Raw genomic sequence first — 57,671 nt, 5'->3', positions numbered from 1 at the left:
GGGCCTTCGCCCGGGTGCGCCGGAGCGGCTGAGCTCGGCAGTCTCCACAGGGCGTCGAAGCGCGGGGGCAGGGAGCCGTCCTCGGCGACGGCCAGCCGGGCCAGCTGCTCCTCGAGCTGCGCTGCCGAGCCCTCCTCCGGCGGCACCGCTGCGGGGACCAGGGGCTGGTAGATGCCGTCGAGGTCATCCTGCGGCACGTAGACGCGCAGGGCGAAGCGCTGCGCCGGTGCGGCCGATGCGCGCCAGGCGCTTCCGAGCCCGCTCAGCGGCGCCACGGCAGCGACCCCGGCACCGCGACGACGGCGGGCATCACTCGACCTCGATGACGACCGGCACGTGATCCGAGGCGCCCTTGCCCTTGCGCTCGTCGCGGTCGATCGACACATCCGAGACGCGCTCGGCCAGCGCCGGGGAGCACAGCTGGAAGTCGATGCGCATGCCCTCGTTGTGGGGGAAGCGAAGCTGCGTGTAGTCCCAGTATGTGTAGACCTCCGGGCCGGGCAGGCGCTCGCGCACGACGTCGCGATAGCCCTCGTCCAGGAACGCCTGGAAGGCCCGGCGCTCCGGGGCGGAGACGTGGGTCATGCCGTTGTCCAGGAAGAACTGCATGTCCCAGACATCATGGTCCTGCGGTGCCACGTTCCAGTCGCCCACCAGGGCGATCTGCGCCCGGGGATCCTCCTGCAGCCACTCGCGGGCGCGGTCGCGCAGCACCGAGAGCCACTCGAGCTTGTAGACCATGTGCGGGTCGTCCAGGCCGCGGCCGTTGGGGATGTAGAGAGACCAGACGCGCACCCCTGCGCAGGTGGCGGCGATCGCGCGCGCCTCCTGGACGGGCTCCTGGCCCTCCTTGCCGAATGACGGCTGCCCCGGGAACGTGCGCTCGACGTCCTCGAGGCCCACGCGCGAGGCGATGGCCACCCCGTTCCACTGGCTCAGCCCGAAGTGCGCGACCTCGTAGCCGGAGAACTCGAAGGCCTCCCATGGGAAGGACTCGTCCTTGGCCTTGGTCTCCTGGATGGCCAGGACGTCGGCGTCCGTGCGCTCGAGCCAGGCCTCCACGCGATCGGCGCGGGCACGGATCGAGTTCACGTTCCAGGTGGCGATCTTCATGGGCCTCAGGGTATCGGTGCCGGCTGACGCCGCAGCCGGGGGAGTCGACGCAGCACGCGGGCCGGAGACCGGGAGCCCGTCGACACAACGGGTCACAGACATCCGCCGCGATTCAGCCCGACCCCCGATCGGCGGTGTCCGCCCACGTGCGAGCCGGGTGCTCCGGAACACGTTGCTGACGTGCAGAGATGATGATTGTCGTTGGAACCGGACGGCATCGATCCTGTGCTCGTCGGGGCTCGCAGGGGGGTGTGCTGGCCGTGCCGTTCGCCCTTGAGGGGACATGCCCCGCGTTGCCGCTGCGATGCGCGGTCGGTTCCAATGTGTCTGCCCAGCGCGGAATCGCGCGGCGCCGCGGGCAGCGGCGCAGGGGCGACGGTGGGGGCCGTCGCCCGGTACAGGGGAGTCCCGGCGACGGCATCGTCCGCGACCGGGCACGGGTCGTGCGCAGTGCGCGCCGGCCGACGAGAAGGGGGAGCGGAGCACATGGCCGATTCGACGGACAGCACTCGAGAGCGCATCGGGGCGGCCGTCCGGGCGCGTGGGTGCGGCTGGGAGGCGCCGCCAGCGAGGGCAGGCGCGCACTGGAGATCGGGCACGCCGTGGGCGAGGTCGGCACGGTCGTGCTGGAGCCGTGGGAGACGGCCGCGGCGCAGCGGCTGAAGTCCGAGGACCCGGCGGTCGTGGTGCTGTGCCGCCGGCGCACGCTGATCGTGGACGAGTCCGAGACCGGCCCCGTGCACTCGAACGGGCTGTCCTACGACCAGGCCGAGGCGAACGGCTGGGTGGCGCGCAGCCGGGCCGAGGAGGCCATCACATGGGAGGCGCACCCGGGCCAGTGGCAGTTGCGGATCTGGGACCCGGCCTGCCGCACCGCCTGGACCGAGGCGATCGTGCGCGAGCTGTCGGACTCGCCCTTCGACGGCGTGCTGGCCGATGACCTGGACCTCGACGACCACCCGTTGGACCTCCCGCTGCCGGACCTGGGCTCCGACACGCAGCTGCGCGAGGCGCACGATGCCCTGATCCGCCAGGCCGGCGAGGCGCTGAACGGGATCGGGAAGCTGCTCATCGCCGTCGTCGAGGACGCGCGGCGGATGCCTGCGCGCTGGGTCGAGCTCTCGGCCTGGGGCGGGGTGTGCGAGCCGACGTGGCTGAGCACCGCCCACGGCCGGATGCTCGATCCCGGGGCCGCCCGGCAGCAGGCCTCGCTCATCACGAGCGAGGGCCCGGGTCGGGTGCCGGCCGAGCAGCTCGTGCTCGTGCGGATGCCGATCGCGGCGTCGCTGCTGCGTCGCACCGAGCTGGACCAGGCCCAGGAGCAGCAGCTCGTGCGCTGCGGGCTGGCGGCGTTCTGGGTCTTCGGCGCCGGGCGCGGCCGCTTCGCAGCGGGCTCCGCGACGGCACCCGGGCGCACTGGATCCCGGAGATGCAGTGGGACCTCGGAGCCCCGCTGGGACCTGCCGAGGGCGTGGTGAGCATGTGGTCGCGCGAGTTCGAGGGCGGCTGGGCCGTGGTCAACCTGGCCTCCGACGGGCGGCGTCGCCGTCATGTGACGATCCCTGAGGGCATGCTGGGCCCGGACGGGGCCCCGATGCGCGGCACTCAGGTCCTGCGCGCGCACCAGGGCATCCTGCTGCGCCGCGCCTGAGGGCCGCGGCCTGGGCTGCTGGCGCCCGGGCCCTCAGCGAGTGCTCAGCGCCACCAGTCGTCGAGCAGCGTGGCCGGGGTGGTGCGCTTGTGCCGGGTCATCCGCCAGCGAGCCTCGATCCGCTCGGCGATCTCGTCGGGGACCTCGCGGCCCTCGAGATAGTCGTCGATGCTGTCGTAGCCCAGCCCGAGCTCGTCCTCGTCGGTGCGACCGGGGGAGGCGTCGAGCAGATCGGCGGTGGGGGCCTTGGACCACAGCGACTCGGGCCCGCCGAGGTGGCGGACGATGCTGCGGATCTGGCGCTTGTCCAGGCCGAACAGCGGCAGGACGTCGGCGGCGCCGTCGCCGAACTTGGTGAAGAAGCCGGTCACGGACTCGGCGCCGTGGTCCGTGCCGAGCACGAGCAGGCCCCGCTGGCCTGCGATCGCGTACTGGGCCACGGCGCGCACGCGGGCCTTGATATTGCCCTTGTTGAAGTCGCTGGTCGCAGCGCCCAGGGCGGCCTCGACCTGCTGGGCGATCCCGTCGGCTCCGGGGGCCACATCGACCGTGAGCGCCTCGTCGGCGCGGATGAAGCGGAGGGCCTCCTGGGCGTCGTCCTCGTCGGCCTGCACGCGGTAGGGCAGGCGGACGGCCACGAACGAGGCCTCCCGCCCCTCCTGCCGCATCTGCTCGACGGCCAGCTGGGCCAGCCGCCCGGCCAGGGTCGAGTCCACACCGCCGGAGATCCCCAGGACGAATCCAGGGCAGTGGGAGGCCGCCGCGTAATCGCACAGCAGCTGCACGCGGCGCTGGACCTCCTGCGCCGGATCGATCCGGGGCTGGACGCCCATCTCCTCGATGATCGCCTTCTGCAGTTTGCGCATGGACTTATTGTAGCCAGCCTGCACGTCCGGGGATGTGGGCTCTGAGTGCGGGCGGAAACCCCGCATGAAGCCCGATCTGCGGAATATCAGGCAATATCTTGCCGCATCTGCGGATCCGGAATACGGTGAGGCGCATGAAGGCGCTCTCGGTGGCCCAGGCGGCCTCCTTCCTCGATGTCAGCGACGACACCGTCCGGCGGTGGATCTCGGCGGGCAGGCTCACGGAGCACCGCGACGACGCCGGGCGCGGCGTGGTCGATGCCCTCGAGCTGGCGCAGCTGGCCAAGAGCCAGGCCCATCAGCCGGAGGACCCCACGGCCGTGGTCAGCTCGGCGCGCAACCGCTGGGTCGGGCTCGTCACCGAGGTCTGCTCGGACACGGTGATGTCCCAGGTCGAGATGCAGTGCGGTCCGCACCGCGTGGTCTCGCTGATGTCCACGGAGGCCGTGCAGGAGCTGGGCCTGGAGCCCGGCTCGATCGCCACCGCCTCGGTCAAGGCCACCCACGTGGTCGTCGACGTCCCGGGGGAGGGGCGATGAGCGCGCGCACCCTGCGCCCGCTGGCCCTGGCGGCCGTCGCCGCGCTGGCCCTGAGCGGCTGCGGAGGCTTGGAAGAGGACGGCGAGGAGCAGCAGACGCTGACGGTCTTCGCGGCCGCCTCGCTGACGGACAGCTTCACCGATCTGGCCGAGCAGTTCGAGGAGGACCACCCCGACGTGGACGTGCAGCTCAGCTTCGCCGGCTCCTCCGCGCTGGTCTCCCAGCTGGAGGAGGGCGCCGACGCCGACGTCCTGGCCACCGCCGATGAGCGCACCATGGACCAGGCCTCCGAGGGCGGGCTGCTCGAGAGCGAGCCGCAGACCCTGGCCACCAACACCCTGACCATCGCGGTGCCGGCCGGCAATCCCGGTGGAGTCGGGTCCTGGGAGGATCTCTCCTCCGCCGAGCTCGACACCGTGATCTGCGAGCAGCGCGTGCCCTGCGGCGCCGCGACCGTCGAGCTCGAGGACGTCACCGGAGTGGAGGTGGCCGCCGTGAGCGAGGAGGGCTCCGTGACGGACGTGCTGGGCAAGGTGGCCTCGGGCCAGGCGGACGCAGGCGTGGTCTACCGCACCGACGTCACCTCCGCGGGTGATCAGGTCGAGGAGATCGAGATCCCCGACGCAGACCGGGCCGTCAACCGCTACCCGATCTCGGTCCTGACCGATTCCGAGGACCAGGACCTGGCCCAGGAGTTCTCCGACTTCGTGCGCAGCGACACCGGGCGGGAGCGGCTCGAGCAGGAGGGCTTCGGCGCTCCGTGAGCGAGCAGTCCGGGCAGCCCCGCGCTGATGAGCAGTGCCCCGCGGACGGTGCCGGACGCGGGGACCGAGCAGCGAGCCGGGGAAGAGCGCGGCGGATGGCTGGAGCAGGAAGGCCCCCGCGGGCCCGACGCCCCCCGCCTGGCCCTCCCCGGCTGGCTGCTGATCCCCGCCGTCGTCGGTGCGCTGCTGATCGTGCTGCCCGTGCTCGGGATGATCCTGCGGATCGAGCCCGGGCGGCTCTGGCCGCTCATCACGTCCGAGGCCTCGCTGGATGCCCTGTGGCTCAGCCTGCGCACCGCCGCCGTGAGCACCGCGCTGTGCCTGGTGCTGGGCACGCCCATGGCGCTGATCCTGGCGCGCACCAGCTTCCCGGGCCACCGCTTCGTGCGCTCGGTCGTGCTGCTGCCCCTGGTCCTGCCGCCCGTGGTGGGCGGGCTGGCGCTGCTCTACGTCTTCGGTCGGGTCGGGCTGCTCGGGCGCCACCTGGAGGCGCTCGGGGTCGAGATCGCCTTCTCCACGGCTGCGGTGGTGCTGGCGCAGACCTTCGTGGCGCTGCCCTTCCTGGTCGTGGGGGTCGAGGGCGCCCTGCGCAGCGCCGGCGATCGGCACGAGGCGATCGCCGCCACCCTGGGGGCCTCGCCGTCGACCGTGCTGCGCCGGGTCACGCTGCCGCTCGTGCTGCCGGGGATGGGCTCGGGGGCGGTCCTGGCCTTCGCCCGGTGCCTGGGGGAGTTCGGCGCGACCCTGACCTTCGCGGGGTCGCTGCAGGGCGTCACCCGGGCCCTGCCCCTGGAGATCTATCTGCAGCGGGAGTCCGATCCGCAGGCGGCCGTGGCGCTGGCGCTCGTGCTGGTGCTGGTCGCGGTGCTGATCGTGGGGCTGTCCGCGCCGCGGCAGCTCGAACGGGCTCGGCCTGCGCGCGCTCGCGATGCCCGCGCCCGGGAAGTCGAGCCCCGCAGCGACGCTCCCCGCGACCCCGTCGCTGCCGCCGCCCCGCTGGGCTCCGGCGGTGAGCGCTCGTGAGCCTGCGCGTGCAGTTCGCGCTCGCCCAGCGCGGGCTCGACGTCGCCTTCGAGGTCGCCGACGGGGAGACCGTCGCTCTGAGGGGCCCCAACGGCTCCGGGAAGTCCACGATCCTGGAGGTGGTGGCCGGGCTGCTGGTGCCCGATCGGGGCAGCCTCGAGCTCGGCGGGCGCCGGCTGATGGATCTGCGGGGCCGCGGCCTCTGGGTCCCGCCGCATCGACGCCGGATCACCCTCATGGCCCAGCACCCGCTGCTGCTGCCGCACCTGGACGTGCTCGACAATGTCGCCTTCGGCCCGCGCAGCGCTGGGGCCAGCCGTGCCGAGTCCCGCCGACGGGCCCGCCGCTGGCTCGAGGCGACCGGCACCGAGCAGTTTGCCCGGCGCCGCGCCCACGAGCTCTCCGGCGGGCAGTCCCAGCGCGTCGCCCTGGCCCGCGCCCTGGCAGCCGAGCCGGAGGTGCTGCTGCTCGACGAGCCGCTGGCGGCCGTGGATGCCGAGGGCTCGCAGGACCTGCGCGAGCTGCTCGCGCGCCTGCTCGAGGTCCGCACCGCCGTGGTGGTCACCCACGACCCGGACGACGCCCGCGCGCTGGCCGATCGCATCCTGCATCTGGAGGCCGGGCGGATCCGCTGAGTCGGTGCCGCGTGCCAGCATGGCCTCCATGAGCGCCTCCGATCCCGTCCTGACCGCCACCGGCCGCACCCTGGGCTGGGGCGTGATCTCCACCGGAGCCATCGCCCGCAAGGTCGTGCCGGACATCGCCGCCCTGGCCGATGCCCGCATGGTCGCCGTCTCCTCGCGCACCGCCGCTTCCGCAGAGGCCTTCGCCGCCGAGCACGGGATCGAACGGGCCTGTGGCGGTGCGGACGGCATGCAGCGGCTGCTCGCCGACCCGGAGGTCGACGTCGTCTACATCGCCACGCCCCACGGGCAGCATCACGAGCACCTGCTGGCCTCGCTGGAGGCGGGCAAGCATGTGGTCTGCGAGAAGGCTTTCACCATGACTGCCGCACAGGCGAGGGAGGCGATCGAGCTGGCTCGGGAGCGCGGGCTGTTCCTCATGGAGGGGCTGTGGACGCGCTTCCTGCCGGTGCGCCGGCGGATCGCCGAGATCCTGGACTCCGGGGAGATCGGGCGTCCCCGCTGGGTGCAGGCGGACCTGGGCTTCCGCGGCCCCGATGACGACCAGCATCGCCTGTGGCGGGTCGACGCCGGCGGCGGAGCCCTGCTCGACATGGGCTGCTACGCCCTGCACTGGCCGTGGCTGGCCCTCGGGGAGCCGACCCGGCTGAGCGCCTCGGCGGTCTTCCGCGGCGACGTCGATGGGCTCACGCAGATCTGCCTGCAGACCGAGCACGGCGGCGCGCAGATGACCGTGTCCCTGCTGTCCCAGGGCCCGCGCCGAGCCGTGATCTCCGGGGAGGACGGCACGATCGAGATCGCCTCGCCCATGCACCGCCCGGCCTCGTTCACCGTGGTCGATCTCCAGGGCGGCCGCCGGGAGGAGAGCTTCGAGGTCCAGGGCGCGGGGTACTGCTACGAGATGCGCGAGGCCACCCGCTGCGTCCAGGAGGGCCTGCAGGAATCGCCCGTGATGCCGTGGGCCGACACCCTGCGGCAGATGGAGCTGCTGGATGAGATGCGCGCCCAGATCGGGCTGCGCTACCCGGGCCACGACTGCCCCGCCGCCTAGAATCTCCACCATGACCACTCAGACGCAGACCGCCCCGGATTCCGCCGCAGCTCGCGAGAGGCTGCGCGAGCTCATCGTCGAGCTCGCCGTCGTGCGCGGACGGGTCACCCTGGCCTCCGGCATGGAGGCCGACTACTACATCGATCTGCGCCGCGTGACCCTGCAGCACGAGGCCTCCCGTCTGGTGGGGCAGGTCATGCTGGAGCTGCTGGATGACGCCGGCATCGAGTTCGACGCCGCCGGCGGGCTGACCATGGGCGCCGACCCCGTCGGCTCGGCGATCATGCGTGCCGCCGGAGACGCCGGGCGTCCCATCGACACCTTCGTGGTGCGCAAGGCGCAGAAGTCCTACGGCATGGGGCGCCAGGTCGAGGGCCCCTCGGTCGAGGGCCGCCGCGTCGTCGTGGTGGAGGACACCTCCACCACGGGCGGCTCCGCGCTGACCGCGGTCGAAGCGCTGCAGCGCGCCGGGGCGGAGGTGGTCGCCGTCGCGATCATCGTGGACCGCGCCACCGGCGCCAAGGAGCGCATCGAGGAATCCGCCGGGGTGCCCTGCCTGTACGCCTTCGGCAAGGACGAGCTCGGGCTTGACTGAGCCTCCGGCGGAAGACGGGCCGCACCAGGTCGGCGTCGGCCCGTGGGAGGGCCCATGGCCGGACGGTGAGCACTGGGACCCCGAGCTGCTGCGCCACGGCGACCGCCGCAACGTGGTCGACGAGTTCCGCTACTGGCGGCTGGAGGCCATCGTGGCCGCCCTCGACGAGCGGCGCCACGGCTTCCACGTGGCGATCGAGAACTGGGGCCACGACTTCAACATCGGCTCGGTGGTGCGCACCGCGAATGCCTTCCTGGCCAGGGAGGTGCACATCATCGGGCGCCGCCGCTGGAACCGGCGCGGGGCCATGGTGACGGATCGCTACCAGCATCTGCGCCACCACCCCAGCACGGAGCAGTTCCTGGCCTGGGCCCGGCAGGAGGGGCTGCCGGTGATCGCGGTGGACAACGTGGCAGGCTCCGAGCCGCTCGAGCTCTTCGACCTGCCGCAGCGCTGCGTCCTGCTGTTCGGGCAGGAGGGCCCCGGCGTCTCGCCCGAGGTCCTGGAGGCGGCAGCGGCCACCGTGGCGATTGAGCAGTTCGGCTCGACCCGCTCGATCAATGCCGGTGCCGCGGCAGCCGTGACGATGCATGCGTGGATCCGACGGCATGTCCACGGGCAGATCCCCGCTGGTGGGAGCTGAGACCTGCCTCTTTAGAACTGCTATGGCATCTATATAAGTGCGAATTCATCGTACCGGCGCGTAGCAACACGTCATAGTCCGCTGCGACCAACGCGAACAGGTGTGATCGCGGTCGTGTCCTGAAAATGAACGATCCGCATGATCGCGGGCATGACCTTTCTATATGACAATTCATCGTCCCTGGTTGGAGTGGAGCCGTGAGGTAGGTCACCGCGAAAAGACGGGAATGCTCCCGTCGTCTCGGCCCATTCTTGAGGGGCGCGACGACCATTCCCGCAGGAATGTCTGACAGCTCAGCGGACCGGGGAGTCCGTGAGGAACCGGGGGGTCCGCAGGCATGTCATCTCGTCGGCGCACGATTTCCGGGGAGAGCCATGGCCACCGTGTCCGAAGTCCTTCACGACGTCTACAGCCGTCGACGCATCATCACCATCGCCGTCGCGGCACTGGCCACGCTGGCCGTTCCGCTGCTGCTGCCGAGCGTCCCCCAGGGGCAGCGCGGCATCGTCCTGGCCGCCGGCGTGGTCATCGGCTTGGTCACCGTGATGTCCATGCCCAGCACCAGGCTCAACTCCGCGATCGTGGGAGAACATGAGAGCGCGGGCACCATGCGCCAGGGCGTGGCCCTGGTGCTCTACCTGTCGCCGCTGATCCTGCTGAACATCGTGTTCCCGCTGGTCTCGCCGACGATCTCCCAGCAGGAGTTCGCGGGCGTCTCGCTGACGCCCATCATCCTGGCCAGCTCGATCACCACCCCCTGGCTCGCCCAGGCGGCCTGCATGCCGGCCTACCGCGGCATCGCCGAGATGATGGCCGAGAAGGACATGGACCGGATCGCACGGCGGTTCTGCCAGGGCTGGCTGCCCATGTTCGTGCAGTCCATGCCGCTGGTCGCCCTCTTCGCCGTGCCCCTGTGGCTGGCCACCGGGTGGAACCTGCAGGCCGTGGGGCTCTACGGCGTGCTGTGCCTCCTGCACCTGCTGTTCGTCCAGTCGCTCGTGATCGCCAACGTGGGCCAGAACCGCGGCCACTGGGCTGCCGCCTGGGCCGCCTACGCCCTGGCGCTGGCTGTGGCCCCCACCTGGGTGTGGCTGCCGCCGCTGGCCGCCGCCGCGACCCAGCTCTGGTTCATCCGCGGGAACCTGCGCCACCTCGCGGCCATGCAGCGCCTGGCGCACCAGGACGTGGCCAAGGACCTCGTGCGCGGCCTGCTGCTCGGCGCCGTGCTGTGGGCGGACAAGTTCGTGCTCTTCCTGAGCACCGACGGCGGCTTCCACGTGATCGTGGTCTTCATGGCCATGCTGCCCGCCGTGCTGGCCTACAACTTCTACTTCGTGAACCTCGCCCCGGCCGTCGACAAGTCCATCCAGGGCCTGCACGCCGCGATCCAGGGCGAGTCCATGAACGAGCTCGTCTCGACCTCGGGACGCCTGTCCCGGGTGATCGACCGCTCGGTGCTGCGCACCGGCGCCCTGGGAATGGTCCTCACCCTGGCCTGCTCCCTGGTGCTGGGCTCGATCTTCCCCGAGCAGCTCATGCTCGCCGTCGTCGTCGCCCTGTCGTCCTGGTGCTTCCTGATGCTGACCATGCTCAGCTACGAGCTGGACTACATCGGCGAGCGGTTCGCCCCGCAGTCCCTGGGCGCCGTCCACATCGCCGTGCTCGCGCTGTCCTTCGCGGCGCTGCCGGTGCTCAGCGCCTACGGAGTGGTCCTGCTGGCCGACCTGGTCCTGGTGACGATCGCCTGGGTCCTCTACAAGCGGCACTGGTCGCAGCCGGAGTACACGCTCTTCTGGCGCCACGCCGTCGCCTGGTGACCCCTCGGGTCGGCGCCGGGCTCTCGCGCGCCGACCCCCTGCAGGCCCCGCCTGCCGACGCCCCGTCGTCCGCCGTACCCCCAGACCCGCGCAGCATCGCCGCACAGGAGACTTCCGCATGAGCATCCTCGACCACCTCACCAGCGCCCTCGGCCGCCGTCGCCCCGACTTCGGCACGCCCTCGACCGATATGTCCATCCCGGCCGTCGCCGCCCGCAGCGGGGACTACCCCGAGGTCGACGTCGCGATCGTCATGGAGTCGACCTACCCCTACCTCAAGGGCGGCGTCTCGGCCGTCGTGCACGACATCGTGGTGGGCAACCCGGACATCGAGTTCGGCATCATCCACATCGCCTGGGACTCGAACTCCCCGCTGACGGATCTCTACGACGTCCCGTCGAACGTGAAGTGGGTCCGTCCGGTCTTCCTGGCCCTCGACGAGCACCGCCACGACTTCTCCTCGGTGCGCCCCGAGGCCCTGGGCATGAGCCCGAGCGAGCGCCGCCGTCTCGTGGAGCGGCTCTTCGACGCCTTGGAGGCCCTGTCCGAGCGCCGCGAGGACGGCCCCCTGTGGGAGCTGCTCGAGGAAGGCATGCTCGAGTCCACCCGCACGTACCCGCTGTGGGCGCTGCTGGGCACCCGCGAGTTCATGGAGGGCGTCTCCCGCCGCCTGCCGGGGCTCGGGATGTCCCTGTCGGACGCGTTCTGGCTGCTGCGCAACTACTTCTCGCTGGCGCATGCGGTGCTGGGCGAGACCATGCCGCGGGCCCGCGTCTACCACGCGCACACGACCGGCTATGCCTCGCTCATGGCCGCGGGCGCGGCGCGCGAGCACGGCACGTCCTTCCTGCTCACCGAGCACAACCTGTACGTCCGCGACACCGTGAACACCCTGCTGGGGCGCAACATGGCCCTGCCGATCGCCTCCGGGGACTACCGCACCTTCGACGTCTCCGCCGAGGAGCGGGCCTGGATGGCCTGGTGGATCGAGATGGGCCACTTCTGCTATCCGTCGGCCAAGGTGGTCACCTACCTCTACCCGTCGGCGATCGCCGAGGCAGCCTCGCTGGGCTCGGACATCGACAAGGCGGTCGTGCTGCCCAACGGCATGGTCATCGACGAGTTCGAGCGCCCGTACATGGCCCGGGCCGAGGCCATGCAGTCCATGCTCGCGGATCCGTCCAGCCACACCTGGAACCTCGTCTACATCGCCCGCCTGGTGCCCATCAAGGGCCTGCTCGACCTGCTGGACTCCATGTCCATGCTGCGCGAGTCCGGGCACGGCAACGTGCACCTGCACGTGCTGGGCCCCACTGAGCACGATCCGGGCTATCGCGACATGTGCCTGCAGAAGATCAAGGCCCTGGACCTCGAGGACATGGTCACGATCTACGGCACGGTCAACGTGCGCGAGATGCTGCACGAGTTCGACCTGCTGGTCCTGCCGTCCTACAACGAGGGCCAGCCGATCGTGGTCCTGGAGGCCATGGCTGCCGGCATCCCCACCGTGGGCACCAACGTGGGCGGCATGCAGCAGCTGATCTGGGACGACCTCAAGGGCGCCGACGATCAGGTCTACGGCCCCTGCGGTCAGCTCGTGGAGGCTGGCGACACCCGCATGATGGCCGACGGCATCCGCGCGGTGATCAGCGATCCCGAGCGCTATCGCGCCTACAGCCAGACCGCTCGCGACCGCGTGCAGAACTTCTTCCAGCTGCACGAGGTCATGGCCTCCTACAACCAGCTCTACCGGATGCTCGGCGGGATCCCAGGCCGCGTGCCGGCCTCGCTGTACCTCGAGGACTACGAGCTGCTCGATCCGGTGGACGGCCCGCTGGCCGCCGCGGCCCAGCAGGCCGACGAGTCCGCGGTCTCGCAGCTGGACACCGTGTTCGACCTCGCGGAGATCCGCGAGTCCGGGCGGCGCCGGTGAGCGGTGCCGGGGCCTGGATCCGCTACGGCGAGCCTCTGCGCCCGGAGGAGCTCGACTTCGCGGCCGAGCACTACCGGGCAGCGATCCTGCAGCCCTGGGAGCTCGAGGCGGCGGCGCAGCTCAAGCGCCGCCGCCCGGAGATGACGGTCATCTGCTACAAGTGCCTGTCCTCCACGCGCTCCTACGAGCCCGGGCCCGTCCACTCCTCGGGCGTCTCCCACGCGGAGGCCGAGGACGCCGGCGGCGACTGGTTCGCGCGGCGCCCGGACGGATCACGGATCGAGTGGCAGCGCTATCCGGGGCACTGGCAGATGGCCGTGTGGGATCCGCGGTATCGGCAGCGATGGGTCCGAAATGTCGTGGACGAGCTCGCCGACTCGCCGTTCGACGGTGTCATGGCCGACAACGACGTCTACGACGACTACTACGGCCTGGACCTGCCGCTGCGCGGCATCGAGTCCATGGCGCAGATCCGCGAGGCCCTGGGCGAGCTCGTGGCGGCCGCCGGGGAAGGGCTGCAGGCCCACGGCAGGGTCCTGATCCCCAACATCGCCGAATCGCGACGCACCCCGGGGCGCTGGCGGGAGCACGCGCGCTGGGGCGGCGGGTTCGAGGAGGTCTGGCTGGGCTACAGCCCCACCGACCTGTTCGACCCCGTCACCGCCGAGGCACAGCTGCCCCAGGCTGCCGGGCCTGGGCTGTCGATCCTGCGGGTCCCCACGGACGGCACCGACACCCACCCGAACTTCCTGTACGGCCTGGCGGCCTTCTGGATCTTCGGCGAGGGCCGCGGTGCCTACTCGGCCACCGGCCACGACGACTACTCCAAGCTCCAGCACGTCCCCGAGCTCGACATGGACCTGGGTGCCCCCCTCGAGGAGCCGCAGGGGGATCGGCACGTCTGGCAGCGGCGGTTCGCGCACGGCTTCGCCGCCGTGAACCTGAACCAGGACGGACGACGCCGGCGGCGGATCGATCTGCCTCCTGGGCTCGTCGACGGGCAGGGTCGGACCGTGGGCGGCTCGATCGTGCTGGAGCCGCATCGCGGCGTCGTGCTGCGTGTGGACCCGGCCGCGACCGGCAACTGAGGCCACCGGGTGCAGGAGCCTGCCGCCGCGAGGATGCACGGCCTAGACTGGAGGGAGCACGTACCGGGCCGCGCAGCTCAGCGTCCGTCCGGAGATCCTCCAGAGGAAGAAGGAGCCAGGCATGCCCATCGCCACACCTGACGTCTACGGCCAGATGCTCGACACCGCCAAGGAGAAGGGCTTCGCGTACCCCGCGATCAACGTCACCTCCTCCCAGACCCTGAACGCCGCCATCCGCGGCTTCGCGGAGGCCGGCTCGGACGGCATCATCCAGGTCTCCACCGGCGGCGCCGCCTACTGGTCCGGCTCCTCCAAGAAGGACATGGTCGTGGGCTCGCTGGCCTTCGCCGCCTTCGCCCGCGAGGTCGCCAAGCAGTACGACGTCAACATCGCCCTGCACACCGACCACTGCCCGCAGGACAAGCTCGAGGGCTTCGTGCTGCCGCTGCTGGAGGAGTCGGAGAAGGCCGTCGCCCGCGGCGAGGACCCCATCTTCCAGTCGCACATGTGGGACGGCTCCGCGATCGACCTGGACGAGAACCTGCGCATCGGCGCGGACCTGATCGAGCGCACCGGCAAGGCGCACATCGTCCTGGAGGTCGAGATCGGCGCCGTCGGCGGCGAGGAGGACGGTGTCGTCGGCGAGATCAACGACACCCTCTACACCACCACCGACGACGCCATCAAGACCGTCGAGGCCCTGGGCCTGGGCGAGAAGGGCCGCTACATCACGGCGCTGACCTTCGGCAACGTCCACGGCGTCTACAAGCCGGGCAACGTCCAGCTGCGTCCCGAGCTGCTCAAGCAGATCCAGGACGAGGTCGGCCAGAAGTACGGCAAGGACCGCCCGTTCGACCTGGTGTTCCACGGCGGCTCCGGCTCCTCCGAGCAGGAGATCTCGGATGCCGTGTCCTACGGCGTCATCAAGATGAACGTCGACACCGACACCCAGTACGCCTTCACCCGCCCGGTCGCCGGTCACATGCTCGCCAACTACGACGGCGTGCTGAAGGTCGACGGCGAGGTCGGCAACAAGAAGCTCTACGATCCCCGCGTCTGGGGCGCCAAGGCCGAGGACGGCATGGCCGCCCGCGTGGTCCAGGCCTGCGAGAACCTGGGCTCCGCCGGCACCAGCGTCAAGTGATCTTCTGCTGATCATCGCCGACGCGCTGCGCTGACCGCGCAGTCGTCGTCGGCTCCACGGGCTGCTCTCCCCGCCGCAGGGGAGGGCGGCCCGTCGTCGTGCCCGGACCGATGCGGGCTCGCCGTCGGACCTTCGTGCCTGCGCTGCAGCCTGTGGACACATCCGAGACGGCCAGTGCGTCAGATGGGCTTCAGCGTGTTCCCAGGTGTGACGCGGGGCATTAGTCTGTGGGCAGCATCCGGGCACTGCCCCTTGTGGGGCTCATCTCGAGCGCACCACCAGCTGACCGAACGCGCGTCGAGACCGACGCCTTCCGCGCCCTCCGACCGGAGACCGCACCACCGCTCGACTCCGCCTTCGAGACCGGTCTGTGAGCCCCGCTTGCAGGCCCTGCCCCTCGAGGCGAGGCGACTTGAAACACCAGGGGAGTCCCTTGTCCACCACCGCCACCGCGTCTGCCCCCGCGCAGACCGAGAAGAAGAAGGGCGGAGCGCGCGTCCGCGTGCAGAAGTTCGGCACTTTCCTCTCCTCCATGATCATGCCGAACATCGGCGCCTTCATCGCCTGGGGCATCATCACCGCTCTGTTCATCCCGGCCGGCTTCACGCCGAACGAGAAGATCGGCTCCATGGTCGGGCCCATGGTCACGTACCTGCTGCCCCTGCTGATCGCCTACACGGGCGGCAAGCTCGTGGCGGATGTCCGCGGCGGCGTCGTGGGCGCAGTGGGCACCATGGGTGTCATCCTGGCGACCTCCTCGCCGGTGTTCATCGGCGACGCCCCCGCCTCGCCCATGTTCCTGGGCGCCATGATCATGGGCCCGCTGTCGGCCTGGGTCATCAAGAAGTGGGATCAGTGGGCCGTGCCCCGCATCCCCACCGGCTTCGAGATGCTGGTCAACAACTTCTCCGCGGGCATCATCGGCGCGATCATGGCGATCGCCTCCATGTTCCTGCTGGCCCCGATCATGCTGCTCCTCATGGCGGGCGCCGGTGCGGCCGTCGAGTTCCTGATCGACAGCTCGTTGCTGCCCCTGGCCTCGCTGCTGATCGAGCCGGCCAAGATCCTGTTCCTGAACAACGCGATCAACCACGGCATCCTGACCCCGCTGGGCACCCAGCAGTCCCTCGAGCAGGGCTACTCGATCCTCTACCTGCTGGAGGCCAACCCCGGCCCCGGCCTGGGCGTGCTGATCGGCTACATGATCTTCGGCAAGGGCATGGCGCGGGGCTCCGCACCGGCCGCGGCCATCATCCACACCTTCGGCGGCATCCACGAGATCTACTTCCCATACGTGCTCATGAAGCCGCAGCTGCTCATCGCGACCATCCTGGGCGGCATGTCCGGTGTGCTCGTGGAGCTGCTCTTCGACGCGGGTCTGCGCTCACCGGCTGCCCCGGGCTCGATCATCTTCCTCATCAGCAACGCCCCGCCCGCCCAGATGCTCGGCGTGATCCTGGGCTTCCTGGCCGCCACCGTGGTCTCCGCCGCGATCTCCTGCGCCATCCTGCGCATGTCCAAGAGCGACGAGGGCGACCTGGCCAAGGCGGCCGCCGACATGGAGGCCATGAAGGGCAAGAAGTCCTCCGTGGGCGGCATGTTCGCAGCCGGCGGCGCCGCCGGCGCTGCAGGTGCTTCCGCCGGCTCGATCCCCGCGATCAAGGCCATCGTCTTCGCCTGCGACGCCGGCATGGGCTCCTCCGCCATGGGCGCCTCGGTCCTGCGCAGCAAGATCAAGGACGCCGGCTTCGGCGGCGACGTCACCGTGGTCAACAAGGCCATCAACTCGCTCACGGACGAGTACGACCTGCTCGTCTCGCACGAGGACCTGGCCGATCGCGCGGCGACCCCCACGCCCTCGGCGCATCACGTCACGGTGGACAACTTCATGCAGTCCCCGCGCTACGACGAGATCGTCGAGCTCATCCGCGAGCAGCGTCAGGGCGGCTCGGCCGGCTCCGCTGAGATCCCGGCCGAGCAGGGGACCTCGGGCAGCGCCGCCGCAGCTGGTGCGGGAGCAGGCGCCGCAGCCGGCACCGCGACCGCCGTCGCCGCTCCGGCCGGATCGCAGGCCGATCCCACGCCGGCCTCCGAGGCCGCCGAGCACCAGGACGACCAGAAGGTGCTCACGCCCCAGACCATTCGTCTGGAGGGCCGGGCCGCCTCGCGCGATGAGGCCATCGACCAGGCCGGCGCCCTGCTGGTCGAGGTCGGCGCCGTCGAGCAGTCCTACGTGACGGCCATGCACGAGCGCGAGCAGTCCGTGTCCACGTTCATGGGCAACGGCCTGGCGATTCCGCACGGCACGAACGAGGCGAAGGAGGCCATCCGCACGTCGGCCATGTCCTTCATCCGCTACGACGAGCCGGTGGACTGGAACGGCAAGGAGACCCGCTTCGTGATCGGCATCGCCGGTGCGGACGGCGGCCACATGGCCCTGCTGTCCAAGATCGCCAAGATCTTCTCCAAGAAGGAGACCGTCGCCCAGCTCGAGGCGGCGCAGACTCCGGAGGAGATCCTCGACATCTTCGGAAAGGTGAACTCATGAAGGCAGTGCACTTCGGCGCAGGCAACATCGGACGCGGCTTCGTCGGGGTCCTGCTCCACGAGGCCGGATACGAGCTGGTCTTCGCGGACGTCGCCGACGCTCTGATCGGGCAGATCAACGACCAGGACTCGTACGTGGTCCACGAGGTCGGCGAGGGCGCCCGCGATCACGAGGTCACCGGCTTCTCCGGGGTGAACTCGGCCTCCGACCTGGACGGGCTGCGCGAGCAGATCGTCTCGGCGGACATGATCACCACCGCCGTGGGGCCGCGCGTCCTGCAGATCATCGCGCCCACCATCGCCGAGGGCCTGCGCGCCCGCGCCGAGGCCGGGGTCGAGGGCCGCGTGGCGGTCATGGCCTGCGAGAACGCGATCAACGCGACCGACGGGCTGGCGGAGGCCATCCGCGCCGCGTACCCGGAGGCCGATCAGGTCGCGATCTTCGCGAACACCGCGGTGGACCGGATCGTGCCGGATCAGGCGCCGGGCCAGGGCCTGGACGTCACTGTGGAGACCTACCACGAGTGGGCCGTCGAGTCCGCTCCCTTCCAGGGCCAGACCCCGGACGTCCCGGGCATCACTTGGGTCGAGGACCTCGAGCCGTACATCACGCGCAAGCTGTTCACGGTCAACACCGGGCACGCGGCCACCGCGTACTTCGGTCGCCAGGCGGGGATCACCAAGATCTCCGACGTCCTGGCCGATGCCCAGGTCCGCTCCCAGGTCGAGGCCGTGCTGGCCGAGACCAAGGAGCTGCTCGTGGCCAAGTTCGGCTTCGCGCCGGAGGTCCAGCAGGCCTACGTGGAGAAGATCATCACCCGCTTCACGAACCCGCACCTGCCGGACACCGTCGAGCGCGTGGGCCGTGCCCCGCTGCGCAAGATCTCGCGCACGGAGCGCTTCGTCGGCCCGGCCGCCGAGCTCGCCGAGCGCGGTTTGAGCGCCGACGCCCTCGTGGCTGCCGTCGCCGCGGCCCTGGCCTTCGACGTCCCCGAGGACCCGGAGTCCGCCGAGCTGCAGGCCCGCCTGGCCGCCGCACGTGGCGATCGTCAGGCCACCGACGCCCTGGTCACCGACCTGACCGGCATCGCCGAGGAGCATCCGCTGTTCCCAGCGCTGTCGGAGGTCTTCGCCGCGGCCTGATCACCGCGGCCTCGCCGGCCCCGCTCCTGCCCCTTCGGGGGATGGGGGTGGGGGCCGTCGTCGTCGACGCAGCGCGACGGGAGCGCAGCAGCGCGCGACGACGTGTGACGGAGGCGGGGCCCTGTCGTCGCAGGCCGGTGCCCGCTGCCTGCACCGACACCGGTGTGCGGTCGCAGGTTTGCGGTAGCATTCCCGGCATGTGTGGAATCGTGGGATATGTCGGGCGCGCCCCCGAGATCGATGAGAACCGGAATGCTCTGAACGTGGTCCTGGAGGGACTGCGTCGTCTGGAGTACCGCGGCTACGACTCCGCCGGCGTAGCGGTGCTCGCCGACGGCGTCATGGAGGTGCGCAAGAAGGCCGGCAAGGTCGCCGCTCTGGATGCAGAGCTCGCGGCGAACCCGCTGCCGATGTCCCCGCTGGGCATCGGGCACACCCGCTGGGCCACCCACGGCGGCCCCACCGATGAGAACGCGCATCCGCACATCGTCGCCGGTGGCCGCCTGGCCGTCGTGCACAACGGCATCATCGAGAACTTCGTGGAGCTCAAGCGCGAGCTGACCGAGAAGGGGTACACCTTCGTGTCGGAGACCGACACCGAGGTCGCCGCCTCCCTGCTCGCCGACATCTACGAGAACCAGGCCGACCAGGACCTGACCCGCGCCATGCAGCTGGCCTGCGCCCGACTCGAGGGTGCCTTCACGCTGCTGGCCATCCACGTCGACCACCCGGACCGCATCGTGGCGGCCCGCCTGAACTCCCCGCTGGTCATCGGCGTGGGCGAGGGCCAGAACTTCCTGGGCTCCGACGTCTCGGGCTTCATCGATCACACCAAGTCCGCCGTCGAGATGGAGGACCGCCAGATCGTCACGGTCACCCCCGAGGGCTTCGAGATCACCGACTTCGACGGCGCCCCCTCCGAGGGCAAGCCCTTCGAGGTCCAGTGGTCCGCCGAGGCCGCGGAGAAGGGCGGCTTCCCGTCCTTCATGGACAAGGAGATCCACGACCAGCCCGCCGCCGTGCGCGACACCCTTCTGGGCCGCCTGGACGAGAACGGCAAGCTGACCCTGGACGAGCTGCGCATCGACGAGTCCGTCCTGCGCTCCGTCGACAAGATCGTCGTGATCGCCTGCGGCACCGCCGCCTACGCCGGCCAGGTCGCCCGCTACGCGATCGAGCACTGGTGCCGCATCCCCACCGAGGTCGAGCTCGCGCACGAGTTCCGCTACCGTGACCCCATCGTCAACGAGAAGACCCTGGTCGTCGCGCTGTCGCAGTCCGGCGAGACCATGGACACCCTCATGGCCATGCGCCACGCCTCGGAGCAGGGCGCCAAGGTCCTGGCGATCTGCAACACCAACGGATCCTCCATCCCGCGTGCGGCGGACGCCTCGCTGTACACGCACGCCGGCCCGGAGATCGCGGTCGCCTCCACCAAGGCGTTCCTGGCGCAGATCACCGCCGCCTACCTGCTGGGCCTGTACCTGGCGCAGCTGCGCGGCAACATGTTCGCCGACGAGATCCAGGACGTCCTGGAGGAGCTCCAGGCCATGCCGGAGAAGGTCCAGGCCGTCATCGACGAAGAGGACCAGCTCCGCCAGCTCGGCAAGGACTTCGCGGAGACCACCTCGGTGCTGTTCCTGGGCCGCCACGTCGGCTTCCCGGTGGCCATGGAGGGCGCGCTCAAGCTCAAGGAGATCGCCTACATCCACGCCGAGGGCTTCGCCGCCGGCGAGCTGAAGCACGGTCCGATCGCCCTGATCGAGCCGGGCCAGAAGGTCTTCGTGATCGTGCCGTCCCCGCGCGGCCGCGACTCGCTGCACTCCAAGGTCGTCTCCAACATCCAGGAGATCCGCGCCCGCGGTGCCGAGACCATCGTGATCGCGGAGGAGGGCGACACCTCGGTCGAGGACTACGCCAACCACGTGATCCGCATCCCGCAGTCGCCCACGCTGCTCCAGCCGCTGCTGGCCACCGTGCCGCTGCAGATCTTCGCCTCCGCCATGGCCGAGGCCAAGGGCTACGACGTCGACCAGCCGCGCAACCTGGCCAAGTCCGTCACGGTCGAGTGACCTCTCGCGCGGCCTGATCCGCGCAACCCGCGCTGCGGCCCGGCATCCCCTGCTCTTCAGGGGATGCCGGGCCGCCGTCGTTCCTGCGTCGCGCCTTGCTGCGCCTGCCAGCGCACGCCGCCGTCGGCCGAGATCCCGCTTCCCTGCACTCGTCGCGCCGAGATCATGCTTCCGTGCGCGATTCGGGCGATTTCGCGCACGGAAGCGGGATCTCGGCGGCTGGGCCGCACGGAAGCATGATCTCAGCGGCCGAGCGGGCGTGGTGCCACCACGCATAGGCTGGGAGCAGAGCGTCCCGGGGAGCCCGGGGCACGCACGACGAGAGGAGCACCGATGTCGAGCATCGGCAAGAACCTGCTGGGCGAGCCCGATCCCACCCTGCTGCAGGAGAACGCGGAGTTGGTCGCGCGCTTCGACGCCGGCGACGAGGCCGAGGACCTGGCGCCGGCCTTCCCCAAGGAGCAGCTGCCCTGGGCGATCCTGGCCGAGGAGGCGCTGGCCGACGGCCGGACGCTCGAGGGCTACGCCTACGCCCGAGTGGGCTACCACCGCGGTCTCGACGCCCTGCGCGCCAGCGGCTGGAAGGGCCACGGCCCGGTGCCGTACAGCCACGCGCCCAACCGCGGCTTCCTGCGCGCGCTGTCGGCTCTGGGCCAGGCGGCAGCGGCCATCGGCGAGCTCGACGAGGCCCAGCGCATCCAGAAGTTCCTCAACGACTCCGACCCGACGGCGGCCGAGCAGCTCCAGAGCTGACGTCGACCCGGAGGGGCGGCCTCATGCAGTGACGACGACGCCGGCACGGCGGTCCGCTGCCCCGTGGCTGCACGGCCCACCGACACCTGGCGCGGGCCGCCGAGATCCATCGCTGGCGTCGACCCCGGCGATGGCCTGATGACGAACGGCGAAGGCCGCACTCCCTGCAGCAGGGGTGCGGCCGCGCCGTTCGTCGTCGCCGAGCAGCGAAGGCCCGGACGGCTGATCAGACCGCGGAGGCCTCAGCCGTCTCGACGGAGGCGGCCTGACTGGCCGCCAGGCTCTCGCGCACGCGGGCAGTGGCCTCGACCAGGTGCTCGAGCGAGGTGCGGGTCTCGTCGTAGCCGCGGGTCTTCAAGCCGCAGTCGGGGTTGACCCACAGCAGCTCGGAGCTGACGTGCTCGAGGGCCTGGATGAGCAGCGACTCGATCTCGTCGGTGCTGGGCACGCGCGGGGAGTGGATGTCCCATACGCCGGGGCCGAGCCCGCGCTCGAAGCCGACCGCGCGGACGTCGGCCAGCACCTCCATGCGCGAACGGGCCGCCTCGATGCTGGTGACATCGGCGTTCAGCGCGTCTACGCCGGCGATGACCTCGCCGAACTCCGAGTAGCACAGGTGCGTGTGGATCTGCGTGGCGTCGTCGACCGAGGAGGTCGCCCGGCGGAAGGACTCGACCGACCAGTCCAGGTAGGCGCTGCGATCAGCTCGGCGCAGGGGCAGCAGCTCGCGCAGGGCCGGCTCGTCGACCTGGATGATGCCGATCCCAGCGTCCTCGAGGTCGGCGATCTCATCGCGCAGGGCCAGGGCCACCTGATCGGCCGTCTCGGCCAGCGGCTGGTCGTCGCGCACGAACGACCAGGCCAGGATGGTGACCGGCCCGGTGAGCATGCCCTTGACCGGCTTGTCGGTCTGCTGCTGCGCCCAGGTGATCCACGGGACCGTGAAGGCCTCGCCGCGCAGCCCCTCGCCCTCGCGGGAGACGTCGCCCCACAGGATCGACGGACGCGTGGCCCGGGAGCCGTAGGACTGCACCCAGCCGTTGGCGGTCGTCGCGAAGCCGTCGAAGTGCTCGGCGAAGTACTGGACCATGTCGTTGCGCTCCGGCTCGCCGTGCACCAGCACGTCCAGGCCGAACTCGTCCTGCAGGGCGATGACCCGGGAGATCTCCTCGCGCAGGAAGCCGTCGTAGGCGGCGTCGTCGATCCGTCCGGCGCGGTGATCGGCGCGGGCGCGGCGGACCTCCCCGGTCTGGGGGAAGGACCCGATCGTGGTGGTGGGCAGCACTGGAAGGCGGCCGCTGCCGAACGAGCGTCCCGCCTGGGCTGCGCGACGCTGCTCGGCGGTGCCGCGCTGCGAGTCGGCCTCGGTGAGGGAAGCAGTGCGGCCGCGGACCTCGTCGATGCGCACACCCGGGGCCGCAGCGCGGGTGCGGCGGGCCTCGTCGGCCTCCTGCAGCTCGGCGGCCACGGCCCCGCGGCCCTCGGCGAGCCCGCGTGCCAGGACGGCGACCTCGCGCACCTTCTCGTCGGCGAAGGCCAGCCAGGACCGGATCTCGGGGTCGAGCTCGGGCTCGGCCTCGAGGGTGTGCGGCACGTGGATCAGCGAGTTCGACGTGGCCACGGAGACCCGGGCGCCTGCGTCGCGGAAGCCCTCGAGCCGCTCGAGTGCGGCGGAGAGGTCGGTGCGCCAGACGTTGCGCCCGTTGACGACTCCGGCCACGAGCACCGGGGCGTCTGCCGAAGTGAACAGGCCGAGCTGGTCGTCGGTGAGACCGCCGCGAACGAGGTCCACGTGCACGGCCTCGGCACCCGAGCCGGTCAGCGCGCCGAGCAGCTCGCCCGCATCGCCGTAGGGGGAGGTGAGCAGCAGCTGGGGGCGCTCGTCGAGCCCTCCCAGGTATCCGGCCGCGCGCTCGATCGCCGCGCGCAGGTCCTGCTGAGAGAGGCGGGAGTGGTCCGCGACCAGGGCGGGCTCGTCGATCTGCACCCACTCGGCCCCGGCATCCTCGAGTGCTGCGAGGATCTCGCCGTAGATCGGCAGCAGCTCCTCGAGACGATCCAGGGGCTCGATGGGCTCGGCTGCGGTGCCGTCGTCCTTGGCCAGGGCCAGGAAGGTCACCGGGCCCACGAGCACGGGGCGCAGGCTCCGGCCCTGCTCGGAGGCCTCGGCCAGCTGCTCCAGCAGGCGGCCGGGCGCTGCGGCGAACTGCGTCTGCGCGCCGATCTCGGGCACCAGGTAGTGGTAGTTGGTGTCGAACCACTTGGTCATCTCGAGCGGCTGCCGGGCGTCGTCGCCGCGGGCCAGCACGAACTCCCCGGAGCGGTCCACGGTTCCGGTCTCGGTGCGCAGGTCGCCGAAGCGCGTCGGCACCGCGCCGACGGCGATCAGGGTGTCGAGCACGTGGTCGTAGAGCGCGTAGGAGCCGGGCACGGCCGAGGCCTGCTCCAGGCCCAGCCCCTCGAGGCGCTCGGCGGTGGAGGCACGCAGCTCGGCGGCGGAGGACTCGAGCTGCTCCAGGTCGCTGCGTCCGGCCCAGTGCGACTCGAGCGCGCGCTTGAGCTCGCGGTTCGGGCCGATGCGGGGATAGCCCAGGATCGTGGCGGTCGGGAAGGCGGCGGGCTGGGCGTCGTTCGAGATGGTCACTGCGGTCTCCTTATAGGTGCGGATGGGGCGCCCGTCGGCGGGCTGGGATGCGGGGATGAGTCCGGCGAGTCCGGCTGAAGGGGTGGGGCGGGGCAGATCGAGCTGCTCCAGGACGTCCAGGGCGGCCTCGTGCTGGTTGAACGTGTAGAGGTGCAGCCCGGGAGCCCCGGAATCCAAGGCAGCGCGTGCGCTGTGCACGGCAGAGCGGACGCCGATCCGGTGGCGCTCGGCGTCCGAGTCGGCCGTCTCGAGCTCGTGGGCCAGCAGCGGGTCCGGCTCCAGGCCGGCCAGGTCGCAGATGCGCAGGTACCGGCGCAGGCTCGTGACCGGCATGATCCCGGGGATGATCGGCAGCTCCACTCCGGCGCGACGAGCCCGGGACACGAAGGCCGCGTAGTCGTCGGCCTCGGGGTAGAGCTGAGTGATCGCGAAGTCGGCGCCGGCGCGCTGCTTGGCCAGCAGCACCTCGAGGTCCTGGTGCACGGAGGTCGACTCGGGGTGCTTGATCGGATAGGCGGCCACGCCGATCGAGACGTTGCCGGCGCACAGCTGGGCGGCTCGGCCGCGCTCGACCGAGCGGATCAGGTCCACCAGATGCCGGGCGAAGGGCAGCTCCTCAGGGCCGGGCTCGACGGCCGGATCCCGGTCCCCGCGCAGGGCCAGGATGCCGCGCACGCCCAGGTCCAGCAGCTCGTGGATCAGCTCGCGCAGCTGCATCTCCGTGACTCCCGTGCACAGCACGTGGGCCAGGGGGCGCAGCGGGGTCTCGAAGATCAGGTGGGACAGCAGCGCCATGGACTGGACGCGGCGCTGCGGATCGACCGCCGCGGTGACCGAGACGTAGTCCGGCACCGTGGGCGCCAGGGCCTCGATGGTCTGCAGGAGGGACTCGGTGCTGGCTGCGCTGCGCGGCGGGTAGAGCTCGTAGGACAGCGCGGGCACCGTCTTGCGGCGCGACGGCGCCCCCGTCTCCGGGGGACGATCCGAGCGCGGTGCTGGGGGATGGTGATCGGGCATTCCGTGTTCGCCTTTCCGTGGATGCCCGATGGAGGGCAGACCACGGGGTGCGCACGGAGGCCCGCGCCGCCGCTGAAGACGCGGCGGGGCACGGGTCCGGTGGACCACGGAAGTCTGAGAAGACGCTCCATCGGTCCTGGCGGGAGCACCGTTCCCCGCGAGATCCGCGGGGATGGTTGCTGCGACGTCGACGAGCCAGGTCTCTCGGTCGCTCTGGATAGATAGCGAGATAAATACCACCCCAGGCGGCCCTGCTTGTCAACCCCCGAGATCTCCCACGGCCGCCAGGGAGGGGCGCGCGATAGGATCGCCCCGGACCGTCGCGCCCTCGGCCCGTGGCGCGCGATCCGCCATGGCCTCCACAAGGCGCGTGGCGCGGCATCCAGACCTCGTGCGGGCCCAGTCAGGAGAGCAGTCGCATGCCAGCCATCTCGATCGTCGGAGCCCAGTGGGGCGATGAGGGCAAGGGCAAGGCCACGGACATCCTCGGCGGCCGCGCGGACTACGTCGTGAAGCCGAACGGCGGCAACAACGCCGGGCACACCGTGGTGGTGGGCGGCGACAAGTTCGAGCTCAAGCTGCTGCCCGCAGGCATCCTCTCCCCGCGGGCCACCCCCGTGATCGGCAACGGCGTGGTGGTCAACCCGCAGGCGCTGTTCGAGGAGATCGACGGCCTCGAGGCCCGCGGCGCGGACACCTCCAAGCTGCGCATCTCGGCCAATGCGCACCTGGTGGCCCCGTACCACCAGACCCTCGACCAGGTCACCGAGCGGTTCCTGGGCAAGCGCGCGATCGGCACCACCGGTCGCGGCATCGGGCCGGCGTACATGGACAAGATCGGGCGCCTGGGCCTGCGCGCGCAGGACATCCTCGACGAGTCGATCCTGCGCCAGAAGATCGAGGGCGCCCTGCGGCAGAAGAACGAGCTGCTGCTCAAGGTCTACAACCGCCGCGCGTTCGAGACCGACGAGATCGTGGACTACTTCATGGGCTACGCCGAGCGCATGGCGCCCATGATCGTGGACTCCACGCGCCTGCTCAACGACGCCCTGGACCGCGACGAGACCGTCCTGCTCGAGGGCGGGCAGGCCACCTTCCTGGACGTTGATCACGGCACGTACCCGTTCGTGACCTCGTCGAACCCCACCACCGGCGGCGCCTGCGTGGGCGCGGGCATCGGGCCCACGCGCCTGACCCGCTCGATCGGCATCATCAAGGCGTACACGACCCGCGTGGGCGCCGGTCCGTTCCCCACCGAGCTGTTCGACGAGTCCGGGGAGCGGCTGCGCACCGTGGGCGGCGAGTTCGGCGTGAACACCGGGCGCCCGCGCCGCACCGGCTGGTACGACGCCGTGATGGCGCGTCACGCCTCGCGGATCAACGGCTTCACGGACTACTTCGTGACCAAGCTCGACGTCCTCACCGGGCTCGAGGAGATCCCGGTGTGCGTGGCCTACGACGTCGACGGCGTGCGCCACGACGAGATGCCCATGACGCAGACCGAGTTCCACCACGCCAAGCCGATCTACGAGACCTTCCCCGGCTGGTCGGAGGACATCTCGCAGGCCCAGACCCTCGAGGACCTGCCGGCCAATGCGCGCGACTACGTCCTGACCCTCGAGTCCATGTCCGGCACCCGGTTCTCCGCGATCGGCGTGGGCCCGGGCCGCGAGAACACGATCGAGCTGCGCGACCTGATCGACTGACGTCGCCTCGCCTGTGCGATGACAGGCGCTCGGGATGGTGACAGATCGGCACCCCATCAGCCCTGATGGGGTGCCGATCTGTCACCATCCGCTGCGTGACCGTCCCGCGCGCGGACCGGGCTCACCCGCCGTGTCGGATAGCATCTGGCAGACCCCTGGGCGTGCTGCGCCTCATCGTGCATGCAGGCGCCCCTGATCGATGCCCGTCGCGGCGCCGTTCGATCCCCGACGTCGGAAGTGACTGACCGTGTCCACACAGAGCACCAGACTGGACCCCGCCTCGGCGCGGTCCGAGGGCGAGGGCCTGCGCCGCAGCCTCAAGACCCGGCACATGACCATGATCGCCATGGGCGGTGCGATCGGCACCGGGCTGTTCGTGGCCTCCGGCAACTCGATCGCCACGGCCGGGCCCGGCGGTGCGCTCGTGGCCTACATAGCGATCGGGCTCATGGTCTTCCTGCTCATGCAGTCCCTGGGCGAGATGTCCGCCTGGCGTCCTACCTCCGGATCTTTCGGCGATCACGCGGCGCGCTACGTCTCGCCGTCCTTCGGCTTCGCGATCGGCTGGAACTACTGGTTCAACTGGGCCATCACCCTGGCCGCGGAGCTCGTGGCGGCCGCACTGGTCATGCGCTACTGGCTCCCCGACGTCCCCGCCTGGGTCTGGTCGGCGCTGTTCCTGCTGATCGTCTTCGGGCTCAACGCCCTGTCCACGCGGGCCTACGGCGAGGGCGAGTTCTGGCTCTCGGCGATCAAGGTGGCCGCCGTCGTCGTCTTCCTGGTGCTGGGCGTGCTGATGGTGCTGGGCATCAGGGGCGGCGACGCCCCCGGCTTCGGCAACTGGACCGACGGGCAGGCGCCGTTCGTGGGCGGGACCATGTCGATCCTGGCGATCTTCATGGTCGCCGGCTTCGCGTTCCAGGGCACCGAGCTCGTGGGCGTGGCGGCCGGTGAGGCCGAGGACCCCGAGCGCACCGTGCCCAAGGCGATCCGCACCGTGTTCGTGCGCATCCTGCTGTTCTACGTGCTGGCGATCATCGTGATCGGCTTCCTGCTGCCGTACACGCACCCGAACCTGCTGGCCTCGGACATCGAGGACGTCGCGATCTCGCCGTTCACCCTGGTGCTGCAGAACGCGGGCGTGGCCTTCGCCGGCTCCGTCATGAACGCCGTGATCCTCACGGCCATCCTCTCGGCCGGCAACTCCGGGCTGTATGCCTCCACGCGCATGCTCTGGTCCATGGCCACCGACGGCAAGGCCCCGGCCTGGCTGGCCAAGGTCAACCGCCGCGGCGTGCCCATGCGGGCGCTGCTGGTGACCTCGTCCTTCGGCCTGCTGGCCTTCCTCACCACGTTCATCGGCGAGGGCGCGGCCTACACCTGGCTGCTCAACGCCTCGGCTCTGGCGGGCTTCATCGTGTGGGCGGGCATCGCCTGGACGCACTACTGCTTCCGCCGGGCCTTCAAGGCGCAGGGGCGGCCGCTGTCCGAGCTGCCGTTCCGCTCGCGGTTCTTCCCCGCCGGCCCGATCGTCGCGCTGATCATGTGCCTGCTGGTCATCCTGGGCCAGGGCTACGACGCCTTCGTGACCGGGACGGTGACGCCCATGTCGCTGCTGTCCTCGTACATCGGCCTGCCGCTGTTCCTGGCCTTCTGGATCGGGCACAAGCTGAGCACCAAGGAGCCGGCCGTGGATCCCGCGCAGGCGGATCTCTCGCGCGGCTGAGCCGCCGACGCACGTTGCAGGGAGGGCCTCGGGAGACCGAGGCCCTCCCTGCAACGTGCGGGGCTCAGGCCAGGAGGATCGTGAGCAGGCTCAGGGCGCCGAGCACCACGACGGCTGCGCTGATCGCCAGGATCTCCAGCGGATCGGGAGCCGAGGACTCCAGGGCCACGCTGCGCGCCCCGCGCCGGTAGCGCAGCCCCTGCCGCAGCCAGATCCCCAGCGCCAGCACGGCTGCCGCGGCCAGCGGCAGCACCGAGGCCAGGCCGTGATGGGGCAGCCAGCGCAGCAGCAGCGCGGCCGCGACCACGAGCGCCAGCAAGGTCCGGCCCCATGCCAGCGAGGTCCGCTCGGGCTGCAGGCCGGGGTCGTCGTGTTCGGGCGCTCTCGGGAGCGCCGGGAGCTGCGGGTCGCGATGGGCCCGTCGGCGGCGTCGAATCGGCGGGGCTGGCCGCCGTCGTTGGGGCGGGTCCGGGAGTGCACAGGCCCTCAGCGCCCGATCAGGACGCCGAGCAGCACGCCGGCGGCCAATGCGGCACCCAGAGACAGCACCGGGGCCATGATCGCCAGCGGCAGCGGGGCGCGGCGGCGCATGGCGCGCTCGACCCGCAGCCAGCGCACGCTCGCGGAGATCGCCACGACCATGGACAGGGCGATCAGCCCGGCCGCCAGCACCACGCGCACGGTCTGGGGGATCAGGTCCCCGGCGAAGGCCTCCAGCGCGATGCCGCCGGCCAGCAGGCCCAGGGCCGTGCGGATCCAGGCCAGGAAGGTGCGCTCGTTGGCCAGGGTGAAGCGCGGGTCCGGCTCGCCGCCGCCGCCGAGCAGGCGCGCTGCGAACGGGGACCGTCCGGTCTCGCCGGACGGGCGCGGGGTGCGGTTCATGACCGCCACGCTACCGGGCGCCACACGGTGTCACGGGCTTTCCGGGCCTTCCGGGCTGTCCGCCGGGGGCCATAGGCTTTCCGCTGGACGCCCGACACAGCCACCGCCCGCGGTGGCGAGACCAAGGAGGATCCCCCGTGCGACTCGCGCTCGCCCAGATCGACCCGGCCCCGGACGTCGCGGCCAATCTGGCGACCATCCGCCGCCACGTCACCGATGCCGCCGCTCGCGGCGCGGACCTGGTGGTCTTCCCAGAGGAGGCGATGCTCGGGGTGGAGTCCGGGGTCAAGGACCGCTTCGCCGAGATCGTGGCGCGCGAGTGGGACACGTTCGTGACCTCGCTGCAGGAGCTGGCGCATCAGGAGCGGATCGCAATCGTCGCCGGAGCCTACGAGCCCTCGGACGATCACCGCCCGTACAACACCCTGGTGGCCGTGGGCGCGGACGGGTCGCTGCTGGCCACCTATCGCAAGCTGCACCTCTACGACGCCTTCTCCTACCAGGAGTCCGAGCGCATCCGCCCCGGGGATGCGGGGACGGCGAGCATCGAGGTCGCCGGTGTGCGGATCGGGCTGAGCACCTGCTACGACATCCGCTTCCCCGAGCTCTACCGCGCCCTGGCCGACGACGGCGCCCAGCTGGTCCTGGTGCCCGCGGCCTGGTTCTCCGGCCCGGACAAGGTCCGCCACTGGGAGACGCTGCTGGCCGCGCGCGCGATCGAGAACACCCTGTGGATCGCGGCGGCGGACACCTTCAACGACCACACGGTCGGGCACTCCCAGGTCCGCGATCCGCTGGGCGGGCTCACCGCCCGGGTCGAGGAGGGCGAGCGGCTGCTGATCACCCAGATCGACACCCGACGCGTGGACGAGGTGCGCTCCACCGTGCCGTCGCTGGCGAACCGGCGCTTCCGCCCCGGCTCCCTGGCCGAGCAGCCTCTGGGGCAGCAGCAGGACTGAGTCCCAGCACCGCACGAGTACGACGACGGCCGGCCGCCCCCCTGCGCAGGGAGCGACCGGCCGCAGTCATCCGACAGGAGCCGGGCTGATCACCAGATGCGCACGCGCTCCTGGGGGTCCAGCCACATCAGATCGGACTCCGTGGTGCCGAAGGCCTCGTGGAAGGCATCGACGTTGCGCGCCGTCTGATTGGCGCGGAACTCGTTGGGGGAGTGGACGTCGACCGCCAGGCGCTGGGCCGTGGTCTCGTCGCGTGCCTTCTGCTGCCAGATGAAGGACCAGGACAGGAACAGCTTCTGCGCCGGGGTGAAGCCGTCGTCGTCCTGCTCCTCGAAGGCCGCGGGATCCGCACCGGCGCGCTCGCGGGCCTCGTCCGGGTCGTCAGCGGTCTCGACCACGCCGCGGGAGAGCTCCCACGCCTTGTAGGCGATCGACAGCCCTCCGAGGTCGCCGATGTTCTCGCCCAGGGTCATGCGCCCGTTGACCGTCGGCGGCTCCGGGCGATCGGCGAGCTGGTCCGGCACCAGGCCGTCGTACTGGCTGACCAGGCGCTCGGTGCGCTCCTCGAAGGCCGCGCGGTCCTCGTCGGACCACCAGTTGCGCAGGCGGCCGTCGCCGTCGGCGGTGGAGCCCTTGTCGTCGAAGCCGTGCCCGATCTCGTGGCCGATCACGGAGCCGATGCCGCCGTAGTTCATGGCGTCCTCGGCGTCCTCGTCGAAGAACGGGGGCTGCAGGATGGCCGCCGGGAAGACGATCTCGTTGCGCAGCGGGTGGTAGTAGGCGTTGACCGTCTGCGGGGTCATCAGCCACTCGTGCTTCTCCACCGGCTTCCCGGCCTTGCGGATCAGCTCGGCGCGCTCGAACTCCGAGGTGCGCACGATGTTGCCCACCAGATCATCGGCGCGGATCTCCAGCTGCGAGTAGTCCCGCCACTTCTCCGGGTAGCCGATCTTGGGGGTGAACGACGCCAGCTTGCGCAGCGCCTCAGCGCGGGTGGAATCGGTCATCCAGTCCAGCGTCTCGATCGAGCGCCGGTAGGCGGCCAGCAGGTTCTGGACGAGTTCGTCCATCCGCGATTTGGCCGTGGGGGAGAAGTGGCGCTCGACGTAGACGCGGCCCACGGCCTCGCCCAGCACGCCGTTGACCAGCCCGACTCCGCGCTTCCAGCGCTCCTTGAGCTCCGGGGTGCCGGAGAGGACCGTGCCGTAGAAGGCGAAGTCCGCCTCCACGAACGCCCCCGAGAGGTAGGCCGCCCGCGAGTTCACGATCTGCCAGCGGGCCCAGGCCTTCCAGTCCTCCAGGCGGGAGGCGTCGAACAGGGGATCGAGCTCGGCGAAGAACGACGGCTGCTGATCCACCACGGTCTCCACAGCCGAGGCCGGCAGCCCGAGGCCCTCGAGCAGCAGGGCGCTCCAATCGAGGTTGCGGCTGAGCTGCTGCAGCTCCTCCAGCGACTTGGGGTTGTACATCTTGGTGAGGTCGCGGACCTCGACCTTGTCCCAGTGCCGCTGGGCGATCTCGGTCTCGAGCCCGAAGATCCGCTCGGCCTCATCGTGGGCGCGCTCGATCCCGGCGAGTTCGAGCATCCGGGCGATGTGCTCGCGGTACTTCTGGCGGATCTCGGTGTGCTGGGCCTCCCGGTAGTACTCCTCGTCGGGAAGCCCGATCCCCGACTGGCCGATGAAGACCAGGCTGCGTCCGGGATCGCCCGGATCGGCGTCGGTGTCCACGCCCAGCACCGAGGACACGCCGCGGGCCAGCAGGCGGCCGAACAGGCGGGACAGGCCCTGCACGTCCTGGACGGCGTCGACCTCCGCGAGGTCCTCGGCCAGAGGCCGCGCGCCCAGCTGCTCGAGGCGCTGCTCGTCCATGTAGGAGGCATAGAGGTCCGCGATCTTCGCACGGATCGGATCCGGGTCCTCGCCCGGCTCCTCGGTCACGATCTCGCGCACCGCCTCCTCCGCGCGGTCGCGCAGCACGACGAAAGCGCCGATCAGCGCCTTGTCCTCCGGGATCTGCGCCTCGCGCAGCCACGGGCCGTTCACGTAGCGGAAGAGGTCGTCCTGCGGGCGGACCGTGCGATCGAAGGTCGTGGCGTCCAGGGAGGTCATGGCCTCCTCCGGCGTGTCGGCGGGAGCGGGTCCGGGTGCGGCGGTGCTGTCGGTCATACCGCCAGGCTAGTGGCCCGGGAGGGTGCCGGTGGGCCCGCTTCTCCGAGCGCGTGACGACGACGGCGGCCCCGAGCGCAGGTGCTCGGGGCCGCCGGGGTGCGATCAGGCGCCGGCGGCGATGACCTCGTCGAGCACGCCGTTCAGGGCCGTGACCTTGGGGTCGGAGTCGATCACGGCGCCGTCGGCGAAGTCGGTGAAGATGCTCAGATCCACGGCGGCGCGCACGACGGTCTGGGAGAAGTTGGCCATGATCAGGCGCCACTGCTCGACCGCGCGCACGCCGCCCACGGCGCCGTAGCCGACCAGGCCGAGGACCTTGCCGTTCCACTCGGAGCCCAGCGAGTCGACCGCGTTCTTGAAGCCGCCGGGGACGCCGTGGTTGTACTCCGGGGTGACGAAGATGTAGCCGTCGAGGTCGTCGACCACGCGGGACCAGGCCTGGACCTGCTCGGAGTCGTAGGACTTGTCCGCCATGGCGGGCAGGGTGGCCGAGGAGAAGACCGGGAGGTCGAAGTCCTTGAGGCTCACGAGCTCGAACTCGGCGCCGCCCTTGGCCTGGGCGTGGCGCAGGACCCACTCGCCCACGGAGGCGCCGACCTGCCCGTCACGGACGCTTCCCACGATGATGCCGATCTTCACAGCTGTCTCCTTGAGGTCTTCGCGCGGCCGGGGGGCGACCGCAAGTGCGTGACACATCATTCGCTTTGTGCGTCTGCGCTGTCCAGGGGCGATGCCGTGAGTCGGCTCACAGGGCGAACTCGGCTACCGTGTGGAGCGGATCACACGCGGCGCCGCTGCGCCGATCGCACAGCCCCAGGAGATGTCATGACCGCTCCCCATCAGCAGCCCGCCGAGGATCGGTCCCCGGCAGCCCACGAGGATCCCACCCCGCCCGATGCGCGCCGCGTGACCCCGTCCTCGCAGCGGATCGCGGAGGGGGCGCAGAAGCTCTCGGAGTCCGGCATCCCGCAGGCCCTGGCTGATCTGGCGCAGGCCTCGGACAAGGCGGCCGCGCTCAACGCGCACGGCGGCGAGCTCTGCGAGAAGCTCGGCATCGAGTACCTGGAGGCCTCGGCCCAGCGGGTGGTCGCGCGCATGCCGGTCGAGGGCAACCGCCAGCCCGTGGGCCTGCTGCACGGCGGGGCCACGATCTCGCTGGCCGAGTCGCTGGGCTCCATGGGGGCCTTCATCCACGGTGCGGGGCTCGGGCGCGTGGCCGTGGGGCTCGAGGTCAGCACCACCCACCATGCCTCCGCCCGCAGCGGCTGGGTCATCGCCACGGCGGAGGCGCTGCAGCTCGGGCGCTCGATCGCGACCTACGAGGTGGTGGTGCGCGCCGAGGCGGACAATCGCCGCATCTCGACCGTGCGCATCACCTGCTTCCTCAAGGAGCTCTGACCCCCTCTCCTTCCGCCGAGTGGATCCCCAGTTGCGCTGTTCTGCCTCTCAGCGCAACTGAGCATCCACTCGGCGTGTGCGGGGAGGCTCAGAAGAGGCGGGACGAGGCGATCTCGGCGCCCTGAGCCAGTGCCTCCAGCTTGGCGGCGGCGATCTGCGGGTGGATGCGCCCGCCCAGACCGCAGTCGGTCGAGGCGATCACGCGCTCGCGACCCACGACCGAGGCGAAGCGCTCGATGCGCTCGGCCACCAGCTCCGGGTGCTCGACCACGTTGGTCGCATGCGAGACGATGCCCGGGATGATCAGCTTGTCCTCGGGCAGGGAGACGTCCTCCCACACGCGCCACTCGTGCTCGTGGCGGGCGTTGGCGGCCTCGAAGGAGAACGCGCCGGCGTCGATCTGCAGCATGGTGCGCACCAGGTGCTTGAACTCCAGATCCGTGGTGTGCGGGCCGTGCCAGGAGCCCCAGCACAGGTGGAAGCGGACCTGCTCGGCGGGGATGCCCTCGAGCGCGTAGTTGATCGCCTCCACGCGCTTGGCCGTGAACGCCAGGTAGTCCTCGACCGACGGCTCGGGGTTGATCTGATCCCAGTTCTCCGCGATCGAGGGGTCGTCGATCTGCACGATCAGCCCGGCGTCGGTGATCGCCCGGTACTCCTCGCGCATGGCCTCGGCACATGCCTGCAGGACCTCGTCCTCGTCGCCGTAGTGCTTGTCCTCCAGGCGCGCGCACGACCCCGGCGAGAGCGAAGCCAGGTAGCCCTCGGACGCGCCCGTGGTCTCCAGCGCGCGCTTGAGGTTGGCGATGTCCCGGGCGACGGCCTCCTGGCCGACATAGCGGATCGGGCCCACGAACTCGGGGAACGGCGGCTGATTGCCTGTCGAGATCCCGCTGGAGGGGTCGGTGTAGGCGTCCTGGAAGCGCTGCCGGTCACGACGGTCGCCGAAGCTCGTGAGCCGCACCTGACCCGGCTCGGAGCGCACGGCCGGCTGGTTCCAGAGATCGACCGAGCCGGGGCCCAGTCCGTCCAGGCGGTCGAAGATGTAGTGCCACCAGGCGCCGTAGTCGGTGTCCTCGGACATGGCATGGCCGTACTCGCCGTCGTTGACGACGTCGATCCCCAGGTTCTTCTGGCGCTGGACGACGTCGACGACGGACTCGGTGAGCAGCTGGTCGTAGTCCTGCCCGCCGGTGCGGGCGCGGTTGGCCTCGATGAGCTGATCGGTGCGCGGCAGGGAGCCGGCGTGGGTGGTGAGGATGCGGTTCTCGGAGCGGTGCATGAAGAGGTTCCGTTCTGTGTGAGATGGGTATCCACTCGGAGGTGGGGAGAGGGGTCAGAAGAGGCGGCTCGAGGCGATCTGCGCGCCCTCGGCCAGCGACTCGAGCTTGGCCATGGCGATCTGCGGGTGCAGACGGCCGCCCAGCCCGCAGTCGGTCGAGGCGATGACGCGCTCGCGGCCCACGACGGAGGCGAAGCGCTCGATGCGCTCGGCCACCAGCTCCGGGTGCTCGACCACGTTGGTGGAGTGCGAGACGACGCCCGGGATGATGACCTTGTCCTCGGGCAGCCCGGCATCCGCCCACTCGCGCCACTCATGGCCGTGACGGGCGGAGGCCGCCTCGAAGGAGTAGCCGCCGGCGTCGATCTGCAGCAGGGGCTCGATCAGGTGCTTGAGCTCCAGGTCGGTCGTGTGCGGGCCGTGCCAGGAGCCCCAGCACAGGTGGAATCGGATCTGCTCCTGCGGCAGCCCGCGCAGCGCGTGGTTCAGCGCCTCGATCCGCAGCTGGATGAAGGAGCGGTAGTCCTCGAGCGAGGGCTCCGGGTTGATCTGGTCCCACGACTCGGCGATCGAGGGGTCGTCGATCTGCACGATCAGCCCGGCGTCGACGATCGCCTGGTACTCCTCGCGCATGGCATCGGCGCAGGCGTAGACGAGCTCCTCATCGGCGGCGTAGTACTCGTTGCTCACTCGGGCGCAGGAGCCGGGGGACAGCGCGGCGATGAAGCCCTTCTCGGCGCCGGAGCCCTCGAGCGCGGACTGGAGGTTCGCGATGTCCGCCTGCACGGCGTCGTGGCCGGTGTAGGTCAGCGGCCCGGTGATCTTGGGCTGGGCCACCCGCTTGCGGGCGGTGAGGATACCGGAGGACTGATCGGCGTAGGCCTCGGCGAAGCGCTGGCGGTCGCGGCGATCGGCGAACGACGTCAGCACGATATTGCCGGGCGAGGAGCGCCTGGCGCCGGCGTTCGGGTCCCAGCGGTCCTCGTCGGAGGGGCTCAGCCCGCCCAGGCGGGAGAAGGAGTAGTTCCACCAGGCGCCGTAGTCCACGGAGCTGGACATGGTGTGGCCGTACTCGCCGTCGTTGACGATGTCGATGCCGATCTCGGACTGCCGGGCGACGATGTCGCGTACGCCCTGCTGCATGGTGGCCACGAGCTCCTCCCACGAGATCGTGCCGGCCTGGTAGGCCTCGTTCGCGGCCAGCAGCTCGGGGGTGCGGGGCAGGGAGCCCACGTGGGTGGTCTGGATGCGGTCGGTGTTCAGCATGCGCGAAGGCACGTCCTTTCCATCGGTCCTGGCGGGAGCACCTCTGCGCTGGGGACGGATCCCCGCATGGTTGCTGCGACGTCTTCGAGCCAAGGTCTCTCGGTCGCTCGTGATGGTGACGCCGATCATCCTGCCATGCCGCGGGCGTCGCACCCAACCCACGAAAGCCGCCGAGTGGATCCCCAGTTGCGCTGTTCGGGCGAACAGCGCAACTGGGGATCCACTCGGCGGGGTGGGGGGGGTGGGGGAACGGAGGGTCAGCGGGGCATCGCTGCCGGGTCGTCGAACTCCTCCGGGGCGCGGAAGCGGGTCACGCCGCGCCGCTTGGCCAGCACAGCGCCGATGATCCACAGGAGAGCGAACAGGCCCGCCGTGAGCAGGATCTGCTGACGCACGCCGGGCACCGTCATGCCCAGGATCACGACGGCCACCATGCCCGCCAGCGCCACGTAGGACAGCACCGGGTAGCCCCAGGCCCTGAGCACGAGCTCGCGGCCCTCGCGCTCGGCGCGGCGGCGCAGCACCAGGTGGGAGACGATCGTCATGGTCCAGATGACGATCAGGGTGGAGCCCACGATGTTGAGCAGGATGCCCAGGATCTCCTCGGCCCACAGGTAGTTCAGCCCGACCGTCACGAAGCCGAAGGCCACCGAGGCCAGCACCGCGGCCACCGGCACGCCGCGGGGGTTGGTCCTGCTCAGGGCGACCGGTGCCAGGCTGCGGTGGGACAGCGAGAAGATCATCCGCGAGGCGCCGTACAGATTGGCGTTCAGCGACGACAGCAGCGCGACGGTCACCACGATCGCCATGATGGAGGCGACGGCCGGAAGCCCCGCGGTGTTGAGCACGGCCACGAACGGGGAGGCCAGCAGGTTCTCGTCGTTCCACGGCATGGCCAGGACCATGATGGCCACGGAGCCCATGTAGAAGATCAGGATGCGCCACACGATGGTGCGGATCGCCCGGCCCACGTTCTTCTCGGGGTCCTCGGTCTCGGCCGCCGCCACGGCCACGATCTCGATGCCGCCGAAGGCGAAGGCCACGATCAGCAGGCCGGCGGCCACGCCTCCGATGCCGTTGGGCATGAAGCCGCCGTGGGCGGTGAGATTGGCCAGGCCGGGCGCCTCGGCCGTGGGCAGCAGGCCGATCACGAACAGCCCGCCGATCACCAGGAAGACGACGACGGCGGCGACCTTGAGCAGCGAGAACCAGAACTCGAACTCGCCGAACTGCCCCACGCCGATGAGGTTGATGGCGGTGAAGATGATCATGAAGATCAGCGCGAGCAGCCACTGCGGGGCGATGGGCCAGGCGGAGACCAGGATCTGGGCGGCCGCGGTGGCCTCGGCGGCGATCACGATGATCAGCTGCACCCACCACAGCCAGCCGACGGCGAAGCCCGCGGCCGGGCTGACGGCTCGGCCCGCGTAGACGGAGAAGGCGCCGGAGGTGGGGTGATCGGCGACCATCTCGCCGAGCATGCGCATGATCAGGATGATCAGGAACCCGGCGACGACGTAGGACACGAGCACCGACGGCCCGGCGGCGGCGATGCCTGCCCCCGAGCCGACGAACAGGCCTGCGCCGATGGCCGAGCCGAGGCTCATCATGACCAGGTGGCGGCCCTTCATGTGGGCCTTCAGGTTCGAGTCCTGGGGGCCGTCTGCCCCGGGCGCTGCGGCAGCGGTGGTGCTCTGCGAATGGCGTCCGCGACTGGTCGCGGGCGAGGATCCGGAACCCATGGGGGCCTCCTGGTGGTGAGGGCGCCGGGGGATCGGCCTCGGGCGCCTGTGCTGCACGTCACAATCTGATGGCGACACACTAGGCCACCCCGAGGGCGAGTTCCGGGCCTCCGCGGAAGCCTTCGCGAGCGTCGGACGATGCGCCCCGTGATCCGCGTCTCACGGGTGGGATCGTCCGGCGTGTCTGCGCGCAGCGGGCGAGGGCGTCCGCTGGCGCAGGTGTGTGACATCAGATCGTCTCGGGGCCCTCCGAGCCCGCCTGATAGTCCTGCAGCGGCACCAGGCCGTCCGCCACGGCGTCGATCGCCGGCTGCACGATCCGCCAGCAGTGCTGCGAGGCCTCGGCGCTGACGCTGAAGGAGCGGTCGCCGTCGAGCATGCGGCGCACCACGGAGCCGTAGGCGGAGAAGGGCGACTCGGGGGTGGCTGAGGACAGGGTCACCCGCGAGGTCCCGCGGGGGTCGAAGGGGCCGCCCGCGCTGAGCTCGAGGCTGATCTCGCCGGTGGCCAGGTCCACTCGCAGGATGTCGCCGGCGGGGTCGCCGAACTCCTGGGCCCCGGCGGGGACGGGGCGGAAGCGCACCAGCACCTCCTGATGCGGCGAGCCGATGGCCTTGCCGGAGCGCAGGTGCACGGGCACGCCCTGCCACCGCCAGCTGTCGACCTCGACCGTGAGCCGGGCCCAGGTCTCGGTGCCGTTGGCGGGATCCACGCCCTCCTCGTCGACGTACGACGGCAGCTCGCGGCCGTCGATGCTGCCGGCCGTGTACCGACCCGCGGCCATGTTCTGCTCGATCGGGCCGATCACGCTGGTGCGGGCCAGGACCTGGGAGATCAGCTCCGGGATCTCGCCATCGGCGATCGACGACGGCGGGTCCATCATCAGCACGGCCATGACCTGCAGCAGGTGGGACTGGTGCATGTCGCGGATGGCGCCGGTGGCGTCGTAGAAGCCGGCTCGGCCCTCGAGGCCGAGCGTCTCGTCGAACGTGATGGAGATGGACTCGACCAGATCGCGGTGCAGCAGCGGCTCGATGATCCGGTTCGCGAAGCGCAGGCCCACCAGATCCAGCACGGCGGGCTCGCCCAGGAAGTGATCGATCCGCAGGATCCGGTCGGCCGGGACCAGGCGGTCGGCCAGGCGGTTGAGCTCGCGGGCGGAATCCTCGTCCGTGCCGATCGGCTTCTCGAGCGCCAGCCAGAGGTCCTGGGGCAGCTCGATCTCGCTCAGCGCGTCGAGCACCTTGCCGGTCACGGCCGGGGCGAGGGCGAAGTAGAGCACCACGCGGCCGTCGTCAGCGTGCTCGAGCAGCTGGGCCAGCTCCTGCGGGGAGGAGGCATCGGCGGTGACCCATTCCGTGGTCTCGAGGGTTCGCTCGACGGCCGGACCGGCGGAGTCGCCGAAGGCCTGGGCGACCGTGTCCCTCCAGTCCTGCTTATCCGTCCGCGCGCTGCCGATCACCCTCACCTGCCGCTCGGGCTGCAGGGCCAGGACCTCGCCGAGCCCTGGCAGCAGCAGACGGGAGGTGAGGTCGCCGGAGGCGCCCAGGACGATCAGGGTGGTGGGGGTCGTGTCGGTCATGGCTCCCACTGTAGGCAGGGCCTGCGACGTCCGCCCCCTCTGCTGTGATGAGGCCATGAGCCACGACAGCACGCGCCCCTCCTCCGTCCCCCTCGAGGACTACGCCCTGCTCTCGGATCTGCGCACCGCGCCGCTGGTCTCCCGCGAGGGCAGCGTGGACTGGCTGTGCTTCCCGTCGGTGGACTCCGCCGCGGTGTTCTCCGCTCTGCTCGGGGACCCGGACGACGGACGCTGGCAGCTGAGGATCGCCGACGGAGAGGTCGTCTCGCGGCGCTATCGACCGGGGACCTTCGTCCTGGAGACGCAGTGGCGCTCGCCGAGCGGGTGCGCGACCGTCGTGGACGCCCTGCCCACCGGCGACGACCGGGCGAACCTGGTGCGGGAGGTGACCTGCACGGAAGGGGTCGTCACGGTCGAGCACGATCTGCGCATCCGCCCCGACTACAACCGCAGCTCCCCCTGGGTGCACCTGCGCGAGCTGCCCGAGGGCGGCAGCGGGATCGCAGCCATCGCCGGGCCGGACATGCTCGTGCTGCGCGGCCCGCTGCTGTCGGCGCAGGAGGACGACGACTCCCGCCACGACCTCAGCGCCGAGGGCGAGGTCGGGCGCTGGCTCGGCGGCTCCTTCGAGCTGCAGGCCGGGAAGACCCAGGCGTGGGTCCTGACCTGGTGCTCCTCCTGGAGCCCTCTGCCGGAGGCCGTGGACGCTTCCGTCGCGCTGGAGCGCACCGAGTGCTACTGGCGGGACTGGCGGGACGCCACCTGCTCCCAGCAGACGGTCAGTGAGGGGCAGGAGCGGTCGCTGCTCGTGCTGCGCGCGCTCACGCACGGGGAGACGGGCGGCATCGCGGCCGCCCCCACCGCTGGGCTGCCCGAGGACTTCGGCGGGGTGCGCAACTGGGACTACCGCTACACGTGGCTGCGCGACGCCTCGCTGACCATCGAGGCGGTGGTGGATCACGGCCACACCGAGGGCGCCCGCCACTGGCGGGACTGGCTGCTGCGCGCGGTCGCAGGCGACCCGGAGCGGATCCAGATCATGTACGGGATCGACGGACGCCGCAGGCTGCCCGAGCACGAGCTGGAGCATCTCTCGGGCTATGAGGGGTCGCGGCCGGTGCGCATCGGCAACGGCGCGGTAGATCAGTACCAGGCCGACGTGATGGGCGAGGTCATGCTCGCCCTGGCCGCGCTGCGCGACGCCGGCGAGCCGGAGGACCTCTGGTCCTGGGGCCTGCAGAAGACCCTGCTGCGCTACTGCGAGCAGCGCATCGACGAGCCCGATCACGGCCTGTGGGAGATGCGCGGGGAGCCCGCGTTCTTCACCCACGGGCGCGTGATGATGTGGGCGGCGTTCAACGAGGGGCTGCGGGCGGTGTCTGAGCACGGTCGGATCCGCGACGGCGTGGCCGAGGTCGACGGCTGGCCGGACATCGCGGACCAGCAGCCTTCCGAGGGCCATGAGGACGCGATGCCCGAGGCGGAGACGGTGATCCTTGCCACCCCGGAGGAGATCCGACGGTGGACGGAGCTGCGGGACCGCCTCCACTCGGAGATCATGTCCGAAGGCTGGAACGAGCAGCTGGGCTCCTTCACCCAGACCTACGCACCCGGCCACGGCAGCCAGGAGGTCGACGCCTCGCTGCTGCAGCTGCCGCACACCGGGTTCATCGCGGCCGATGATCCCAGGATGCTGGGCACGGTGTCCCGGATCGAGCAGGACCTGGTCGACGAGCACGGGTTCGTGGCTCGCTACCGCACCGCCTCGGGCTCGGACGGGCTGGCGGGCGGCGAGTACCCGTTCCTGCTGTGCCTGGCCTGGCTGGCCGAGCAGTACGCCCGCTCCGGACGCGTGGAGGACGGGCGAGGGGCGCTGGATCGGCTGGAGGGCTGCGCCAACGACCTCGGGCTGCTGGCCGAGGAGTTCTCGCCGGAGCACCAGCGTCTGGCGGGCAACTTCCCGCAGGCCTTCAGCCACCTGGGCCACCTGCGCGCCGCGCAGGCTGTCGAGCGGGCCGAGGGCTCAGCGCGGGAGGCGGCTCAGGCGAACAGCCCCTCGTAGGCCTCCTGGAAGCGCTCGGCGACCCGATCCCAGTGCTCACGGGCCTCCGGGTTCGGGTCGAAGGTGTGCGCGTACGGCGGATCCACGGGCTCGATGTCCGGGGAGAGGACCTCGGAGGCCAGCACGGCCGTGCCGCGCAGGGTCGAGCGCTTGAAGGTGGCCTGGACGGCGCTGCGCCCCAGCAGGTCAGAGAGCTGCTGCTGCAGGCCCGGGACGGACTGGGTCATCCCGCCTGCGGTCACGAGGCGCTCGACCTCGCCGGAGGCCTCGGTGAGCTGCTGGGCCACGCGGCCGTAGGCGGCCGCCACGCCCTCCATCACGCCGCGCAGGATGTCCTCGGGGCTCGTGGCCGCCGAGAGCCCGAGCACGGCGGCGCGGGCGTCGCCCGCCCATCCGGTGGAGCGCTCGCCGGTGAGGAAGGGCAGGACCAGCGGGGTCGTGGGATCGATCGGGCGCTGGGCCACGTCCTCGGGGGAGAGGTCCTCGGGCAGGCCCAGGGTCTCCTCGGCCCAGGTGACGGCGCGGCTGGCGTCGTTGATGGCCCCGCCGAGCAGGCAGCGGGTGTCGTCGATGCGGTAGCACCACAGTCCCGACGGGATGGTCTCGGGCTGCTCGTGCAGCAGCACGCGCATGGCCCCGGAGGTGGCCATGGAGGTGACCATGGTGGTCGCATCCCGACCGCCGGAGCCCACGTTGGCGCTGAGGCCGTCGGCCACGGGGGCGAACCACTTGGCCTGGCGCAGCGCCGGCCACCGCTCGGCCACGGCCGGGGGCACCTCGCGGATGGGCTGGTTGGGGCGGGCGATCAGCGACAGCGACTCCCGCTCGACCTGGGCCAGCTCGAGCATCCGATCCGACCAGTCTCCGGTGCGCCGATCCAGCAGACCGGTCCAGGCGGCGGTGGAGGTCCCCACGCGTGCCTTGCCCAGCAGGCGCAGGTGGAAGTACTCGCCCAGCGACATCCACCGGGTCGTGGCGGCGAAGGCCTCCGGCTCGGTCTCGCGCAGCCAGCGGAAGCGCGGCGTCAGATAGGACGTGTGCAGGCGTGTGCCCGTCAGCTGCTGGATCTCGGCCTCGTCGACCTCCTGGCGCAGCGCGGCCAGTTGCCCGCTGGAGCGCGAGTCGGCGTAGGTGTAGCAGGTGGTGGTGGCGCGGCGACGGGAGTCGGTGCCCACCAGGGAGGAGGCGAAGGTGTCGATCGCGACGCCGCCCACCCGGCCGACGAGCTCCTGCCGCGAGCCGATGATCTGATCGATCAGGCGGCACAGTTCCTCGACCACCTGATCCGGATCGATCGTGCTGGTGCCGTCGACGGCGGTGGTGAAGTGGTGCGGGATCTTGTCCCGGTAGCCGCGCACCGGCGTGCCCGTGGCGTCGTGGAGGCTGCCGCGGGTGGCGGTGGAGCCGACGTCGAGGGCGAGGACGAGGGGGTCGACGGCGTCCTTGAGCGGGACGGCGAAATCCACGTCGTCGTCGGTCTTGGGCGGACGGGGTGCGGACTTGGCCACGTGCGGGTCCTTTGACGAGGTTCTCGGTGCGGCGGGCCGGCCCTCGGCCGCGGTGCCAGCTGCGAAGTCGACGGGATCCGAGCCCTGCGTGCAGCGGCTGATCCCGGCGGTCGACGTCGACACCTCATCGTATCCCGGCCGAAGGTGCCGCGCGCCGGTCGGCCGGGGCCGCGGACGTTCCGAGCCCGGCAGATCGACGACGCCGACCGCAGGGCAGAAGAAGGCCCGCCCCGTCCTGCGCGGGGCAGGGCGGGGCGGGCCGATGCTCGCGGGCGAGCGTTCGGAATCAGCGGCGGTTCTTGGAGGCCGAGACCCGGTTCACGATGATCAGGATGATGCCGACGATGAACAGCAGGCCGCCGAGCAGGCCCAGGCCGATGCCCGCGAAGGCGCCGCCGACCATGCCGCCGACGCCGACGTCGGTGATGTAGACCGAGTCGTTGGAGACGTAGGGCGAGCAGCTGAGGCGGTACTCGCCGGCCTCCTTGGTCTCGAACGTGCCGAGCAGGGAGAACTCCTCCCCGTCGGTCGTGGCGGTCTGGTCCGCGCCCGAGGTCTCGAGCTCGAGGGTGTCGAACTCCGGCGTGTAGATCGAGCACTCGTCCACGGAGTCGGTGGTGGTGGCGAACACGTAGTACTCGGTGTCCGCCTCGAGCGTGCGGGTGGTGCCGGACGGGGTGTCGGCGATGTCGTTGGCCCCGCCCACGATGCTGGTGAAGAACACGATGATCGCGATGATGCCGAGCAGCACGCCCAGGCCCAGCGAGACCAGGCCCATCCACAGCGGGGGCTTGCCCTTGCCCGTGGGGCGGCTGCCCTGCGAGCTGCCGTACGACCCGCCCTGGTAGCCGCCGGACGGCGTGAACTGGGGCGAGCTGCCGCTTCCGCTGCCGCCGCCTGCGGGGCGGTACTGCGGTGCGCCGGAGCTCTGGCCCTGCTGCGAGGACGACGGTGCGCCGTAGGACGGGACCTGCTGCGAGGAGCCGGAGTCTCCCTGCGAGGGCTGGGACTGCGGCGCGCCCTGGTTCTGCTGCCAGCCGCCGCCGAAGTTCGGGGCGGAGTGCTGGGAGCCGGAGGAGCTGCCGTTGCTGCCGGAGTCCTGAGGGGATCCGTTGGTGGGAGTGCTCATGGGGAGGGTCCTTTCGCGAGGAAGGGCGGTCGAGCTCGAGTGTTCACTATAGAAAATACCCGGATGGGGCGATACGGCAAGCCCTGCGTCGGAAGATTTCCGCTCCGAGGCGCGTTCGAGAGAGAATCGGGGCAGTGCAGGCCGCAGTCCGCCTGCCCGCTCGCATCCGTCGTCCGCCGCGGTCTCCTGCCGCGGCGGCACCAGAGGAGAGATCCGTGCCGCAGCTTCGTTCCGCCACCTCCACCACCGGCCGCAACATGTCGGGCGCCCGCGCGCTGTGGCGCGCCACCGGCATGGGCAGCGAGGACTTCGGCAAGCCGATCGTGGCGATCGCCAACTCCTTCACCCAGTTCGTGCCCGGTCACGTCCACCTCAAGGACATGGGCCAGCTCGTGGCGCGCGCGGTCGAGGAGGCCGGCGGTGTGGCCAAGGAGTTCAACACGATCGCCGTGGACGACGGCATCGCCATGGGCCACGACGGCATGCTCTACTCACTGCCCAGCCGCGACATCATCGCGGACTCGGTCGAGTACATGGTCAACGCGCACTGCGCCGACGCCCTGGTGTGCATCTCCAACTGCGACAAGATCACCCCGGGCATGCTTATGGCTGCCATGCGCCTGAACATCCCCACGATCTTCGTCTCCGGCGGGCCCATGGAGTCCGGCGAGGGCGTCGAGGGCGTGGTGGAGCACCGCGTGGACCTGGTGGATGCCATGTCCCTGGCCGTGGACGAGTCCGTGACCGATGACCAGCTCGCGCTGATCGAGGAGTCCGCCTGCCCCACGTGCGGCTCGTGCTCGGGCATGTTCACGGCCAACTCCATGAACTGCCTCACCGAGGCCCTGGGCCTGTCCCTTCCGGGCAACGGCACCACTCTTGCCACGCACATCAATCGCAAGCGCCTCTTCGAGGAGGCCGGCGCCCGGATCGTGGCCTCGGCCAAGCGCTACTACGAGGACGACGACGACTCCGTCCTGCCGCGCTCGATCGCCACCCCGGAGGCCTTCGCCAACGCCATGACCCTGGATGTGGCCATGGGCGGGTCCACCAACACGGTGCTGCACATCCTGGCCGCCGCGCAGGAGGCAGAGGTCGACTTCACCATGTCGGACATCGACCAGATCTCCCGGCGCGTGCCCTGCCTGGCCAAGGTCGCCCCGAACTCCACGAAGTACCACATCGAGCACGTCCACCGGGCCGGCGGCATCCCCGCGATCCTGGGCGAGCTGCGCCGCGGTGGGCTGCTGGACGAGGACGTCCACACCGTCCACGCCGCCACCATGGGCGAGTGGCTCGATGAGTGGGACATCCGCTCCGGCAAGGCGACCGAGCTGGCGAAGCACCACTTCCTGGCCGCTCCGGGTGGGGTGCGCACCACGCAGGCGTTCTCGCAGGCCAACGAGTACGAGGATCACGACCTCGACGCCCAGGACGGCTGCATCCGCTCGGTCGCCCACGCCTACACCAAGGAGGGCGGGCTGTGCGTGCTCTTCGGCAACATCGCCGAGGACGGCGCGATCATCAAGACCGCGGGCATCGACGAGTCCCTGTTCCACTTCAAGGGCTCCGCGTTCGTCGTCGAATCCCAGGACGAGGCCGTGTTCGAGATCCTGTCCAAGAACGTGAAGTCCGGGGACATCGTGGTCATCCAGTACGAGGGCCCCAAGGGCGGGCCCGGCATGCAGGAGATGCTCTACCCGACCTCCTACCTCAAGGGCCTGGGCCTGGGGAAGGAGTGCGCGCTGATCACCGACGGCCGCTTCTCCGGCGGCACCTCGGGGCTGTCGATCGGGCACATCTCCCCGGAGGCCGCCGCCGGCGGTGCGGTGGGCCTGATCGAGCAGGGGGATGAGATCGAGATCGACGTCGAGAACCGCATCCTGCGCGTGAACGTGGACGACGCCGAGCTGGCGCGTCGTCGCTCCGAGAAGGGCGAGGCCCCCTGGAAGCCGACCAAGCCGCGCGAGCGCAAGGTGTCCAAGACGCTGAAGGCCTACGCCTCCATGGTGACCTCGGCGGACAAGGGCGCGGTGCGGGTCGTCGAGGACTGAGGTCCTCGAGCTCGGCGCTTCACGTGCGCAGTCGGGGCACCAGCCGCAACTCGCCGGAAACCTGGCTGGTGTACATTGCACCAACTGCTGGGAACGGCCTGTGATCGCTCCGGCAGATTCCCTTGAGAATCGGAGTACACATGGAGCAGCTCACCGAGGCGATCGGAACAGCCGGCGGCTGGATCTGGAACGTCGTGTTCGTCCTGCTGGTCGGCACGGGCCTCTACCTGACGATCCGCACCAAGGCCGTCCAGTGGCGGTCCCTCCCGGAGATGTTCCGGGTGCTGGGAGACCCTCCCGGTGAGGATCCGGACGGCAAGAAGTCGATCTCGTCGTTCCGCGCGTTCACCGTCTCGGCGGCTTCGCGCGTGGGCACGGGCAACATCGCGGGCGTGGCGATCGCCATCAGCCTGGGCGGCCCCGGCGCCGTGTTCTGGATGTGGTCGATCGCGGCCATCGGCGGCGCCAGCGCCTTCGTGGAGTCCGTGCTGGGCCAGCTGTACAAGCGCAAGGGCCACACCGGCTACTACGGCGGCCCGGCGTACTACATGACCCACGGCATGAACGCCCGCTGGATGGGTGTGCTGTTCGCCGTGATCATCACGATCACCTACGGCTTTGTGTTCAACTCGGTGCAGTCCAACGCGATCGTGGACTCGCTGTCGGGCTCGCTGGACATCGACCCGTCGGCCGCCGGGGCCCTGCCCTTCAAGCTGATCTCGTGGGCGCAGTGGTCGTCGTGCTGACCGCCTCCATCATCTTCGGCGGCGCCCGCCGCATCTCCGCGGTTACCCAGGCAGTCGTGCCGGTCATGGCCATCCTGTACGTGCTGCTCGGGCTCCTGGTCGTCGTCCTGAACATCGGCGAGGTCCCCGGCATGGTCGCCGACATCGTGCTCGGCGCGTTCGGCATCCGCGAGTTCGTGGTGGGCGGCTTCATGGGCGTGTTCATCCAGGGCCTCAAGCGCGGCCTGTTCTCCAACGAGGCCGGCATGGGCTCCGCGCCCAACGCCGGTGCCTCCGCCTCTGTCTCGCACCCGGCCAAGCAGGGCTACGTGCAGTCCCTGGGCGTCTACTTCGACACGTGGCTGGTCTGCTCGGTGACCGCGTTCATCGTCCTGCTGTCCAACCCGACCTTCGGCGATTCGGCGCAGGGCGCGTCCCTGACGCAGTCCGCGCTGGGCGAGCAGCTGGGCACCTGGGCGATCCACTTCCTGACGGTCGCGATCTTCCTGTTCGCCTTCACCTCGGTGATCGGCAACTACTTCTACGGCGAGTCGAACATCCTGTTCCTCACCGGGTCACGCACCGTCATGAACGTCTACCGCCTGCTGGTGCTGGTCTTCGTGATGATCGGCGCGGTCGTAGCACTTGATCTGGTCTGGTCCCTGGCCGACGTGATGATGGCGATCATGGCCACGATCAACCTGATCGCGCTGCTCTTCCTTGCGCCCATCGCGGTCAAGGTGCTGAGGAACTACGAGGCCCAGCGCCGCCGCGGCGAGGAGCCCACGTTCAACGGCTCCGACATCCCGGGCCTCACCGGGCTGGACGCCTGGGACGGCACCGACGTGATCACCACCGGCGCGTTCTGGACCCAGCAGATGAAGCGGACCGGCAAGGCCTGATCCGCTCACGCCTCTGAACGACGACGAAGCCCTCCTCCCAGCCCGATCGGCTGGGAGGAGGGCTTCGGTGTTGCTGGGTGAGGAGCTTGAGGTTGCGGCATCGTTGAAGACGACCGTCAACGAAGGGTGATCTCGGAGCCGCACGAGGCCCACGGCGCCACTTGAACCCCCCCCCAGGGTTATCTAAAATACGTATGTCCTCAGGGTCTTCTGGATCTCAGCGAGACAACGACGGCCAAGAAACTGACATGCAAGGAGAACGTCATGAACGAAATCAAGATTGATCAGGCTGCGCGCCTGGCCACGGGGTGCCTGCGCGCGGCTAACGGCATCAATGCCAATCAGGTGACCCCGGTGGTCTCTCGCGGCTGTATCGACGACCTGATTGCTATGAACTTTCTGACTCCTTCCGCGACGTCTGGGCTGCTAGATGCGACAGAGATCGAGAGGATCTTCTCGCGCACCCGAGTCCTGGACGGCAAGGACCTCAGCGTGCTCCGCGTGTCCATAGGCCCGCTCAAGCTGAGTGGTCCGACAGACCCCGTCAGCCTGCCCACGGGGGTTCATCCTCGTCGTTTTAGCGGGTGGGACTTCGCGAATACCAAGAATCTGACTCCAGATGAGGCGCAGGCAGGGATTGCTGGTGTGTGGCCATTGTCGGAAGAGAGCGCGCGTAAGGCGGAAGCCGTGAACGCTATTTTCGCTCCGGCGGTCAAGGGCTTCGTTGCTGGTGATCTTGTCTGCCAGGTGATCGGCTACTCGATCGACCTGACGACTCGTCGTCGCTGGTTCAAGCTGGATGCGCTGACTCAGCTCCAGCACAGATACGTTTTCGGGTCGGATGGGTGGTGGCAGCATCTGTGGATCACCGTGCCCCGCGGAGCCGTGGCAGGGATCGAGTTCTCTCCGCAGGATCTGGCCATGAAGTGGAATAACGAGCAGACCCCTGTGCAGCACTGACGCGCAGAAGTGAAATGCCGACAGCTGTCGCTGGAGGCGGCTCGAGGCTCTCTGCACTCCATGTGGCGTGCAGAGAGCCTCGAGCCGCCTCCGGGGGCGTTCCCGTAGCCGTGCGCATATCGGACCGAGGGTGGGCCCCTAATGATCACCCCGGCCAGATGAGGCGGCTGGCCTGAAGTGCGATGTCGTGCCGGCAGGGGGGCGCTTGCGCAGATACCCCGTCTGGCTGAGGGATAATCATCAGCATGACTTCCTCCACTGGCCTCACGGCGATGGACCTGCTCGACAAGCTCTACTACTCCTCCACGAGCACCACGGACAAGGGCACCAAGTTCGAGCGCCTCACGCAGTCGTTCCTCCAGACGGACCCCCTGTGGGCGGAGCAGTTCGAGAAGGTCTGGATGTGGGACCAGTGGCCGGAGCGCTGGGGTCATGACACGGGAATCGACCTGGTGGGCGAGCGCCGCGACGGCGGTCGCACGGCGATCCAGTGCAAGTTCTACGACCCGAGCGCCCGAGTGTCCAAGGCGGACATCGACACGTTCTTGTCCGCCTCGGGTCGCCACGGATTCACGGAGCGCCTCATCGTCTCGACCACGAGCCAGTGGGGAGCGAATGCCGAAGCTGCGATCCGCGAGCAGTCGATCCCGGTGCGCAGGCTCGGATTGGAAGACTTCGAGAACTCGCGCATCAACTGGGAGATCTTCGACCCGCAGACTCCCATGGTGCTCGCTCTGTCCGGATCGGCAGATCTGCGTCAGTACCAGCGCACTGCCATCGAGCAGGTCACCCAGGGCTTCAGCGCCCACGACCGCGGCCGGCTCATCATGGCGTGCGGCACGGGCAAGACCTTCACCTCGCTGCGCTTGGCGGAGCAATACGTGGGCCCGCGCGGCAGTGTGCTCTTCCTCGTCCCGTCGATCGCGCTGCTGTCGCAGGCGCTGCGCGAGTGGACGAACAACTCGGACCTGGGAATCGCCCCCATGGCGGTGTGCTCGGATCCCAAGTCGACCCGGGGCCGCAAGGCGAACGAAGACACTCCGGAGATCTCCGTTGTGGACCTGGCCCTGCCGGCGACCACGGACCCACATCGGTTGGCGCAGCGTATGAAGGAAAGCCGCGCCGGAGGTGACGGCATGCGGGTCGTGTTCGCCACCTATCAGTCCATCGATGTCGTGGCTCGAGCGCAGGAGATCGCCGGCCTGGAGCCCTTCGACCTCGTCATCTGCGACGAGGCGCATCGGACCACGGGAGCCACGCTGGCCGGATCCGAGGAGTCCGCGTTCGTGCGCGTCCACGATGAGAACTACCTCAAGGCATCCAAGCGCCTCTACATGACCGCGACGCCGCGCATCTACGACGACGCTTCGAAGGCCAAGGCCGGCAAGGCGCAGGCCGTGCTCGCCTCGATGGACGACGAAGACGTCTACGGGCCGGAGTTCTACCGTCTGGGCTTCGGCGATGCCGTGCAGATGGGCATGCTGACGGACTACAAGGTCCTCATCCTCACGGTGAACCAGGAGTCCGTGAATGACGCCATGCAGGAGGCCTTCGCCCAGGACGGCGAGCTCACCCTGGATGACGCCACGCGCCTGATCGGATGCTGGAACGGTCTGGCCAAGCGCGGGGATGCCGAGCATTCCTTCGCCGTGGACCCGCAGCCCATGCGTCGCGCGGTCGCTTTCGCCCGGGACATCAAGTCCTCGAAGAGGGTCGCAGCGCAGTTCACGGATGTCGTCTCCGCATACACGGAGAACCAGACCGACGGCGATTCGGACGACCTGTTGAAAGTCGAAGCCAAGCACGTCGACGGCTCTATGAACTCGATGGAGCGCACGGAGCTGCTGGACTGGCTCAAGGCGGATGCGGGCAGCGACTCCTGTCGGGTGCTCTCCAACGCGCGCTGCCTCTCAGAGGGGGTGGACGTTCCCTCGCTGGACGCCGTCATGTTCCTGAACCCGCGGCGCTCCGTGGTCGACGTCGTGCAGTCCGTCGGCCGAGTGATGCGCCTGGCCAAGGGCAAGAAGTACGGCTACATCATCCTGCCCGTCGTCGTGCCGGCCGGCGTGGCCCCGGAGAAGGCACTCGACGACAACAAGAACTTCCAGGTGGTGTGGGACGTCCTGCAGGCGCTCCGGGCGCACGATGAGCGCTTCGACGCCATGGTGAACAAGGTTGAGCTCAATAAGAACCGCGACAAGCAGATCGACGTGGTGGGCGTCGGGTTCGAGGGGGAAGGCGACGGCTCCGGGGTCGGGGACGGCACCGAGACAGGTTCGACCTCGGGATCCCAGGGAGCCTTCGATCTGCGACTGTCCCAGATGGACGAGCTGCGGGATGCGATCTACGCGCGCATGGTCAAGAAGGTCGGCTCGCGCACGTACTGGGACCAGTGGGCCAAGGACATCGCGGTCATCGCTCAGAACCACATCACGCGCATCACTACACTGGTCGATGACCCGGGCTCTGCCGCCTCGAAGCACTTCGGGGTGTTCCTGGACGCGCTGCGGCGGAACCTGAACGAGTCGATCACGCGCGATGGCGCGATCGAGATGCTCGCGCAGCACATGATCACCAAGCCCGTCTTCGATGCTCTCTTCGAGGACTACGCCTTCACCGAGCACAATCCCGTCTCCCGAGTGATGGACCGGATGGTCGACTCTCTGACCGCAATGCACGTCGATGCGGAGGCCGAGTCGCTGGAGTCGTTCTACGAGTCCGTGCGTCTGCGGGCGGCGGGGATCGACAATGCGGAGGGCAAGCAGAAGATCATCACGGAGCTCTACGAGAGCTTCTTCAAGAACGCCTTCCCACGTGCCGCGGACGCGATGGGGGTCGTCTACACGCCCATCGAGATCGTCGACTTCATCCTCCGATCCGTCGACGACGTGCTGAAGCAGGAGTTCGGCCGGTCGATCAGCGATGAAGGTGTGCACGTCATCGACCCGTTCACGGGGACGGGCACGTTCATCGTCCGCCTCCTCCAGTCCGGGCTCATCAACCCTGTAGACCTCGCGCGGAAGTACGCGTCCGAGCTCCATGCGAACGAGATCCTGCTCCTCGCCTACTACATCGCGGCGATCAACATCGAGACGACGTTCCACGACCTCCAAGCCGTAGCGCACGACGTGGAGCTGGAGGTCGAGGACTACGAGCCGTTCGACGGGATCGTCCTCACGGACACCTTCCAGCTCACGGAGGACGGAGACCTCCAGGACGAGACGGTCTTCCCCGCGAACAACACCCGTGCCGAGGCGCAGAAGAAGCTCGACATTCAGGTCATCGTCGGCAACCCGCCGTACTCCGTGGGGCAGACGTCCGGAAACGACGACAATGCGAACGTCTCCTACCCGACCCTCGACGCCCGGGTACGGGACACGTTCGCCGCGCGCACGGATGCGACGAACAGGAACAGCCTCTACGACTCGTACCTGCGGGCGATTCGCTGGGCCAGCGACAGGATCGGCGACGAAGGTGTCATCGGGTTCGTCACGAATGGCGGCTGGATCGAAGGCAACACAGCCGCTGGCGTGCGCAAGACCCTCGCCGAGGATTTCTCCTCGATCTACGTGTTCAACCTGCGCGGCAACGCGCGCACTGCTGGCGTCCTGCGCCAGAAAGAAAAGGGGAACGTCTTCGGCTCCGGCGGACGCACGACGATCGCTGTCTTCCTCCTTGTCCGCACGCAGGGGCACAGCGGACCCGCGACGATCCACTACCGCGACATCGGTGACTACCTCACAACCGAAGAAAAGCTACAGATTGTCGACGAGTCCACCCTCGACACCGTCCCGTGGCAACAGATCACGCCCAATCGTCATGGCGACTGGATCAACCAGCGCGACGAGGACTACCTGACCTACCCGATCCTGGGAGACAACAAGGGCACGGACACTCAGCCCGCCGCTTTCGCGATCTACTCCCGCGGGCTCGCGAGTGCGCGCGACTCGTGGGTCTACAACTACTCGTTGCCCCATTTACAGGAGAACGTCACCCGGTCCATCGATTTCTATAACAGTGAGGTGGTCCGGGCCACTCAACCCGGCTACACCCCCGACTTCGACCCGACAAAGCTGTCGTGGAACCGCGCAGACAAGACCAACGTCCTGCGCGGCCGCACGATCGAGCACCGAGACTCCGCCTACCGCGAAGGGCTCTACCGTCCGTTCGCAAGAGCGAACGTCTACTTCGACCGCGCGTACAACGACATGGTCTATCGACTGGAACAGCTCTTCCCCACCGCGCAGCACGACAACTACGGGTTCTGGATTGTGGGCGCTGGATCTGCTGTTCCGTTCTCAGCCATCGCGAGCACGTACATTCCTGATCTACATGTTGCGGGAGCGGGATCCGGCGGAAACTTCTTCCCCCGCTACCGCTGGGAACCCGCCGAAAACGAGGGCACAATCGCCTTCGACCTCGGTGGCGAGGTGGCCGACGGCTACCGCCGCGTCGACAACATCACCGACGACTTCCACCGCCTCGTCCAAAAGCGCTACGGCAACCAGGTCACGAAGGACGAGGTCTTCTTCTTCCTCTACGGCCTGCTGCATTCGCCGGAGTACCGCGAGCGCTACGCGGGCGAGCTTAAGCAGATGCTTCCCCGCATCCCGCACGTGCCAGCGGAGTCCTTCCAGCCGTTCGTCGAGGCCGGTCGTGAGCTCTTCCACCTGCACGCGAACTACGAGGAGGCCGAGCCCTATTCACTGGAGATCGTCGGCGGTGAACAGCTCCCGCTAGGTGGACCCGAGGCAGAAGCTGTCTACTACCGCGTTCAGAAGATGCGGTTCCCCACGGGGAAGAAGGCTTCCGACGCGCCGGACTCGCTCATCGTCAACTCGAACATCACCGTGCACGGCATCCCGGAGGAGACATACCGCTACCAGCTCGGCTCCCGCAGCGCGATCGAATGGATCATCCGCCAGTACCAGGTGACCACGGACAAGGCCTCCGGCATCGTCAACGACCCCAACCAGTGGGGCCTCGAACACGGCAATCCGCGCTACATCCTCGATCTGCTCCAGAAGGTCATCACGGTGTCGGTTCGCACCGTCGAGATCATCGAAGCCCTGCCGGGACTCGATGTCGAGGGCGGGTCTCCGTTATCAGCTGCTTGATGCCTTCGATGTGAGCGTGAGCTTTCGCGGTAGGAGTCGGGCTGATTTCTAATTAAGCAATGAGTAAGCCCTTCTCCCCGCCTGAATCGGTGGGGAGAAGGGCGTCGTGTCGAGCCAGTCGCTGAGGACCCCGATCAGCGCTGACCGACGGCCTTCAAGCAGTGCCTTGCCGCTGTGATCGGGTCCTCCAGCAGGTTCATGCGCTCGTGCCACAGGGCCCAGACCCTCAGGTCGTACGCGACATCCGGGTCGTGCTCCTGGTCCTGGCGCATGACGATCAACGTCACCAGCATCTCCCAGGCGCTCTCCGGGGTGTGTCCGAGAGCGCGGGCGGCCCGAGCCACCTCCGGGGCATTGTTCACGTTGGGCAGGTTGCCGAAGCGCCACACGCTGTGCGCGCAGGCCATGACGTTCGCTGAGTGGCCCTTGCGGGGGAGGAGGAACAGGACTCTGCTCCACTCCCGGGCCTCCCGATCTCCGAAGTCGATCCACCGGTGGTTCGTGCGCGGCGGCACCACGGGGGCCTCCGGTGCGAGGTGCAGCGGCACGTTGTAGGGATGCAGATGCTCGAGATCGGAGCGCTTCGACTCCAGTGCTTGGTGCAGTGCGTCGGACATGAGGTCCTGCCTTCCGGGCCGCGTAGCGCGACCCCGTCGAGTCTTGCCCCAGCGAGGGCGCTGAGGCCCGTTCTGCTCTGGAAGCACCCGGGAATCGAGTTCGGGTTGCTGCGCGGCCAGCCAGGCCCGTGAGGCCGCGCTCGTGAACGTGTCCTGAAATTACAAGAAGGCTCCGACAGCACAAGCTCCATGACGCGGCGGTGCCGCGCTCACAGCACCAGGACCTGCGGCAGGACGCCGAAGATGACGGCGAGTACGAGCGTGAGCAGATGCAGGACCAGGAAGACGGTTGCGGCAGTCTTCACCCCGGAGGACGGGTACATCTCGCGCGGCATGCGGATGCGGGGGTAGATGGCCAGCGCCGCACCCAGGATCGCCGGGGCACCCAGGGGCAGGAACGCGACGAGCATGGCAGCGACCAGATCGGCGGTGCCGCCGAAGTCGGGCTCCGTGACTGTGGACGCGGCGCCGATCGAGAACAGGATCGTGAGCGGGGAGAGCAGCAGTGCACCGGCCAGCACCAGGATCGTGAGCACCAGGGCGGTGACGGCGCTGCCGGGCGCGGAGGGCCTCGGGGACCAGCCGGCCTGCGGGTAGGCGTAGGGCTGAGCCTGCGGGACATAGGGGTGCATCGTGGACTCCTGGTCGAACGGGAGGGGGTTGCTGATGCAAATATATGACCCCGCCCGAGTATTCGCAACTGCTAACGCCAAGGGGCGCGCAGGCGTGTAACTACAAGAATCCCGGAGGCGCACTCCGGCGCCGCAGCGACAGGCCGCCGCCGCGGCCTGGCGACTCAGCGACGACGGCGCAGATGCTCCCTCGCCACTGCCGAGAGATTCTCCAGCGGCAGCCCGGCGGGGCAGACCTCGGTGCAGTCGCCCAGGGTGGAGCACGGCCCGAAGCTCTCCTCGGCGGCGTCGAGCACCTTGCCGGAGCGGGTGCGGCGGTCGTCGTCGTCCTTGGCCAGCGGGGGGAGCTCGGTGAGCAGCGAGCCCACGAACAGCTGCCCGGAGCCGTTGGGGCAGGCGGCCACGCAGGCCCCGCAGCTGATGCACCCGGCTTCGGTCAGCGCCTTCATGCCCACGGGGCCTCCGGCGGCCTTGACCACGGTTCGCAGCGCAGCCTTCTTGTCCACGGACAGGTCCTTCTTCACGGGGAAGGCGGCTGCGCGCAGCGGCTCGATCCGCACGCGCTGCCCGTCGGTGAAGGCCGCGACCTGCTGCTGGCACGAGGCCCGGTTGAGCTGGGGGCCGTGGGCCACGCCGTCGACCGTGACGCCGCACTTGCCGCAGATGCCCTCGCGGCAGCCGTCGTCGTAAGAGATCGGCTCCATGCCCTCGGGCAGCTGCTCGTTGAGCAGGTCGAGCAGCTCCAGCACGGTCGTCTGAGGGGTCACGCCAGTGACGGTGTGGGTCTCGAAACCGCCTTCGGACTCGCCGTCGGCCTGGCGCCAGACCTCGACCTGCAGGGTGCCGGTGATGCGCATGGGACTCCTTCGGTGCCCTCGCGCCGGGACCCGGTCGCGGAAGGCGGTGTTGCAGTGCGGGGGGAGGACGGCTCAGCGCACCAGGCGCAGGAGCACGGCCACGGGGATGGAGGCGTTGCCCAGGGCCACGCCGGTGCCGACCAGCCGCCCGGCCAGCTCGAAGCGCTCGCGGGCGCCGCGCTGGGCGGACAGGCCGGTGTCATTGCCGATCTGGACCAGGCCCTGGGAGGTGTGTGCGGCCAGCGCCAGCATGGCGGCCAGGTACAGCCCGGCCACGGGCGGGCGGCGCAGGGATGCCACCAGGTTGTCGTAGGCGGCACCGGGCTCGTGACGGCGAGAGGCGGCCGGCCGGGTGCCCAGTGTGAGATCCGCCAGGTGGAAGGCCGTGAACAGCCCCAGGACGGTGCCGGTCGAGCGCATGGAGCGCTTGAGCCTCTGCCAGCGGGTGCGCCGGCGACCCTGCGGCAGCGGCCTGGGCTGAGCGGCAGTACGGCGCTCGGAGGCCTGGGCGCGCACGGTCAGCACCGCCGCGCAGCTCAGGTGGGTCAGCGCATCGGCCAGCAGCACGACCCGGAAGGCCCACAGAACGGTGCGCCGCGGCAGGACCGGCGCCCCCAGCGTGCGCAGGTGGTGGGCGTAGGAGTCGAAGCGGCCGCGTCCCAGGTAGACCTGCAGATTGCCCAGCATGTGGATCACGGTGTACCCGGAGAGCACGGCGCCGCTGGAAGCCATGGCGAGCTTGACGTCCGGGGTGGGCGGGAAGCGCTCGGAGGTCTTCAGGGTCCAGGCCCAAAGACGACCGGCGGACTCCTCGAGGGTGCGCCGCGTGGCAGGTGAGACCGCGGAGAGGACTCGCTCGGTCTCGGCACGGAGGTTCTCGGTCATGGGGCAACAGCCTAGGGCGAGGGGCGGCCAGGACATGATGACGGTGTGACGCCGGGTTACCCGGCAGCGGGGGCCGGGCACTCCAGCAGGGTGATCCGGAAGCGGGTGCTGCGGTCCTCCTGCGTCTGCTGGCAGCCGTTGTCCCGCAGGTGGGACAGCACGGTGTCGTGGAACTGGTTCTTCTTGTTGGAGACCACGGAGGTGGCGCCGACGGTGTCGATCTTCCAGGACTCGTAGCCGGGGCGGTTCAGCCCGTAGAGGTTGTCCGCGCTGATCCGGTCCTCCTGGAGCATGGGATCGGCGATCTCGTGCTCCGGCGGATAGGCGAGCAGGACGCCGCGGTTCGACCGGTCCATGAAGATCACGGTGTCGCTCCGGGCGACCAGAGCAGAGGCCGTCGCGTAGTTGTCACCGCTCTTGGCGTCCCAGGTGTTCTGCCCCAGCAGCGACGGGACGGACAGC

45 protein-coding genes, 1 pseudogene and 3 riboswitches (2 of these 49 cut by a window edge) are annotated in these 57,671 nt (G+C 69.9%); of the genes and pseudogenes, 26 read left to right on the top strand and 20 right to left on the bottom strand.

Annotated elements, in window-relative coordinates:
- Positions 1-275, bottom strand: the beginning of a protein-coding gene (locus OVA15_RS09515) for a hypothetical protein (protein WP_006214131.1). The gene continues 589 nt to the left of window position 1, outside the view; only the first 275 of its 864 coding nucleotides appear in the window; its start codon is at positions 273-275; its stop codon lies off the left edge, out of view.
- Positions 276-309: 34 nt separating this feature from the next.
- Positions 310-1,113, bottom strand: a complete 804-nt coding sequence (locus OVA15_RS09510; RefSeq protein ID WP_053448000.1) for an exodeoxyribonuclease III — start codon at positions 1,111-1,113, stop codon at positions 310-312.
- A gap of 545 nt (positions 1,114-1,658) precedes the next feature.
- On the opposite strand from OVA15_RS09510, the gene OVA15_RS09505 reads away from it, so the two are divergent.
- Complete coding sequence (locus tag OVA15_RS09505) at positions 1,659-2,591, top strand: putative glycoside hydrolase (RefSeq protein ID WP_268144565.1); 933 nt, start codon at positions 1,659-1,661, stop codon at positions 2,589-2,591.
- Positions 2,543-2,764, top strand: coding sequence for a hypothetical protein (locus OVA15_RS09500; protein WP_268144562.1), 222 nt, complete (start codon positions 2,543-2,545; stop codon positions 2,762-2,764). The genes OVA15_RS09505 and OVA15_RS09500 overlap by 49 nt, the downstream gene beginning before the upstream one ends.
- A 44-nt stretch (positions 2,765-2,808) precedes the next feature.
- Here OVA15_RS09500 and nadE read toward each other — a convergent pair whose 3' ends face one another.
- Entirely contained in the window at positions 2,809-3,630 is an 822-nt protein-coding gene (gene nadE, locus OVA15_RS09495; RefSeq protein ID WP_053447998.1) for an ammonia-dependent NAD(+) synthetase, read from the bottom strand.
- A gap of 134 nt (positions 3,631-3,764) precedes the next feature.
- On the opposite strand from nadE, the gene OVA15_RS09490 reads away from it, so the two are divergent.
- From OVA15_RS09490 to glmS, 14 genes are all read left to right on the top strand, one after another.
- Positions 3,765-4,169 carry a TOBE domain-containing protein gene (locus tag OVA15_RS09490; RefSeq protein ID WP_024289671.1) on the top strand — a complete coding sequence of 135 codons (405 nt, stop codon included), beginning with the start codon at positions 3,765-3,767 and terminating at the stop codon, positions 4,167-4,169.
- Positions 4,166-4,933, top strand: a complete 768-nt coding sequence (gene modA / locus OVA15_RS09485) for a molybdate ABC transporter substrate-binding protein (RefSeq protein WP_053447997.1) — start codon at positions 4,166-4,168, stop codon at positions 4,931-4,933. The genes OVA15_RS09490 and modA overlap by 4 nt, the downstream gene beginning before the upstream one ends.
- A gap of 27 nt (positions 4,934-4,960) precedes the next feature.
- Positions 4,961-5,956, top strand: a complete 996-nt coding sequence (locus tag OVA15_RS09480) for an ABC transporter permease (RefSeq protein WP_268144557.1) — start codon at positions 4,961-4,963, stop codon at positions 5,954-5,956.
- A complete protein-coding gene (locus OVA15_RS09475; protein ID WP_006214138.1) occupies positions 5,953-6,591 on the top strand; it encodes an ATP-binding cassette domain-containing protein in 639 nt (212 codons plus the stop codon). Before OVA15_RS09480 ends, OVA15_RS09475 begins: the two co-directional genes overlap by 4 nt.
- A gap of 28 nt (positions 6,592-6,619) precedes the next feature.
- A complete protein-coding gene (locus tag OVA15_RS09470; RefSeq protein ID WP_024289675.1) occupies positions 6,620-7,651 on the top strand; it encodes a Gfo/Idh/MocA family protein in 1,032 nt (343 codons plus the stop codon).
- A 10-nt stretch (positions 7,652-7,661) separates the two neighbouring features.
- Positions 7,662-8,246: an orotate phosphoribosyltransferase gene (pyrE, locus tag OVA15_RS09465; RefSeq protein ID WP_006214140.1), complete on the top strand. Its 585-nt coding sequence runs from the start codon at positions 7,662-7,664 to the stop codon at positions 8,244-8,246.
- On the top strand, positions 8,239-8,889 hold the full coding sequence (locus OVA15_RS09460) for a TrmH family RNA methyltransferase (protein ID WP_006214141.1): 651 nt from the start codon (positions 8,239-8,241) through the stop codon (positions 8,887-8,889). Before pyrE ends, OVA15_RS09460 begins: the two co-directional genes overlap by 8 nt.
- Before the next feature lie 374 nt (positions 8,890-9,263).
- On the top strand, positions 9,264-10,706 hold the full coding sequence (locus OVA15_RS09455) for a hypothetical protein (protein ID WP_268144552.1): 1,443 nt from the start codon (positions 9,264-9,266) through the stop codon (positions 10,704-10,706).
- A gap of 118 nt (positions 10,707-10,824) precedes the next feature.
- Positions 10,825-12,639, top strand: a complete 1,815-nt coding sequence (pelF, locus tag OVA15_RS09450; protein WP_058871995.1) for a GT4 family glycosyltransferase PelF — start codon at positions 10,825-10,827, stop codon at positions 12,637-12,639.
- Positions 12,636-13,727 (top strand): putative glycoside hydrolase, encoded by a 1,092-nt coding sequence (locus tag OVA15_RS09445; protein WP_268144550.1) that lies wholly within the window; start codon positions 12,636-12,638, stop codon positions 13,725-13,727. Before pelF ends, OVA15_RS09445 begins: the two co-directional genes overlap by 4 nt.
- Before the next feature lie 121 nt (positions 13,728-13,848).
- Complete coding sequence (gene fbaA / locus OVA15_RS09440; protein ID WP_053447991.1) at positions 13,849-14,871, top strand: class II fructose-bisphosphate aldolase; 1,023 nt, start codon at positions 13,849-13,851, stop codon at positions 14,869-14,871.
- A gap of 433 nt (positions 14,872-15,304) precedes the next feature.
- Complete coding sequence (locus OVA15_RS09435; protein WP_268144547.1) at positions 15,305-17,419, top strand: PTS mannitol transporter subunit IICBA; 2,115 nt, start codon at positions 15,305-15,307, stop codon at positions 17,417-17,419.
- A complete protein-coding gene (locus tag OVA15_RS09430) occupies positions 17,416-18,561 on the top strand; it encodes a mannitol-1-phosphate 5-dehydrogenase (protein WP_053447989.1) in 1,146 nt (381 codons plus the stop codon). Before OVA15_RS09435 ends, OVA15_RS09430 begins: the two co-directional genes overlap by 4 nt.
- 197 nt (positions 18,562-18,758) lie before the next feature.
- Positions 18,759-20,633, top strand: a complete 1,875-nt coding sequence (gene glmS / locus OVA15_RS09425; protein ID WP_206390740.1) for a glutamine--fructose-6-phosphate transaminase (isomerizing) — start codon at positions 18,759-18,761, stop codon at positions 20,631-20,633.
- Positions 20,634-20,689: 56 nt separating this feature from the next.
- Here glmS and OVA15_RS09420 read toward each other — a convergent pair whose 3' ends face one another.
- A complete protein-coding gene (locus OVA15_RS09420) occupies positions 20,690-20,833 on the bottom strand; it encodes a hypothetical protein (protein ID WP_268144543.1) in 144 nt (47 codons plus the stop codon).
- A gap of 133 nt (positions 20,834-20,966) precedes the next feature.
- On the opposite strand from OVA15_RS09420, the gene OVA15_RS09415 reads away from it, so the two are divergent.
- Positions 20,967-21,386, top strand: coding sequence for a DUF3151 domain-containing protein (locus OVA15_RS09415; protein WP_268144541.1), 420 nt, complete (start codon positions 20,967-20,969; stop codon positions 21,384-21,386).
- A 226-nt stretch (positions 21,387-21,612) separates the two neighbouring features.
- On the opposite strand, the gene metE is transcribed toward OVA15_RS09415, so the two are convergent.
- On the bottom strand, positions 21,613-25,047 hold the full coding sequence (metE, locus tag OVA15_RS09410) for a 5-methyltetrahydropteroyltriglutamate--homocysteine S-methyltransferase (RefSeq protein ID WP_326493284.1): 3,435 nt from the start codon (positions 25,045-25,047) through the stop codon (positions 21,613-21,615).
- Between the two features lie 124 nt (positions 25,048-25,171).
- Positions 25,172-25,271, bottom strand: a riboswitch (SAM riboswitch).
- Positions 25,272-25,466: 195 nt separating this feature from the next.
- Between metE and OVA15_RS09400 the strand changes: the two genes are divergently transcribed.
- Both OVA15_RS09400 and OVA15_RS09395 read left to right on the top strand, forming a co-directional pair.
- Positions 25,467-26,753: an adenylosuccinate synthase gene (locus OVA15_RS09400; protein WP_006214151.1), complete on the top strand. Its 1,287-nt coding sequence runs from the start codon at positions 25,467-25,469 to the stop codon at positions 26,751-26,753.
- A 331-nt stretch (positions 26,754-27,084) separates the two neighbouring features.
- The gene (locus OVA15_RS09395) at positions 27,085-28,479 is read left to right on the top strand and encodes an amino acid permease (RefSeq protein ID WP_268145688.1); all 1,395 of its coding nucleotides are present in this window, start codon (positions 27,085-27,087) and stop codon (positions 28,477-28,479) included.
- A 64-nt stretch (positions 28,480-28,543) separates the two neighbouring features.
- On the opposite strand, the gene OVA15_RS09390 is transcribed toward OVA15_RS09395, so the two are convergent.
- Positions 28,544-28,798, bottom strand: coding sequence for a hypothetical protein (locus OVA15_RS09390; protein WP_268144536.1), 255 nt, complete (start codon positions 28,796-28,798; stop codon positions 28,544-28,546).
- Positions 28,799-28,965: 167 nt separating this feature from the next.
- Entirely contained in the window at positions 28,966-29,361 is a 396-nt protein-coding gene (locus OVA15_RS09385) for a YidH family protein (RefSeq protein WP_204782325.1), read from the bottom strand.
- 137 nt (positions 29,362-29,498) lie between these two features.
- On the opposite strand from OVA15_RS09385, the gene OVA15_RS09380 reads away from it, so the two are divergent.
- Positions 29,499-30,320, top strand: coding sequence for a carbon-nitrogen hydrolase family protein (locus OVA15_RS09380; protein WP_058872003.1), 822 nt, complete (start codon positions 29,499-29,501; stop codon positions 30,318-30,320).
- Between the two features lie 89 nt (positions 30,321-30,409).
- On the opposite strand, the gene OVA15_RS09375 is transcribed toward OVA15_RS09380, so the two are convergent.
- Both OVA15_RS09375 and OVA15_RS09370 read right to left on the bottom strand, forming a co-directional pair.
- Positions 30,410-32,488, bottom strand: coding sequence for a M13 family metallopeptidase (locus OVA15_RS09375; RefSeq protein ID WP_326493283.1), 2,079 nt, complete (start codon positions 32,486-32,488; stop codon positions 30,410-30,412).
- A 105-nt stretch (positions 32,489-32,593) separates the two neighbouring features.
- Positions 32,594-33,130 (bottom strand): NADPH-dependent FMN reductase, encoded by a 537-nt coding sequence (locus OVA15_RS09370; protein ID WP_268144532.1) that lies wholly within the window; start codon positions 33,128-33,130, stop codon positions 32,594-32,596.
- Between the two features lie 186 nt (positions 33,131-33,316).
- On the opposite strand from OVA15_RS09370, the gene OVA15_RS09365 reads away from it, so the two are divergent.
- Positions 33,317-33,889 carry a PaaI family thioesterase gene (locus tag OVA15_RS09365; RefSeq protein ID WP_082677025.1) on the top strand — a complete coding sequence of 191 codons (573 nt, stop codon included), beginning with the start codon at positions 33,317-33,319 and terminating at the stop codon, positions 33,887-33,889.
- 88 nt (positions 33,890-33,977) lie between these two features.
- On the opposite strand, the gene OVA15_RS09360 is transcribed toward OVA15_RS09365, so the two are convergent.
- From OVA15_RS09360 to OVA15_RS09345, 4 genes are all read right to left on the bottom strand, one after another.
- Positions 33,978-35,171 (bottom strand): cobalamin-independent methionine synthase II family protein, encoded by a 1,194-nt coding sequence (locus tag OVA15_RS09360; RefSeq protein ID WP_268144529.1) that lies wholly within the window; start codon positions 35,169-35,171, stop codon positions 33,978-33,980.
- A 54-nt stretch (positions 35,172-35,225) separates the two neighbouring features.
- Complete coding sequence (locus OVA15_RS09355; protein ID WP_268144527.1) at positions 35,226-36,437, bottom strand: cobalamin-independent methionine synthase II family protein; 1,212 nt, start codon at positions 36,435-36,437, stop codon at positions 35,226-35,228.
- 16 nt (positions 36,438-36,453) lie between these two features.
- A riboswitch (SAM riboswitch) is annotated at positions 36,454-36,556 on the bottom strand.
- Positions 36,557-36,694: 138 nt separating this feature from the next.
- The gene (locus OVA15_RS09350; RefSeq protein ID WP_326493282.1) at positions 36,695-38,179 is read right to left on the bottom strand and encodes an amino acid permease; all 1,485 of its coding nucleotides are present in this window, start codon (positions 38,177-38,179) and stop codon (positions 36,695-36,697) included.
- 229 nt (positions 38,180-38,408) lie between these two features.
- On the bottom strand, positions 38,409-39,761 hold the full coding sequence (locus OVA15_RS09345; protein WP_326493281.1) for a glucose-6-phosphate dehydrogenase: 1,353 nt from the start codon (positions 39,759-39,761) through the stop codon (positions 38,409-38,411).
- A 55-nt stretch (positions 39,762-39,816) separates the two neighbouring features.
- Between OVA15_RS09345 and OVA15_RS09340 the strand changes: the two genes are divergently transcribed.
- Positions 39,817-41,823 carry a glycoside hydrolase family 15 protein gene (locus OVA15_RS09340; RefSeq protein WP_053447977.1) on the top strand — a complete coding sequence of 669 codons (2,007 nt, stop codon included), beginning with the start codon at positions 39,817-39,819 and terminating at the stop codon, positions 41,821-41,823.
- Here the strand turns inward: OVA15_RS09340 and OVA15_RS09335 are convergent.
- The gene (locus tag OVA15_RS09335; RefSeq protein ID WP_268144524.1) at positions 41,802-43,331 is read right to left on the bottom strand and encodes a gluconokinase; all 1,530 of its coding nucleotides are present in this window, start codon (positions 43,329-43,331) and stop codon (positions 41,802-41,804) included. The two genes, OVA15_RS09340 and OVA15_RS09335, sit on opposite strands and share 22 nt — an antisense overlap.
- 286 nt (positions 43,332-43,617) lie before the next feature.
- On the bottom strand, positions 43,618-44,460 hold the full coding sequence (locus tag OVA15_RS09330; RefSeq protein WP_268144521.1) for a hypothetical protein: 843 nt from the start codon (positions 44,458-44,460) through the stop codon (positions 43,618-43,620).
- A gap of 215 nt (positions 44,461-44,675) precedes the next feature.
- Between OVA15_RS09330 and ilvD the strand changes: the two genes are divergently transcribed.
- The 4 genes and pseudogenes from ilvD (at position 44,676) to OVA15_RS09310 (ending at position 54,218) form a co-directional block, all read left to right on the top strand.
- On the top strand, positions 44,676-46,514 hold the full coding sequence (gene ilvD / locus OVA15_RS09325; protein WP_268144519.1) for a dihydroxy-acid dehydratase: 1,839 nt from the start codon (positions 44,676-44,678) through the stop codon (positions 46,512-46,514).
- 140 nt (positions 46,515-46,654) lie between these two features.
- Positions 46,655-48,141 (top strand): annotated as a pseudogene (locus OVA15_RS09320) (alanine/glycine:cation symporter family protein).
- A 264-nt stretch (positions 48,142-48,405) separates the two neighbouring features.
- Complete coding sequence (locus OVA15_RS09315) at positions 48,406-49,101, top strand: hypothetical protein (protein WP_268144517.1); 696 nt, start codon at positions 48,406-48,408, stop codon at positions 49,099-49,101.
- A 245-nt stretch (positions 49,102-49,346) separates the two neighbouring features.
- Complete coding sequence (locus tag OVA15_RS09310) at positions 49,347-54,218, top strand: DEAD/DEAH box helicase (protein ID WP_268144516.1); 4,872 nt, start codon at positions 49,347-49,349, stop codon at positions 54,216-54,218.
- Positions 54,219-54,352: 134 nt separating this feature from the next.
- Here OVA15_RS09310 and OVA15_RS09305 read toward each other — a convergent pair whose 3' ends face one another.
- The 5 genes from OVA15_RS09305 to OVA15_RS09285 form a co-directional block, all read right to left on the bottom strand.
- Positions 54,353-54,835, bottom strand: coding sequence for a hypothetical protein (locus tag OVA15_RS09305; protein WP_268144513.1), 483 nt, complete (start codon positions 54,833-54,835; stop codon positions 54,353-54,355).
- 34 nt (positions 54,836-54,869) lie between these two features.
- Positions 54,870-54,983, bottom strand: a riboswitch (SAM riboswitch).
- A 61-nt stretch (positions 54,984-55,044) separates the two neighbouring features.
- Positions 55,045-55,467 carry a hypothetical protein gene (locus OVA15_RS09300; protein ID WP_268144511.1) on the bottom strand — a complete coding sequence of 141 codons (423 nt, stop codon included), beginning with the start codon at positions 55,465-55,467 and terminating at the stop codon, positions 55,045-55,047.
- Positions 55,468-55,631: 164 nt separating this feature from the next.
- Complete coding sequence (locus OVA15_RS09295) at positions 55,632-56,324, bottom strand: 2Fe-2S iron-sulfur cluster-binding protein (protein ID WP_268144509.1); 693 nt, start codon at positions 56,322-56,324, stop codon at positions 55,632-55,634.
- Positions 56,325-56,396: 72 nt separating this feature from the next.
- Positions 56,397-57,209 (bottom strand): succinate dehydrogenase, encoded by an 813-nt coding sequence (locus OVA15_RS09290; protein ID WP_268144507.1) that lies wholly within the window; start codon positions 57,207-57,209, stop codon positions 56,397-56,399.
- 56 nt (positions 57,210-57,265) lie between these two features.
- Positions 57,266-57,671, bottom strand: the 3' end of a protein-coding gene (locus OVA15_RS09285) for a glycosyltransferase family 39 protein (protein ID WP_268144505.1). Its footprint extends 986 nt past the window's final position; the window shows 406 of its 1,392 coding nt (coding positions 987-1,392); its start codon lies beyond the right edge, outside the window; the stop codon is at positions 57,266-57,268.

The sequence above is a fragment of the Kocuria sp. SL71 genome (genome assembly GCF_026672465.1).
GTDB classification, from domain to species: Bacteria; Actinomycetota; Actinomycetes; order Actinomycetales; family Micrococcaceae; genus Kocuria; species Kocuria palustris.
Note: the sequence above shows the minus strand (reverse complement) of the source record. Positions and strands in the feature narration are given on the sequence as shown.

Coding starts and splice junctions, on each gene's coding strand:
- OVA15_RS09510 (WP_053448000.1), bottom strand. CDS start 1,113: ATGAAGATCGCCACCTGGAACGTGAACTCGATCCGTGCCCGCGCCGAT.
- OVA15_RS09500 (WP_268144562.1), top strand. CDS start 2,543: ATGCAGTGGGACCTCGGAGCCCCGCTGGGACCTGCCGAGGGCGTGGTG.
- nadE (WP_053447998.1), bottom strand. CDS start 3,630: ATGCGCAAACTGCAGAAGGCGATCATCGAGGAGATGGGCGTCCAGCCC.
- OVA15_RS09490 (WP_024289671.1), top strand. CDS start 3,765: ATGAAGGCGCTCTCGGTGGCCCAGGCGGCCTCCTTCCTCGATGTCAGC.
- modA (WP_053447997.1), top strand. CDS start 4,166: ATGAGCGCGCGCACCCTGCGCCCGCTGGCCCTGGCGGCCGTCGCCGCG.
- OVA15_RS09480 (WP_268144557.1), top strand. CDS start 4,961: ATGAGCAGTGCCCCGCGGACGGTGCCGGACGCGGGGACCGAGCAGCGA.
- OVA15_RS09470 (WP_024289675.1), top strand. CDS start 6,620: ATGAGCGCCTCCGATCCCGTCCTGACCGCCACCGGCCGCACCCTGGGC.
- pyrE (WP_006214140.1), top strand. CDS start 7,662: ATGACCACTCAGACGCAGACCGCCCCGGATTCCGCCGCAGCTCGCGAG.
- OVA15_RS09455 (WP_268144552.1), top strand. CDS start 9,264: ATGGCCACCGTGTCCGAAGTCCTTCACGACGTCTACAGCCGTCGACGC.
- pelF (WP_058871995.1), top strand. CDS start 10,825: ATGAGCATCCTCGACCACCTCACCAGCGCCCTCGGCCGCCGTCGCCCC.
- fbaA (WP_053447991.1), top strand. CDS start 13,849: ATGCCCATCGCCACACCTGACGTCTACGGCCAGATGCTCGACACCGCC.
- OVA15_RS09430 (WP_053447989.1), top strand. CDS start 17,416: ATGAAGGCAGTGCACTTCGGCGCAGGCAACATCGGACGCGGCTTCGTC.
- glmS (WP_206390740.1), top strand. CDS start 18,759: ATGTGTGGAATCGTGGGATATGTCGGGCGCGCCCCCGAGATCGATGAG.
- OVA15_RS09415 (WP_268144541.1), top strand. CDS start 20,967: ATGTCGAGCATCGGCAAGAACCTGCTGGGCGAGCCCGATCCCACCCTG.
- metE (WP_326493284.1), bottom strand. CDS start 25,047: ATGCCCGATCACCATCCCCCAGCACCGCGCTCGGATCGTCCCCCGGAG.
- OVA15_RS09400 (WP_006214151.1), top strand. CDS start 25,467: ATGCCAGCCATCTCGATCGTCGGAGCCCAGTGGGGCGATGAGGGCAAG.
- OVA15_RS09395 (WP_268145688.1), top strand. CDS start 27,085: ATGACCATGATCGCCATGGGCGGTGCGATCGGCACCGGGCTGTTCGTG.
- OVA15_RS09385 (WP_204782325.1), bottom strand. CDS start 29,361: ATGAACCGCACCCCGCGCCCGTCCGGCGAGACCGGACGGTCCCCGTTC.
- OVA15_RS09375 (WP_326493283.1), bottom strand. CDS start 32,488: ATGACCGACAGCACCGCCGCACCCGGACCCGCTCCCGCCGACACGCCG.
- OVA15_RS09365 (WP_082677025.1), top strand. CDS start 33,317: ATGACCGCTCCCCATCAGCAGCCCGCCGAGGATCGGTCCCCGGCAGCC.
- OVA15_RS09360 (WP_268144529.1), bottom strand. CDS start 35,171: ATGCACCGCTCCGAGAACCGCATCCTCACCACCCACGCCGGCTCCCTG.
- OVA15_RS09355 (WP_268144527.1), bottom strand. CDS start 36,437: ATGCTGAACACCGACCGCATCCAGACCACCCACGTGGGCTCCCTGCCC.
- OVA15_RS09350 (WP_326493282.1), bottom strand. CDS start 38,179: ATGGGTTCCGGATCCTCGCCCGCGACCAGTCGCGGACGCCATTCGCAG.
- OVA15_RS09345 (WP_326493281.1), bottom strand. CDS start 39,761: ATGACCGACACGACCCCCACCACCCTGATCGTCCTGGGCGCCTCCGGC.
- OVA15_RS09340 (WP_053447977.1), top strand. CDS start 39,817: ATGAGCCACGACAGCACGCGCCCCTCCTCCGTCCCCCTCGAGGACTAC.
- OVA15_RS09330 (WP_268144521.1), bottom strand. CDS start 44,460: ATGAGCACTCCCACCAACGGATCCCCTCAGGACTCCGGCAGCAACGGC.
- OVA15_RS09315 (WP_268144517.1), top strand. CDS start 48,406: ATGAACGAAATCAAGATTGATCAGGCTGCGCGCCTGGCCACGGGGTGC.
- OVA15_RS09310 (WP_268144516.1), top strand. CDS start 49,347: ATGACTTCCTCCACTGGCCTCACGGCGATGGACCTGCTCGACAAGCTC.
- OVA15_RS09305 (WP_268144513.1), bottom strand. CDS start 54,835: ATGTCCGACGCACTGCACCAAGCACTGGAGTCGAAGCGCTCCGATCTC.
- OVA15_RS09300 (WP_268144511.1), bottom strand. CDS start 55,467: ATGCACCCCTATGTCCCGCAGGCTCAGCCCTACGCCTACCCGCAGGCC.
- OVA15_RS09295 (WP_268144509.1), bottom strand. CDS start 56,324: ATGCGCATCACCGGCACCCTGCAGGTCGAGGTCTGGCGCCAGGCCGAC.
- OVA15_RS09290 (WP_268144507.1), bottom strand. CDS start 57,209: ATGACCGAGAACCTCCGTGCCGAGACCGAGCGAGTCCTCTCCGCGGTC.